Annotated in this window: 47 protein-coding genes and 1 tRNA gene (1 of these 48 running past the window's edge); 30 read left to right on the top strand and 18 right to left on the bottom strand. The window is 40.7% G+C overall.

Annotated elements, in window-relative coordinates:
- Positions 1-990, top strand: the 3' portion of a protein-coding gene (locus ACX0HA_RS13770; RefSeq protein WP_458845869.1) for an FMN-binding glutamate synthase family protein. 594 nt of this gene lie to the left of the window's left edge; only the last 990 of its 1,584 coding nucleotides appear in the window; the start codon falls outside the window, past its left edge; it ends in the stop codon at positions 988-990.
- A gap of 54 nt (positions 991-1,044) precedes the next feature.
- Here ACX0HA_RS13770 and ACX0HA_RS13765 read toward each other — a convergent pair whose 3' ends face one another.
- The 9 genes from ACX0HA_RS13765 to pdxA all read right to left on the bottom strand — a co-directional run bounded on the left by ACX0HA_RS13765 (position 1,045) and on the right by pdxA (position 7,729).
- Positions 1,045-1,437, bottom strand: coding sequence for a hypothetical protein (locus ACX0HA_RS13765; RefSeq protein ID WP_458845868.1), 393 nt, complete (start codon positions 1,435-1,437; stop codon positions 1,045-1,047).
- A gap of 108 nt (positions 1,438-1,545) precedes the next feature.
- On the bottom strand, positions 1,546-1,935 hold the full coding sequence (locus tag ACX0HA_RS13760; protein WP_458845867.1) for a hypothetical protein: 390 nt from the start codon (positions 1,933-1,935) through the stop codon (positions 1,546-1,548).
- Positions 1,936-2,093: 158 nt separating this feature from the next.
- The gene (locus tag ACX0HA_RS13755) at positions 2,094-2,558 is read right to left on the bottom strand and encodes a hypothetical protein (RefSeq protein WP_458845866.1); all 465 of its coding nucleotides are present in this window, start codon (positions 2,556-2,558) and stop codon (positions 2,094-2,096) included.
- A gap of 115 nt (positions 2,559-2,673) precedes the next feature.
- The gene (gene accC, locus ACX0HA_RS13750) at positions 2,674-4,020 is read right to left on the bottom strand and encodes an acetyl-CoA carboxylase biotin carboxylase subunit (protein ID WP_458845865.1); all 1,347 of its coding nucleotides are present in this window, start codon (positions 4,018-4,020) and stop codon (positions 2,674-2,676) included.
- 92 nt (positions 4,021-4,112) lie between these two features.
- Positions 4,113-4,601 (bottom strand): acetyl-CoA carboxylase biotin carboxyl carrier protein, encoded by a 489-nt coding sequence (gene accB / locus ACX0HA_RS13745; RefSeq protein WP_458845864.1) that lies wholly within the window; start codon positions 4,599-4,601, stop codon positions 4,113-4,115.
- A gap of 35 nt (positions 4,602-4,636) precedes the next feature.
- Entirely contained in the window at positions 4,637-5,635 is a 999-nt protein-coding gene (locus ACX0HA_RS13740; protein WP_458845863.1) for a beta-ketoacyl-ACP synthase III, read from the bottom strand.
- Positions 5,636-5,798: 163 nt separating this feature from the next.
- A complete protein-coding gene (rpmF, locus tag ACX0HA_RS13735; protein ID WP_026993360.1) occupies positions 5,799-5,993 on the bottom strand; it encodes a 50S ribosomal protein L32 in 195 nt (64 codons plus the stop codon).
- A 9-nt stretch (positions 5,994-6,002) separates the two neighbouring features.
- Positions 6,003-6,545, bottom strand: coding sequence for a YceD family protein (locus ACX0HA_RS13730; protein WP_458845862.1), 543 nt, complete (start codon positions 6,543-6,545; stop codon positions 6,003-6,005).
- A 134-nt stretch (positions 6,546-6,679) separates the two neighbouring features.
- Positions 6,680-7,729 carry a 4-hydroxythreonine-4-phosphate dehydrogenase PdxA gene (pdxA, locus tag ACX0HA_RS13725; protein WP_458845861.1) on the bottom strand — a complete coding sequence of 350 codons (1,050 nt, stop codon included), beginning with the start codon at positions 7,727-7,729 and terminating at the stop codon, positions 6,680-6,682.
- A gap of 51 nt (positions 7,730-7,780) precedes the next feature.
- Here pdxA and ACX0HA_RS13720 point away from each other — a divergent pair, with 51 nt between their 5' ends.
- The 4 genes from ACX0HA_RS13720 (at position 7,781) to miaE (ending at position 11,239) form a co-directional block, all read left to right on the top strand.
- Positions 7,781-8,371, top strand: a complete 591-nt coding sequence (locus ACX0HA_RS13720) for a riboflavin synthase (protein WP_458845860.1) — start codon at positions 7,781-7,783, stop codon at positions 8,369-8,371.
- A 109-nt stretch (positions 8,372-8,480) separates the two neighbouring features.
- Positions 8,481-9,743, top strand: a complete 1,263-nt coding sequence (locus tag ACX0HA_RS13715; protein WP_458845859.1) for a putative DNA modification/repair radical SAM protein — start codon at positions 8,481-8,483, stop codon at positions 9,741-9,743.
- Between the two features lie 51 nt (positions 9,744-9,794).
- Positions 9,795-10,562 (top strand): TIGR03915 family putative DNA repair protein, encoded by a 768-nt coding sequence (locus ACX0HA_RS13710; protein WP_458845858.1) that lies wholly within the window; start codon positions 9,795-9,797, stop codon positions 10,560-10,562.
- Between the two features lie 95 nt (positions 10,563-10,657).
- Positions 10,658-11,239 carry a tRNA isopentenyl-2-thiomethyl-A-37 hydroxylase MiaE gene (miaE, locus tag ACX0HA_RS13705; RefSeq protein ID WP_458845857.1) on the top strand — a complete coding sequence of 194 codons (582 nt, stop codon included), beginning with the start codon at positions 10,658-10,660 and terminating at the stop codon, positions 11,237-11,239.
- Between the two features lie 132 nt (positions 11,240-11,371).
- Here miaE and ACX0HA_RS13700 read toward each other — a convergent pair whose 3' ends face one another.
- A complete protein-coding gene (locus tag ACX0HA_RS13700) occupies positions 11,372-13,840 on the bottom strand; it encodes an AsmA family protein (RefSeq protein WP_458845856.1) in 2,469 nt (822 codons plus the stop codon).
- Between the two features lie 347 nt (positions 13,841-14,187).
- Between ACX0HA_RS13700 and ACX0HA_RS13695 the strand changes: the two genes are divergently transcribed.
- The 4 genes from ACX0HA_RS13695 (at position 14,188) to ACX0HA_RS13680 (ending at position 23,811) form a co-directional block, all read left to right on the top strand.
- Positions 14,188-19,071 (top strand): PKD domain-containing protein, encoded by a 4,884-nt coding sequence (locus ACX0HA_RS13695; protein WP_458845855.1) that lies wholly within the window; start codon positions 14,188-14,190, stop codon positions 19,069-19,071.
- 541 nt (positions 19,072-19,612) lie between these two features.
- Positions 19,613-20,167: a 2'-5' RNA ligase family protein gene (locus tag ACX0HA_RS13690; protein ID WP_458845854.1), complete on the top strand. Its 555-nt coding sequence runs from the start codon at positions 19,613-19,615 to the stop codon at positions 20,165-20,167.
- Between the two features lie 504 nt (positions 20,168-20,671).
- Positions 20,672-21,283, top strand: coding sequence for a 2'-5' RNA ligase family protein (locus ACX0HA_RS13685; RefSeq protein WP_458845853.1), 612 nt, complete (start codon positions 20,672-20,674; stop codon positions 21,281-21,283).
- Positions 21,284-21,393: 110 nt separating this feature from the next.
- Positions 21,394-23,811 (top strand): S8 family serine peptidase, encoded by a 2,418-nt coding sequence (locus ACX0HA_RS13680; RefSeq protein WP_458845852.1) that lies wholly within the window; start codon positions 21,394-21,396, stop codon positions 23,809-23,811.
- On the opposite strand, the gene ACX0HA_RS13675 is transcribed toward ACX0HA_RS13680, so the two are convergent.
- Complete coding sequence (locus ACX0HA_RS13675; RefSeq protein WP_458845851.1) at positions 23,808-24,836, bottom strand: AAA family ATPase; 1,029 nt, start codon at positions 24,834-24,836, stop codon at positions 23,808-23,810. The two genes, ACX0HA_RS13680 and ACX0HA_RS13675, sit on opposite strands and share 4 nt — an antisense overlap.
- 348 nt (positions 24,837-25,184) lie before the next feature.
- Between ACX0HA_RS13675 and ACX0HA_RS13670 the strand changes: the two genes are divergently transcribed.
- From ACX0HA_RS13670 to ACX0HA_RS13660, 3 genes are all read left to right on the top strand, one after another.
- Positions 25,185-26,351 (top strand): MFS transporter, encoded by a 1,167-nt coding sequence (locus tag ACX0HA_RS13670; protein ID WP_458845850.1) that lies wholly within the window; start codon positions 25,185-25,187, stop codon positions 26,349-26,351.
- Positions 26,352-26,713: 362 nt separating this feature from the next.
- A complete protein-coding gene (locus ACX0HA_RS13665) occupies positions 26,714-29,125 on the top strand; it encodes a PAS domain-containing sensor histidine kinase (protein WP_458845849.1) in 2,412 nt (803 codons plus the stop codon).
- Between the two features lie 69 nt (positions 29,126-29,194).
- Positions 29,195-29,770 (top strand): hypothetical protein, encoded by a 576-nt coding sequence (locus ACX0HA_RS13660; RefSeq protein ID WP_458845848.1) that lies wholly within the window; start codon positions 29,195-29,197, stop codon positions 29,768-29,770.
- A gap of 72 nt (positions 29,771-29,842) precedes the next feature.
- Here the strand turns inward: ACX0HA_RS13660 and ACX0HA_RS13655 are convergent, their stop codons facing one another.
- From ACX0HA_RS13655 to ACX0HA_RS13645, 3 genes are all read right to left on the bottom strand, one after another.
- Positions 29,843-30,748: an EamA family transporter gene (locus tag ACX0HA_RS13655; RefSeq protein ID WP_458845847.1), complete on the bottom strand. Its 906-nt coding sequence runs from the start codon at positions 30,746-30,748 to the stop codon at positions 29,843-29,845.
- 254 nt (positions 30,749-31,002) lie between these two features.
- Positions 31,003-31,521: a GNAT family N-acetyltransferase gene (locus tag ACX0HA_RS13650; RefSeq protein ID WP_458845846.1), complete on the bottom strand. Its 519-nt coding sequence runs from the start codon at positions 31,519-31,521 to the stop codon at positions 31,003-31,005.
- Between the two features lie 83 nt (positions 31,522-31,604).
- Positions 31,605-31,799 carry a cold-shock protein gene (locus ACX0HA_RS13645; RefSeq protein ID WP_458845845.1) on the bottom strand — a complete coding sequence of 65 codons (195 nt, stop codon included), beginning with the start codon at positions 31,797-31,799 and terminating at the stop codon, positions 31,605-31,607.
- Between the two features lie 392 nt (positions 31,800-32,191).
- On the opposite strand from ACX0HA_RS13645, the gene ACX0HA_RS13640 reads away from it, so the two are divergent.
- Positions 32,192-32,770, top strand: coding sequence for a hypothetical protein (locus tag ACX0HA_RS13640; RefSeq protein WP_458845844.1), 579 nt, complete (start codon positions 32,192-32,194; stop codon positions 32,768-32,770).
- A gap of 90 nt (positions 32,771-32,860) precedes the next feature.
- On the top strand, positions 32,861-34,777 hold the full coding sequence (locus ACX0HA_RS13635; protein WP_458845843.1) for an SHOCT domain-containing protein: 1,917 nt from the start codon (positions 32,861-32,863) through the stop codon (positions 34,775-34,777).
- A 160-nt stretch (positions 34,778-34,937) separates the two neighbouring features.
- Here the strand turns inward: ACX0HA_RS13635 and ACX0HA_RS13630 are convergent.
- Together ACX0HA_RS13630 and mce are read right to left on the bottom strand one after the other, a co-directional pair.
- Positions 34,938-35,011: transfer RNA gene (locus ACX0HA_RS13630), tRNA-Ile, on the bottom strand.
- Positions 35,012-35,129: 118 nt separating this feature from the next.
- Positions 35,130-35,531 (bottom strand): methylmalonyl-CoA epimerase, encoded by a 402-nt coding sequence (gene mce / locus ACX0HA_RS13625; RefSeq protein WP_458845842.1) that lies wholly within the window; start codon positions 35,529-35,531, stop codon positions 35,130-35,132.
- Between the two features lie 116 nt (positions 35,532-35,647).
- On the opposite strand from mce, the gene rbfA reads away from it, so the two are divergent.
- From rbfA to ACX0HA_RS13580, 9 genes are all read left to right on the top strand, one after another.
- Positions 35,648-36,040: a 30S ribosome-binding factor RbfA gene (gene rbfA / locus ACX0HA_RS13620; protein WP_458845841.1), complete on the top strand. Its 393-nt coding sequence runs from the start codon at positions 35,648-35,650 to the stop codon at positions 36,038-36,040.
- Between the two features lie 18 nt (positions 36,041-36,058).
- Positions 36,059-37,261: an ABC transporter permease gene (locus ACX0HA_RS13615; RefSeq protein WP_458845840.1), complete on the top strand. Its 1,203-nt coding sequence runs from the start codon at positions 36,059-36,061 to the stop codon at positions 37,259-37,261.
- 104 nt (positions 37,262-37,365) lie between these two features.
- Positions 37,366-38,790, top strand: a complete 1,425-nt coding sequence (locus ACX0HA_RS13610) for an MATE family efflux transporter (protein WP_458845839.1) — start codon at positions 37,366-37,368, stop codon at positions 38,788-38,790.
- Positions 38,791-38,929: 139 nt separating this feature from the next.
- A complete protein-coding gene (locus ACX0HA_RS13605; RefSeq protein ID WP_458845838.1) occupies positions 38,930-39,787 on the top strand; it encodes a TraB/GumN family protein in 858 nt (285 codons plus the stop codon).
- A 102-nt stretch (positions 39,788-39,889) separates the two neighbouring features.
- Complete coding sequence (locus ACX0HA_RS13600; RefSeq protein ID WP_458845899.1) at positions 39,890-40,321, top strand: RNA polymerase sigma factor; 432 nt, start codon at positions 39,890-39,892, stop codon at positions 40,319-40,321.
- The gene (locus ACX0HA_RS13595) at positions 40,311-40,925 is read left to right on the top strand and encodes a hypothetical protein (RefSeq protein ID WP_458845837.1); all 615 of its coding nucleotides are present in this window, start codon (positions 40,311-40,313) and stop codon (positions 40,923-40,925) included. Before ACX0HA_RS13600 ends, ACX0HA_RS13595 begins: the two co-directional genes overlap by 11 nt.
- Positions 40,926-40,985: 60 nt before the next feature.
- Positions 40,986-42,599 carry a tetratricopeptide repeat protein gene (locus ACX0HA_RS13590; protein ID WP_458845836.1) on the top strand — a complete coding sequence of 538 codons (1,614 nt, stop codon included), beginning with the start codon at positions 40,986-40,988 and terminating at the stop codon, positions 42,597-42,599.
- Between the two features lie 191 nt (positions 42,600-42,790).
- Positions 42,791-45,160: a T9SS type A sorting domain-containing protein gene (locus ACX0HA_RS13585; RefSeq protein ID WP_458845835.1), complete on the top strand. Its 2,370-nt coding sequence runs from the start codon at positions 42,791-42,793 to the stop codon at positions 45,158-45,160.
- Positions 45,161-45,460: 300 nt separating this feature from the next.
- A complete protein-coding gene (locus tag ACX0HA_RS13580; RefSeq protein WP_458845834.1) occupies positions 45,461-47,581 on the top strand; it encodes a T9SS type A sorting domain-containing protein in 2,121 nt (706 codons plus the stop codon).
- 104 nt (positions 47,582-47,685) lie between these two features.
- On the opposite strand, the gene ACX0HA_RS13575 is transcribed toward ACX0HA_RS13580, so the two are convergent.
- Positions 47,686-48,081 carry a hypothetical protein gene (locus ACX0HA_RS13575; protein WP_458845833.1) on the bottom strand — a complete coding sequence of 132 codons (396 nt, stop codon included), beginning with the start codon at positions 48,079-48,081 and terminating at the stop codon, positions 47,686-47,688.
- A gap of 127 nt (positions 48,082-48,208) precedes the next feature.
- Positions 48,209-49,201: a tRNA dihydrouridine synthase DusB gene (dusB, locus tag ACX0HA_RS13570; protein WP_458845898.1), complete on the bottom strand. Its 993-nt coding sequence runs from the start codon at positions 49,199-49,201 to the stop codon at positions 48,209-48,211.
- Positions 49,202-50,253: 1,052 nt separating this feature from the next.
- Here dusB and lepA point away from each other — a divergent pair.
- From lepA to ACX0HA_RS13535, 7 genes are all read left to right on the top strand, one after another.
- Positions 50,254-52,050, top strand: a complete 1,797-nt coding sequence (gene lepA, locus ACX0HA_RS13565; protein WP_458845832.1) for a translation elongation factor 4 — start codon at positions 50,254-50,256, stop codon at positions 52,048-52,050.
- A gap of 82 nt (positions 52,051-52,132) precedes the next feature.
- The gene (locus ACX0HA_RS13560) at positions 52,133-53,227 is read left to right on the top strand and encodes an AAA family ATPase (RefSeq protein WP_458845831.1); all 1,095 of its coding nucleotides are present in this window, start codon (positions 52,133-52,135) and stop codon (positions 53,225-53,227) included.
- The gene (locus tag ACX0HA_RS13555) at positions 53,224-53,910 is read left to right on the top strand and encodes a DUF4276 family protein (protein ID WP_458845830.1); all 687 of its coding nucleotides are present in this window, start codon (positions 53,224-53,226) and stop codon (positions 53,908-53,910) included. The genes ACX0HA_RS13560 and ACX0HA_RS13555 overlap by 4 nt, the downstream gene beginning before the upstream one ends.
- Positions 53,911-54,203: 293 nt before the next feature.
- Complete coding sequence (locus ACX0HA_RS13550) at positions 54,204-54,620, top strand: response regulator (RefSeq protein WP_458845829.1); 417 nt, start codon at positions 54,204-54,206, stop codon at positions 54,618-54,620.
- 118 nt (positions 54,621-54,738) lie between these two features.
- Positions 54,739-55,161 carry a response regulator gene (locus tag ACX0HA_RS13545; RefSeq protein ID WP_458845828.1) on the top strand — a complete coding sequence of 141 codons (423 nt, stop codon included), beginning with the start codon at positions 54,739-54,741 and terminating at the stop codon, positions 55,159-55,161.
- A gap of 181 nt (positions 55,162-55,342) precedes the next feature.
- Entirely contained in the window at positions 55,343-56,407 is a 1,065-nt protein-coding gene (gene thiL, locus ACX0HA_RS13540; RefSeq protein ID WP_458845897.1) for a thiamine-phosphate kinase, read from the top strand.
- Positions 56,408-56,763: 356 nt separating this feature from the next.
- A complete protein-coding gene (locus ACX0HA_RS13535; protein ID WP_458845827.1) occupies positions 56,764-57,351 on the top strand; it encodes a hypothetical protein in 588 nt (195 codons plus the stop codon).
- The last annotated feature ends 320 nt before the right edge of the window (positions 57,352-57,671 follow it).

Genomic DNA, 57,671 nt, shown 5'->3' with positions numbered 1-57,671 from the left:
GGAGGTGACATCGTATGGAACATAGGCACAGGATATTTTAGCTGCCGCGATAGCGAAGGCAATTTCTCGTATGACGAATATGCTAAACGTGCCGTTCTGGATAAAGTAAAAATGATCGAGATAAAATTCTCTCAGGGAGCTAAACCCGGACACGGAGGCATCCTGCCGAAAGAAAAGGTAACCGATGAGATTGCCGCGATACGTATTGTGAGTAAAGGTCATGATATTGTTTCCCCGGCCTACCACTCGGCGTTTACAACCCCGCTGGAACTGATGGATTTCATAAAAATATTGCGTAAAGGATCCGGAGGCAAGCCTGTGGGGATGAAGATATGCATAGGAAACAAATCAGAGTTCCTGTCAATCTGTAAAGCCATGGTAGAAACCCAAACCTATCTGGATTTTATAACCGTAGATGGTGCCGAAGGTGGCACAGGTGCAGCTCCACAGGAATATTCAGATCACGTGGGAATGCCGCTTCGCGATGCCCTGGCCTTTGTACACGACTCACTGGTGGGCTTTGGCATACGAAAACAAATGAAGATCATCTGTAGTGGAAAGATTGTTACCGGCTTTGATATTATAAAGACACTTGCCACCGGCGCCGACCTATGCAACTCGGCACGTGGAATGATGTTCGCCCTGGGATGCATACAAGCCCTTGAGTGCCACAAAAACACCTGCCCTACAGGAGTAGCCACTCAAGACCCAAAACTCGTTAAGGGGCTCGTCCCTGAAGAAAAAAGCGTACGGGTATTCCGTTTCCAGCAGGAGACCGTAAAAAGCGCGATGGAACTCATGGCTTCGGCGGGATTAAAACACCCCGACCAGGTAGACCGCAGCGTTGTCAGCATGAGGGTAGATCGTACTAAGATCGAAACTTTTATGGAAACCTATCCTGAACTTGAAGAAGGCTCACTGCTTAACGAAGAAACAGTTCCTAAAAAACTATTATACTTTTGGAAAAAGGCTTCAGCAGAAAAATTCTAAAAAAAGCTCCCGCAATGTATTGACGGGAGCTTTTTATTTATGTTTAGCAGGCGATTATATTCTTTCGCTGACTAAAGCAACAAACTCTTCGGCAGCTACCTTATTATCTTTAGCAACCTCAATTTTTGTCCTGCTGCCATCATTCATGTATAAGATAATAAAAAACTTTCTGTCTATTAGAATAAGGGACAGGATGCAAAAACAAACCGAAAGTATTGCAGCCCCTGACAAAAACCAGTCATTAGTAGTACTGGTAACATATATATCCAAAAAAAATATAAAAAAAGCCACAGCCCAAAGTACTGCTTTCAGGCTGATACGGGATTCAAACCCCAGCCTCTCGACTTCTTCAAAATTAACATGTGTGATTTCTTTTGAAATCTCAGGATGCAGTGTAGCCTTAAATTCTTTGGCTCTGCCTTTATGCGGTAATGATAACGTTTCCATAGCAATATGTTGGTCGTGGTCCAAATAGAACAGTCATCAACAAAAAAACCCTAAGCGGTTTTAGGGTTTTTTATTATAAAAAACTCCCGCCAGGCGGGAGTCAATGTATTAAATACTTGCAGCTTCTTTCAGCTTCTTTATATTATCAGCCCTTACAGCTGCATATTTTTTATATTGGGTTGCAGTCAGTACCGATTTAAGCTTTCCGTCTCTTTCTTCATTAAGAGCCTGCATCTTTTTTGCTTTTGCAATATCTGTATCACCTGAGGCTTTGCAATCCTTAACTTTTTTCAGGTAAGCTTTGTTAAGATCAACCACCTGTGTGTACTGGTTATCGTTAAGTGTTAATTGCGTCTTCATTTGAGCCGCCGATGTTTTAGCGCCTTCAGCAATCATATCTTTTTCTTTTTCCTGAGCTACAACAGTAGTACTCAAAGCAAGCAAAAGGGCAGCTGCACCAAAAATCATTTTTGCAGCCGAAGTAATTTTTTTGATCATTCTGTTTATTTTATGGTTAATGCATCAGGCCGGAGAGCCTGCCTTAGCTACAAATATAACAGAAAAGAATTCATGTAACATATAAAAAGCCCCGGTAACGAGGCTTTTATATGTTAGTTGTTTTGAAACTGACTATCTAAGAACAGTCTATACAACTATTATTGCTTGTCCGTACTCTTAATCTGAGTTTCAGCCTTAGTATTACCCTGCTGCAAATTAGCATCAGTAGCCTTTGCCCCAGCCTTATTACCTCCAAATCGCTGCATCATAGCTTTCTTTTTTTCTTCTTTTTTAGCCAGATATAGTTTGTACTGATCTTCGGTAAGAATCTTTTTTAGATTGGCTTCCCTTTCTTCATTCAGAGATTTTACAGTTTGCGCAACCTGCTTTCTATCGGTACTGCTTTTTCTGGCTTCATCCCTTTTACTTTCAAAGTTCTTATTAACATCCAACACCTTTGTGTATTGGGCATCGGTAAGCGAAAGTTCAGTTTTCATACCATCAGTCATTTTTTGAGCACCATTAGCCGCGCGGTCTTGTGCCGATGCATTCATGGTAAATGCAAGTACCAAAGCAACTACGCTAACCATAGCTTTCGCTGCCGAAATAAGTGTCTTAAACATAATTATAGTTTTTATAGTTTTTATAGTTTTTATAGCCATGACAAGTTCTGTGCCATTTTTTTTCAGGCACTAATATAAATAAAAAAGCCTCACTTTTCAGCGAGGCTTAGTTTTATTAAGCAGGATCTTTCATTTTAAAAGATTCCATGAATTTTGTAGTATAGTTACCCGCTACATAATCCGGCTCATCCATCAATTGCCTGTGGAAAGGAATTGTTGTTTTGATACCTTCAATAACAAACTCATCAAGTGCACGCTTCATTTTATTGATAGCTTCTTCCCTTGTCTGGGCAGTAGTAATCAATTTAGCGATCATTGAATCGTAGTTTGGCGGAATAGTGTAACCTGAGTATACATGAGTATCAAGTCTTACACCGTGGCCACCCGGCATGTGCAGGGTAGTGATCTTGCCCGGAGACGGACGGAAATCATTATACGGGTCTTCGGCATTGATACGACACTCGATAGAGTGTAGTTGCGGAAGGTAGTTTTTACCTGAAATAGGCACACCTGCGGCAACAAGTATCTGCTCACGAATAAGGTCATAATCAATTACCTGCTCGGTAATTGGGTGCTCTACCTGTATACGCGTATTCATTTCCATGAAATAGAAATTCCTGTGTTTATCTACAAGGAATTCAACTGTACCGGCACCTTCGTATTTAATATACTCAGCAGCCTTAACAGCAGCGTCACCCATTTTAGTACGAAGTTCATCTGTCATAAATGGCGACGGAGTTTCTTCAGTAAGCTTCTGGTGACGTCTTTGTACAGAACAATCCCTTTCAGAAAGGTGACATGCTTTACCAAAAGAATCACCTACCACCTGAATTTCGATGTGGCGCGGCTCTTCGATAAGTTTTTCCATGTACATACCGTCGTTACCAAAAGAGGCCGCAGCTTCCTGCTTAGCGCTCTCCCATGCTTTCAACAGCTCGTCTTGTTTCCATACAGCCCTCATACCTTTACCACCACCACCGGCAGTAGCTTTAAGCATTACAGGGTAGCCAAATTCTTTGGCAAGTTTTTCAGCATGCTCATACGAGTCAAGAAGACCGTCAGAACCCGGTACACATGGTACACCTGCTTCTTTCATGGTAGCTTTAGCCGTAGCTTTGTCTCCCATCTTGTCAATCATATCCGGAGAAGCACCAATAAATTTGATACCGTGCTCACCGCATATTTTAGAAAACTTAGCGTTTTCAGACAAGAACCCGTAACCCGGGTGAATAGCGTCTGCATTGGTAATCTCTGCAGCAGCTATAATATTAGAAATCTTAAGATAAGAAAGGTTGCTTGGCGGCGGGCCTATACAAACAGCCTCATCGGCAAATTTTACGTGAAGGCTTTCCGCATCAGCAGTTGAGTAAACCGCAACGGTTTTGATACCCATCTCCCTGCAGGTTCTTATTACACGAAGTGCAATCTCTCCCCTGTTTGCAATTAATATTTTTTTGAACATCGTCTTTGTATTTTAAATTTTGAATTGTAAATTTTAATTATTTAAACACCTTCTTATTCAGTCCGGTGTTTAAAACTTAATATTTAAAATTATTAAGACGGGTCAACTAAGAATAATGGCTGATCAAACTCTACCGGAGAAGCATCATCAACTAAAACCTTAACGATTTTACCAGATATTTCAGATTCGATCTCGTTGAATAATTTCATTGCCTCGATAACACAAACAACATCACCTTTAGAAATTGTGCTTCCTACCTCAACAAACACCGGTTTGTCAGGAGAAGGTTTTCTGTAAAGTGTACCAATAATAGGTGACTTGATAGTAATGTATTTTGAATTCTCATCTGCAGCAGGAGCAACAGCGGCAGGAGCCTGAGGTGCAGCTGGAGCAGCGGCAGGAGCAATAGATTGCTGCATTGGCTGAGCCATTGGCATGTGCTGAACGTAAGTTGTAGTTTCAGCAGCACCTGCTTCAGTTGTTTTTATGGTGATCTTAATATCATCCATCTCCAACTTTACTTCTGTAGCACCAGATTTCGCCACAAACTTGATTAGGTTTTGAATCTCTCTAATATCCATAATTTCCGTTTTTGTATAGTGTATAGTTTGTTTGTTTATTTTTTGTCATAAGCCCACTTAAGATAAATGGAACCCCATGTAAATCCTCCGCCAAAAGAAGCAAAGATAAGATTATCTCCCTTTTTAAAAAGATGTTCGAAGTCATTTAACAGCAAAGGCAGTGTAGCCGACGTTGTATTGCCGTATTTTTCTATGTTCACAAGTACTTTAGACTCATCAAGATCCATTCTTGACGCTGTTGCATCAATAATTCTCCTGTTTGCCTGGTGCGATATAAGCCAGTTAACATCGTCATGACCAAGACCGTTTCTCTGCATGATCTTTTCGCTAACGTCAGCCATATTAGAAACAGCATATTTAAATACCGTTTTACCATCCTGGTGTACAAAATGCTGTCCATTATCAATAGTTTCATGAGATGCGGGCAGTAAAGAACCTCCTGCTTCAATTTTAAGGAATTCGCGGCCAATGCCATCGCTCCTTAAAAGTTCGTCCTGAAGCCCAAGACCCTCATCATTAGGCTCAAACAATGCAGCACCTGCGCCATCACCAAAGATGATGCACGTAGCCCTGTCAGTATAATCTATAATTGAAGACATTTTATCTGCACCTATAACCAAGATTTTTTTGTATCGTCCTGATTCTATATAGGCTGCAGCGGTACTCATACCGTATAGAAAACTGGAGCATGCTGCCTGAAGATCATAGGCAAAAGCATTTACTGCCCCAATTTGTGTTGCAACATAAACAGCTGTTGCGGCCACCGGCAAATCCGGTGTTGTAGTTGCTAAAAGCACCATGTCAATCTCTGCAGGATTGACCCCTGATTTTTTTATCAGGTCCAGGGATGCTTGTATAGCTAAAAAGGATGTCCCTTTATCTTTATCTTTAAGAATGCGCCTTTCTTTAATGCCGGTACGGGAAGTAATCCACTCATCGTTAGTATCTACCATTGTTTCTAAAACCTTGTTAGATAACACGAAATCCGGAACATATCCCCCTACTGCTGTAATGGCGGCTGTTATTTTACTCATAGGATAAATATTTCAATCTCAGGTTGAGGAATTTGAAAAAGCGGTGGAAATTACAAAATAAAATGCAATAGATTTGTAATCAGCCTCCTTTAAATTAAAAAAATCGGCATGTAATAAAAAAACTCTCACGGCGTGAGAGTTTTACCCTATTTTTTTACTGCAATTAAGCTACAGCTTCTGCTTTGTCTATTACAACCTGGCCTCTGTAGTACATTTTACCTTCATGCCAGTAAGCTCTGTGGTACAAATGTGCTTCTCCTGTTACAGGACATGTAGCGATTTGAGGAACAGATGCTTTATAATGTGTTCTTCTCTTGTCTCTTCTGGTTTTCGAGGTCTTTCTTTTAGGATGTGCCATTTTACTATATTATTTATCCGTTAATAGTTTTTTTAATTCGTCCCATCGGGGATCTGTATCTTCTTTTGTTTCTTCTTTCTTTGCTTCCTCTTTCGGGGAAAGCTCGTTCAGTTTGTCTAATATATCGGCGGCGACGGTACCGTCCTTAACTCCCGGATGTATTCGCTTTGAAGGAACCGACAGTACGATCATCTCATAAATGTATTGTGCTACATCTACCTGATATTCTCCATGCGGCAGGACAAGTATCTCATCGTGATCGTCGTTATACTCATCTCCAAACTTCACCAAAAGGTTCAATTTGCCTTTTACCGGCAAGTCAAAATCCTCATTAGTGATATCACAAGGCACGTTTACCGTCCCTTTATGCTTAAAGCCAAGCTCCAGCATCATGATCTTTTTCTCCAAAACTAAGTCTACTTTGATATTGACGTCGTTATATTCATCAAAACCAAAGTCATCAAAGAACTTTTTATTTATCTCAAACTCGAACTGGTGCTTTCCTTGTTTCAATCCCACAAACGGAATCAAAAATTCTTTATTCACTTTCATTCCAGTCGGTTTTTTTATTTGTTAAACGCAATATTCACGGCTTTAAACACCGCAACTCATTCGTTACAACAGTTTTGAGCGTGCAAAGATATAAAATTATCGCAATTCCAAAACTGTTATCAACATTTTTTTGTTTACAACTGCTTTTCCTTGATTTTCAGAGGGTTTTTTGTCAATTCGGCATATTGCTCTCTCGAATGATATATATCGAGTGCCATATACAGTGCTTCTTTAAACGAATTGAAATCGGCCAGCCCTTTGCCCGCTATGTCATAAGCCGTTCCGTGATCAGGTGATGTCCTTATCGCTTCAAGACCTGCCGTATAGTTTACGCCGCCGCCAAAAGCAAGCGTTTTAAAAGGTATAAGCCCCTGGTCATGATAGGCTGCTATAACAGCATCATATTTTTCATATTGGCCACTGCCAAAAAAGCTGTCTGCAGAGTAAGGCCCAAAAACAAGCACGCCTTCTTCAAACAGTTTCTTTAATGCAGGCTTTACAACCTCATCATCTTCTTTACCAATCACACCGTTATCACCACTGTGCGGATTAACACCCAGTACAGCAATTTTTGGCTTAGTAATGCCAAAATCCTTTTTAAGGGAAGTGTTTACCGTAATCAGTTTTTTACGGATAAGCGCTTCGGTAAGGTGTGCCGAAACTTCGTTTACCGGAATATGGTCGGTAAGCAAACCTACACGCAGGTTATCCTGAACCATAAGCATCAGTGCATCGCCTTCCAGCTCTTTATCAAGATAGTCAGTATGTCCCGGGAATTTAAAGTCTTCCGACTGTATATTGTATTTATTGATAGGTGCCGTTACCAGCACGTCTATTTTTTTTGCTTTAAGTGCGGCAACAGCCTCGGTAAACGACTTGATGGCATACTGACCGATTGTTTCATCATTCTTGCCAAACTCGATGTTTACGCTTTCCTTCCAGATGTTAAGCACATTTATCTTGCCTATCACCATCTGGTCCAGGCTGTCTATACCATGAAGGTTGCAGGTAAGCTCAAAGTTTTTTTTGATAAAAGATAATACTTTCACATTACCAAAAATAACCGGCGTACAAAACTCCAGCATACGGTTATCTTCAAAGGTTTTCAGGATTACCTCCGACCCAACGCCGTTAAGGTCGCCTATTGATATACCTACGATCACATTTTCTGCCTTTTTTGTCATGATGGTGTTTTGTTGTACTTTTGAGGCTACAAATTTAGTAAAATAAACAGCATGTTTACAGGAATTATTGAAACACAGGGAACGATAAAAGAAATAGCAAAAGACAACGATAATATTCACATCAGCATAACATCAGGTATTACGCACGAACTGAAGATAGACCAGAGCGTGAGCCATGATGGTGTATGCCTTACCGTAGTAGCCATAAACAACGATACCTATACCGTTACTGCCATAAAAGAAACCCTTGAAAAGACCAATCTTAAAGACTGGGCTGTGGGAGGTATCGTAAACCTGGAGCGCGCCATGAAACTTGGCGACAGGCTTGACGGACACATCGTTCAGGGTCATGTAGACCAGACAGGCGTTTGCAAATCAGTAGAAAACGCCAACGGAAGCTGGTACTTTACTTTTGCCTATGATAAAGCAGCGAACAACATCACTATAGAAAAAGGATCGATCACTGTAAACGGCGTAAGCCTGACCGTAGTAAACTCCAAAGAGAATGAGTTTAGCGTAGCGATCATCCCTTATACTTATGAGCATACTAATTTTAACGCCATCAAACCGGGTACTGTAATAAATCTCGAGTTTGATGTGGTAGGCAAGTATGTCGCCAGGCTGCACGCTTTAAGAAACTAATACAGAGCCCCACTGAAAAGCGGGGCTTTTTTTACCCTCACAACTTTAACAATTGTTCAGTTTTGGGCGGAATGGTTATTGCGTATTTTTGTAGAAACACTCCCCCATTATGTACGACAGGATAAGAGAAAAGCTCAACATACTTGCTGATGCCGCTAAATATGACGTTTCCTGTTCTTCGAGCGGAGGCAACCGAAAGAATGACAACAAAGGCATTGGCGACAGTAGCAGTAGCGGCATTTGCCATACCTATACCGAAGATGGCCGCTGTGTATCGCTGTTAAAAATACTACTGACCAACCACTGCATTTATGATTGTGCTTTTTGCGTATCGCGCAAAAGCAACGATGTTAAACGCGCCGCCTTTACCGTTGATGAAGTCGTAGAGCTCACCATGAGCTTTTACCGACGCAATTATATCGAAGGATTATTCCTTAGTTCGGGTATTTTCAAGAATGCCGACTTTACCATGGAACGCCTGGTGCGCATTGTAAAAAAGCTGCGCCTTGAAGAACGCTTTAACGGATACATTCATCTTAAGACCATTCCCGGAGCAAGTCCTGAACTACTCACCGAAGCCGGCCTCTATGCCGACCGTATGAGCATAAACCTTGAAATGCCTACCGAAGCAGGATTGAAACTCCTGGCTCCCGATAAATCGCACGAAGATGTCAAAAAACCATTGGGCTTTATAAAAGACACCATCACCCAGTTTAAAGATGAAAAACAGACGGGACTCATCAAGAGTGTTCCCAAGTTTGTACCTGCAGGCCAAAGCACACAAATGGTTATTGGCGCTACACCTGAGAGTGACATGGAAATCATGTACAGTGCCGATGAATATTATAAGAACTTTTCACTTAAAAGAGTGTACTATTCAGGCTACATTCCTATAAGTTATGATGAGCGTATGCCGGTGATAGGCAGCCAGCCACCGCTACTTCGCGAAAACCGACTTTATCAAACCGACTGGCTGATGCGTTTTTATGGCTTCAATGTAAAAGAGCTGCTCAACAGCAAGAATCCGCATCTGGATACCGATATTGACCCGAAATTAAGCTGGGCACTTCGTAACCTTGACCAATTCCCCATAGACATTAACACCGCAGATTACAGGATGATACTGCGTGTTCCGGGTATAGGCGTGCAATCGGCTAATAAAATAGTTCAGGCACGCAAATTTGGAAAACTGCGGAGCGACCAGTTACAGAAGATCGGTATTGCCTACAACAGGGCGAAGCATTTCATCCGTTGTGCCGACAGTCCTATCCTGCTTAACGAACCCGACGCACCTCATCTTAAGAATATCATTCTTGGAGATACCAACAGTAAATATTTAAAGGTCGCGCAAAACCAGTTGAGCCTATTTTAAAGGCCTCACCCCAGCCCTCTCCAAAGGAGAGGGAGTATATTCACGTAAACTATGACAACCTACACCTTCGATGGCTCTTTAGAGGGGCTTCTCACCGCGATTTTCGAGTTTTACGACCGGAAAGAAAAAGCCGTTCAGTTGGTATGGGATAAATATTACCAGCCCTCAATGCTGGATGAAGCCCTGGAAATAGTTAATGATGAAGCCAAAGCCAAACGTGTCTGGGACGGATTGAAGAAAAAACTTAGCTCCGAATGGCGCATCCGTTTTTACAAAGCTTATCTTTCAGAAGATCAGCAGACGTTTCAGGACCTGTTCGATTTTGCCCGATATATTTTCGACAATCCGGCAGGTGCCGAGGCTAATTTTGGCAATCCACATATAATGGCGATTTCTAAGATGGACAAAAAAGTGAACCGCGAAAAGCACCGCATGAAAGCATTTATCCGCTTCCAGCAGACGGCAGACGGCATTTACTACTGCCCTGTAGAACCCGACTTTAATGTGCTACCGCTGATAGCATCTTTCTTTAAGAACCGTTATGCCGACCAGCAATGGATAATCTATGATATAAAACGCAAGTATGGACTCTTTTATGACCTGAATACCGTTCAGGAGATAACCTATGAGTTCGTATCTGAGATAGATACCAAAAAAATTACCCTGCCCACCGAACTTGTGGATAGTAAAGAAGAACTGGCTTCCATTTTATGGAAAGACTATTTTCATAGCACTAATATCCCTGCCCGCAAGAACATGAAACTGCATATTCAGCATGTACCGAAGAGGTATTGGAAGTACCTGAATGAGAAGAGTTGATTTTTCGATTAGCGGATTTTTCGATTTTTCGAACAATCCAATAATCTAATAATCGAACAATCTAATTCGCTATTTTTGCCCCATAATATAATCGTATGCTTGGACTTAAACTCTTAACCGATCCCCGCTGGGCAAATATCGCCGAATCTAATCTGGAAGAAATCCTTACAGACCATGCCTGGTGTGAGCAGAAGGCAGCAGCCAATGCACTCTACCTCATCACTAACAATCCGGAACATCTGGACCTGGTACAAACACTGGCCGAGATCGCAATGGAAGAAATGGACCATTTTAAGCAGGTAACCGACATCATAAAGGAGCGCGGCTATACACTGGGGAGAGAAAAGAGAGACAACTATGTAAACGAGCTATCAAAATTCATCAGGAAAAACGCCAGCCGCAACACCTCCTTTATTGACCGCCTTTTATTTGCCGCCATAATAGAAGCAAGAAGCTGCGAACGTTTCAGGGTGTTGTCACAAAATATTGAAGACAAGGAACTGGCAAAATTCTACTATGACCTGATGGTTTCTGAAGCTACACACTATACTACCTTTCTGGGCTTTGCCCGAAAATACACTGAGGATGTTGATGTAGATAAACGCTGGGCAGAGTGGCTTGAATATGAAGGACAGATCATCCAGAGCTATGGAAAATCAGAAACGATACACGGATAAACACAATTATCCGTCATGAATGTCATTCTGAACGAAATGCAATGGAGTGAAGAATCTCAAATATTTTCAAAGAGATTTTTCCTTCGTCAGAAACTTAACGTAGTGGTTTGGCGAAGCCAATGACAGAAAATACTATTTATCCTTTTTGCCGCCAAGCTTAATTCCGACTTTACCGTCTTTATCGTCTTCGGCAGTAAGGTGCACTACAATACCGCGGTTGCGGCGTTCGGCAAGTTCTTTTTTATCGGTAATATCTTTGTCTTTTTCAGGATTGCGCAGCGGCACATCGATATAGAGTTCTGTTCCTTTGCCAAAAGAATACACGCCCTGTACATCCATATTAAGTACACTCGAATTGATCTGCATCGGGTGAATGGTTATCTTCTCTCCAGCCACGTCAAAGTTACCGTTCAGGTTATCGAAGGCAATGTTATTCATATCCCTGAACGGAAAGGCGAACTTACCTACTTTGCGAACCGGATCGAAATTGAGCAGTTTACCCTTTTTCAGCCCAAAAGAAACATTACCATACATCGATTTTGGCATCAGGGCACCGGAATTGCTCACATTACCCGAAATATTCGCATTACATGAAAACTGACCTTTCAGATGTTCCGCCTTTAACGTCTCCATTCCAAAATTATTGAAGGCGTGAAAAAATTTACGAACATCTACATTATTCACCTTCGCCTGAAGCTTGTAGTCATTGTACCTGCCTTTTTGCGTCATGCTACCGTTCATGTGTAAGGTGCCGCCCGCATGCTTTAGCCCGGTATCTTTAAGCAGCATCCCTGAATCGGTCAGGAAAACATTGGCCTTTACATTGGTTGCCAAAAACTTTTTGTAATACAGCTTATCAACATTAAGGTGGATATCCACATTCGTTTTTTCGAAAAACTCATTCATTTCTTTGGTGTAGTTGCCCTTTTTGCTTTTGCGGATGGCCGCTTTCGCCTTGCCCCTGCTGCCTAAGAAATACATGAATTCACCCACATTAAGATTAGGGCTGTTTACATTCCAGTGGAGCACTATTTTCTGCGGATCGGTATAATACAAGTTCATGAAGTTTTTGATATGACCGTTCATATTGATGACGCTCTTACCGGTTTTCAGCGAGATGGTACTTATGGTAAGGTCGTCGCTGGTAAAGTCAAGCAGCACCGACACATCATGAAAGTCCATTTTGCGCGGCACATAAGTAACATCGGCATTTTTCACATTGACCTTTCCTTTAATATAAGGACGGGTAATCATGAAATTCACAATATCGGCCTTGAAATCGAGGTTAACATCTGCCGTACCCGATGCAAAGGCCAGCAGGTCGTCGTCGATTACATTCCTGAGCTGGGGCATCTCAAAGCTTGACGAAAAATCACCAACTGCAATAGGCTTTTCGAGGTTGAGTATAAAGGTCTTTTTCATATTCACCGGAAGGCCTGCGTAGGTTCCCGTAAAATTATATAGCTTGATGGCAGAGTTGGCATCATTAAGTCCTTTGCCTTTAACATGATGGTTGGTAAACACACCGGTAAAATTGCACTTGCTCACAATGCCACCGGGTGTGCGGAGCACATTATCCCTTATCTCGGCCTTTACATATATCGACGGATCGCCTTCGGCATTAAAATCGCCGATAAGGTCGCACCTCACGTCAATCTCCTTATCCAGGTTAAACATATCCAGCTTACTCGAAATATTGGGCGAAAGCAAATGTGAGGCATGGCTCCACAGTATGCTTTTGTTAGTAATATTAAAAGTAAAGTCGGCTGTCTTCCCGCCTACCCTTATTTTGGCACCGATAACAAAATCATCGCCGCCAATGGCCAGCGTATTGGGCTGCGCAACAATAAAGCCTTCACCCTCATCATAGGAAAGATCAAACTTTCCTACCAGGGTTTTCTCCTTTATAAAGCTCCCGTGAACAGTATTGAAAGCCATGCTGTGGGCAAGTGCATCAAGGTCAACCACTGCTTCCCAGCCTGACAGCGTATAATCGATATCGCCATCGAGCTCGTTAACGGTGAACTTATACTTCTTACCATTCTTAACATCTTCGATTCCGAGTGTTACATTTTCGAGCAGTATGTTGCGCAGTTCGGGAAAACTGCCGGCATCATCATCTTCTTCTGTTTCCTTATATTTCTTCTTTTTGAAAATGGCACTGTTACTATAACCCGATGCATCGGTAAACATGTCTATGGCTGCATCGCGAATGTTCATTTTTCTGATATCGATCGCCCCTCTCAATAAGCTCGTAACATTTACAGCCACATCAAGCTCTCCGGCTTTCAGGAAGGTTCTTTTATGCTTTTCGTACAGGCTGTCGCGCAGCACCACATTTTCAAGCCTCAGCGACACGTTAGGAAAACCTTGCAGAAAGGTAGGATCCATCGACTCGACCGTTAGCGAACCCGAAATCCCACCATTGAGTTCGGTAAGTAGTTTCGCCTGCAACTCTTCCTTATTGGAATTGATATACCATGCCAGTCCTACGTAGGAAATAACAACCAAAATAACCATTCCTAAAATGATACGGAAAAGGATGCGAAACCATCGCGGAAAATGAAATTTGCTAAAAAAACGGCGTAACGGATTATCCATATCAGAATTTATTTACCTTTTTTAGTCAATATCTAACCATATTTAAATTTAGCACATCTATTTTAGATAATCTACTAAAATTCAGACAATTGTTAATAATGAAATTTTAACTACACTAAACACTCATTTTTAAAGGATTTAATATAAAAATAGTTAAAATATAATTACAATGTTTTATTTATAACATTTTTAACCTTTAATGTTAACTTTTAAAATCCTCAATGATAGTGGGCAAAGCTCTGTTATAATTTTTTACGGTTTTCCTCATTAGCATTTCTTTAACAATTGTCACACAGTTGTTTACCTAGTTTTAACAATGTTTAACAATTTCATAAAACCAACTATCTATGAAAGATTACCTTACTCGAAAAAGGATACGGCAATTGCCGCTCCTTACCTGCCTTTTATGGCTCTTGTTTTCAGTGAGCCTTAATGCCCAAAACATTTCACTTACCTGGGATAACGAATCCGGTTGCCAGGTTTACAAACCCGATGACCGGAAAGGCTTTCAGGAAGACATCGGGCAGAGCCAATGCGTCCGTGTCTGTGAGAACAGCACAGCTACGTATACGCTGACCGGTTCGAACAGCTCATGGCCCGCGTCATGGTCGGTTACCGGCGGCGCGATACAAGTCTCTAACAACACCTCCTGTACCGTTATCTGGGGCAGTTCCGGCGGGGGAGCCGTGACAGTAAACGTGACAACGCCTAACGGCATTAAAACCAGAGAAATCTGCATTGAGATCATCGATGGGCCTTATTCTCAGTTCACAGTATTTCCTGCTGATGAGGGTGAAAAAGATTTCTACGCCTGTCTGGAAGAAGAGATTTTTTTCACTAACCTTTCTAATGATGGAGGGGGCTCAGAAATAGTTTCCTATTATTGGGATTTTGGGGATGGAACCTATTCATCTGCATTCGAGCCTTCACATGTGTACCATCAGGACGGCGATTTTAAAGTTACGCTTACAATTACCAATGCGTGTAACTGTACAGCGTCCATTACTAAATACATGCATATTAAGGATGTAAAAGCATTCGAGATAAGCTGTAATTCGGTTGTATGCGAAAACGGGTCAGACACTTATAGCATTCCCAAAGAAGTTGCAGAGAAGTGTGGCGATTTTCCGTGGAAAGTATTTGGAGGAACAATAATCAGCCCTACTCCTTACGGACCGTCTATAGACGTAGTTTGGGATGATGTAGATGCAAGCGGCTTTGGCTATGTTACATTTGATGCCACTGCATGTGGCTTTCCATGTGCTTCGGTAACCATAAAAGTACCAGTGGTATTAAACGAAGGCACAATAACAGGCGATGCCATAACATGCGCCTATACCCAGTACAGGTATAAACTGCCGCAATGGCCAACCACCGATTTTGTATGGTCCATAGATGCCAACGGAACAGGTGCCTATGTAATGAACACCGATCAGCGTAATGAAGTGATAGTAACAACGGGAAGTGCAGGAGATATTATATTGAAATGCACGTATACTAACACTATGCTGGGCTGCGGCGGATCTGCCGAATATGCAATTCATGTCAGGGATATGGGAGTAATAAGCGGTCCTAAGGCAATATGCCAGAACAGCAGCAACTCTTACACCCTTAACAACGGCTATACGGGAACATGGACGCTAAAACGTCCTAACAACACCACCGTTAACGGAACCGGCAACATCTTTACCCATACTTTTACCATGGTGGGTAAATATACACTTACAGTTACAGGAAGCGATTTTTGTGAACCGCATGAGCCATTTATCATCAGGGTTGACAAAATTCCCACTCAACCAAATGTGAACGACATCATTGGGCCTAACAAAATATGCGTTTCTACTCCGGTAGAATACAGCATGGTTAATACCGAACCGGGCACCGTTCTTGTATGGGCTGTAACCAATGGTACTTTCAGCGGTTCTAATTACGGCACCGAAGTGACAATAACATTCAATCCGGGCTTCAGTTCTTATCAGGTATCTGTATGGAGAGAGAATGCTTCCGATCCGCATTGTCCTTCGAATAAGACTATCAAAACGGTAGTACCTCATCAGGTAACCCCGTTGACCATAACAGGCGGACAGGTATCGAATATCTGTCCAAGCTCAGCAACAGGACCTTATAGCGCCAGTTATTTAGAAGGAGAGTCCTATGAATGGTCTATCAGCCCTGCGAGCTCAGGAAGTGTGGTGTCAGGCCAAAACAGCCCATCTGCCAGTGTACAGTGGAACAACAATCCTTCAGCGGGCACATTTATCAAGCTAAGGGTAAGAAAGTGTAATGTGTACTACGACACCAGCATTGCTGTAAATTTTGTTACGCTGCCTGCACTTACGATCAATGCTCCGGCAAGCGTTTGTGCCAATAGCCCTGTACAGCCTACGGTAAGCGGTACGCCGGGACTTACATCAGGAACAGTAACTCTGAATTATGGCGATGGTTCTCCAACAGTGAGTTTCCCTCACAACGGTGTTCCTTTGCCTCATAATTATCCATTACAATCGGCTAACACGTCATTTACCATAACAGCCACTGTTACCGGTGTAAACGGATGCTCAAACCCAATTGTAGTTACCAGGAACATTACTGTAATGCCTACACCTGTAGCATTCATATCGCCTGATCCTGACAGGATATTCTGTAATACGGTAACTCCGTTTACACTTACAGCGACAGTAAACTATGGTGCTTTTGGCACAACCAGCTTCCAATGGTATAGAAATGGAAGCCTGCTGCCGGGACAAACAGGCGTTAGCTATAACGTTACCACATTTGGATTGTATACCGTATATGTAGCGAACAGCAATGGCTGCGGCGCTTTTGCAAACAGCGTTAACGTTTTGAACAGCTGTACCCCATGTACAATATCGCCACCACCTTCGATTGCTGTAAATGCTGCACAAACCAGCTGTACGCTTGTGGCAGCCACTGCAAGTGCAAGTCCTGCACCACTATCAACCTCGTGGTCTGTGGGCACTGAAGGAACAATCCTTAGTTCTACCAACACAACGGCGAGCATCAATTATCAGACAGCAGGTGAGCACACCGTAATTTATTATGCGACTTACAATGCAGTAGGTGGCGGTACCTGTACCATCCCAACCTACAAGACTGTTATCATACCTTTTATAGCAGACATCCGATACCAGATAACATGTAGCGCAACACCGGGAATGTATGATGTTACCCTGTATGACCAGTCACAGTATTATCCTCCGACACCGGCTACCGGAAAAACATTCTACATCGACGGATCGCCATACGTAGTATCTGCCGGAACAACCCAGTTTACAGCAACCATTTCGGGCGGTAACCATACGTTTGGCATAAAACTGACGAGAGCCGGATATCAGGATTGTACCGATTTTGAAACTAAGAGCCTGCCAATTATTGCCCCGGTTGTAATTTCGGGTCCATCATCGGCATGCAGCAATTCCGGAATTAATTTCTCAACGAACATAGCTTCGGTACCGGGAGTAACTTATTTATGGAATTTTGGCGATGGTACATTCAGTACGCTGCCTACTCCTACCAAAGTATATGGTGCTGCCGGCAGTTATCCGGTAACGGTAACGGTATCGATAACAGGCATCTGTAGCCTGACAGGCAATTATAATGTTACCGTGAACCCTAACGGACTGAACGGAACGTTGTCTTCTGACTCTCCGAATTGCGAGGGCAGCCCGATAACCATTACGTTTAATAATACAGGAACACCGGTTTCTTTATACACATGGATGAGAGACAATGTACAGGTGGGAACATCTACAACGCCTACCTTCCTGGCTCCTGACTCGGGTGCTTACTGGGTATCGATAACAAACACCAACGGCTGTATTAAAAACCTTGATACGACCAATGCTGCCTATATCATGTCGCCAGACCCTATAATCACAGGACCGGACTCGGTTTGTTATGGCTCGCCATTCCAGCTGTCAGGTTATGCCGGAGGTGCAGGGCTTGAGTACAGATGGCTGCGCAACGGATCGCCTATTACAGCCTGGAGCACATCGCCGGCACTTAACTATACTTCTTACATCACTAGCCCGGCTACCGCTAACTTTACTGTTGAAGTAAGGATAACTGACGGAACCGGCGGATACTGTGTGGGCTCAGCAACGCATGCTGTTACTACCTATGCCACGCCAACAGGCCTTTCGGCTTACTGGAGCGTAACGAGCTGTAATCCATACAAAGTTCAGCTTAATGGTGTAATGAGTGGCCCGGGTACATTTAACTGGAGCAACGGTATGAGCGGACAAAGCGTGGAAGTGACCGAAGGTGGTCCTTACCTGCTGACATTCACCAATCCGGGAGGCTGCGAACAAACCTACCAGTTTGACGTACCGAAAGACCCTGAAGTGTACTTATGGATATTCCCTACAGGTTGTTATGAATTCTGTAGTGAGAAAAAAGAAAACGAGCCTTTTGAAATTCTTGGCCCTGCACCGGGTGCGGTATTCGCAGGATGGGAATGGATCAAAGATTTAAGTACTGACATTTCAGGAAGCGGTTCGGTTCCTAACTATACAGTATACCAATCGGGCCAGTACCAGATGATGCTGGATAACGGATACTGCAAGAAAACAACCGATATCATGGATGTTACCATGAACCACTGTAAGTGCGGGGTGAAATTCGACGTGAAATCTATAAAACCTCAGTACGAGAAGTTCTGCTTCTATGTGCTGGAAATATACATAGACAACCCTTACGGAACACCTATCCTTGTTAACCTTAATGCCAGCCCTGCGGGATCAGGCACATTCCAGCCGGGAGCAATTGTGGTTCCGCCGGGAGGTGGAGGTTACACTGTACAGTTCATACCAAATTCTTTCATGGGAGGATCGCTTGAAATAACGCTTTCTGCCGTAAATGAAAAAGGAGACCTGTGCAAAACGACGCAGAAATATGATTTCCCTCGATGCAGGGATATGAAATCGCGTAGCGGTGACGAGGATAGCATCATGGGCAAAAACAGCCTGACGGTATCGCCTAACCCTACCAATGGCGCAACAGGACTTAACTATACTTTTGCTACACAAAATGCACAGGTAAGAGTTATAGAGATCTACAGTCTGTGGGGTGTACTTCTTGAGAAACACACTCCTGAAGCCCAATCCGGCGTATGGAAGGTTAACATGGACCGTTATGCCGCAGGACAATATATTGTTGTAATGAGGGAAGACGGAATACTGTTAGACCAAAAAGCGATTATTTTAGAATAACCAATTGAATATAAATGCAGAAAGGAGGCTTTAGGGCCTCCTTTTTTATATGAAAAATGCGGCCGAAGCCGCATTTTATAAAGTAATAAAAACATAAACTACTAAATTTTGCCTATCACTTTTTATTTTCAAGCGTTATTGTATCATCTAAAAATCCTTAAACAATAGCCTGTTTAAGGGATTTCATTTTTTACATTCTTAAAGAATCGAGGCAAAAATACATTATTTACCAATGCCTTTAATTCAAAAAAGAAGAAAAATTCTACATTGTTAAAAATGTAACAATTTTAATTAAGCCTTTACATATTTTACTACCCCTCTAAGTCGGTAGAGTAAGCCAATATATAATAAATATTAACACAAAAACACTCGTTATAAAAAAAATATTGCATCCATTTAAGAAACTAACTTTTATAAAAATCACGATTTTGTTAAATTTCTGTTTTACCACTATTCATAGGCTTTTCGAGATTAAACATTACCCTAATCTTTATGATAAGATAACAACGTAAGGCTTATATTTGTGTAAACACACATGCAAATGCCCGAACAGAACTTATATTTCATAGCACTTATACCGCATGATACCGTTTCCGGAGAGGTAACCGGATTCAAAAATGATCTTGCGGCCAACTTCAGCAGCAGCCGTGCCCTCCGCACTATGCCGCACATAACGCTCAAAGCACCCTTTAAGCTCGCAGCCCGTGAGCATAACACTTTACTGAACTGGTTTAACGGCATCCGCACCATGGCCGAAGCCTTTACTGTAGAGCTGGAAGATTTCGGGAGCTTTCCCAATAAAGACAATCCCGTTATTTATGTGAAACCGGTCATGACGCCTGCTTTGGAACGCCTGCAAAAGTCGATAATCACAGCCTTTGAGCACTCCTACCCTAACATCACGGTACCGTATACTGAGCGCACTTTCCACCCGCACATGACGATCGCCTTCCGTGACCTGTCTCCCGAGCAGTACGAACGCGCCATGGACGTATACCAGCACAAGAAATACAGCGCCACCTTTAGAGCCGATAAGTTCTTCCTGCTGCAGCACGACGACGAAAAGTGGAATGTGATCGCGGAGAGGAGTATTTAGTTGTTGGTTGCTTACTCATACACGTCTGTCATTCTGAGCGCAGTGCAACGGAGTCGAAGAATCTCTCCAATTCCAACAAATACTCTTGCTAAACTCAGCAACAGTGGTTTCCCCTCCTTCGGAGGGGTGCCCGTAGGGTGGGGTGGTTTACTTTACATACCAAACATTTTGTTGGTTTAACCACCCCGGCTTTCAGCCACCCCTCCAAAGGAGGGGAATCTTACTCAGCCCGCTTACTCTGCCGACGTCCTGTCATTGCGAGGAGGAACGACGTAGCAATCTCTTCTAATTCCAATAGAGATCCTTCCTCTGTCAGGATGACAAATAACCCTCGTAACCGTCCTGTCATTTCGACCACAGCGAAGCGTAGTGGAGAAATCTCTTCTAATTCCACAATATACTCTTGACTAATCCGGCAACAGTGGCAACTTTAAACCTTAAACTTTAAACTACAAGCCACGGACTTCCAACAAATTCTCTATTTTTGCATCACAACAATAAAACATGGCCAAAAAGAACAACGCGCAATTAACCCTTTTCAATGAGAATGTGTACGAGTACTTCGTGCTGCTCTCTCCCGACGAAGCCATTAAGGAGGCGGTAGACGGGCTAAAGGAACAATTGCACGCCCTTATAGGCCTGGAAGATTATAACCGCAAGAGCATTGCGCATGTGTCTTTATTTAAGACCAAAGCCACTGCCGACACCCAGGTACTCAAACTTGTAAAAAAAGCCGCTGCGGCACAGCAGCCTTTTACCATAAAGCTTGACGGCCACGAAGTGCTGAAACACGGTGGTGTTTCGCGTACGCTGTGCCTGAAGATAGAAGACCCCGAGCCGATAAACAGCCTTATGGCACTGCTTGACCCAAAACCCGTGGCAAAGCGCAGCTACCGCCAAACGAGTATACTGGACAAGACACCACGTGCCAAAAAGGTGATACACCCACACGTTACCATTGCGCGCAGTATTGCCACGGCCGACTTTGACCGCCTGGAAGACCTGACGCCTTTTGACTATACTGCTGAATGGCTGTGCGACCGCATTACCATTTTACGTCGCCTGGACGGAAGTACCGGAATCTTTAGCCCGGTAAAGGAAGTGAAGTTGGGGTAGTTTATCTTTGAAATATTGCCTTACAAAAAATGAGTTAATTTTTCTTTGGATTACAGTTTTAACTTACTACTTTAGAGTAAGTTAAAAGCATCCAATTAATTCATACTACTATGGCAAACAAACCACATTTAAAATTAAATATTCAACGACAAGCTGATGTACCAAGTCCGTTACACTTTAATTATGGATTTGGCGCTGAAGAAGCTCCTGATCCTAATATTGTAGCACAGTCACTCCGTCAACAGGCAAGGGCTATACGCCAACAGATTGTTGCTTTTTCACAAGCTTCACAACGGAGGGTACAAGAAAGAAATCTTGAAGTTCCCGCTCATATAATAAATGTAAGGATTGAATTTCATGGACAATTTAATATTACAAAATATTTTGAACCATGGTATAACGATTTTGGTTTATTAGCTGTAAACTATAGTAAATTTAACACAGAAGTGCTTTTTTCAGTTCGCAATAATGAGGACTTTAATAACTTCATGGAAAGCCTAAATAATTTTATTCTCCGTGAACTTGAAGATGATCAAAACGCATGGTATGATGGAAAAATAAAATATATTAAAAATTTCTCTCTCCTTACAACCGAAGATATACTAAACATAGAGGAGTCACAAAATATTTTAATATTTGAACTTTTAGAATTCCCACTACCCGAACAGGCTCATGAAATAATTCAAGAGAGCTTATATCAGTATCTGCTCGAAAATGGGTTACCCTACAATTATTCTGAAGAAACAAATACAATAGAAGTTCAAAGAGCAACGCTTGATCAGTGTAGAGAAATCGTTCGCAATTTTGATATTATTAGTTGTGTAGTATCATCTTTGGCTACTGTCATACGCCCTAACAGACTGAACCAGCCGGAAAGAGATTATGGCTTTGAAGTCGCTCAACCTGGAGAAAATTTACCAATTATAGGAATTCTAGATACTGGTGTAAGTAACGCTACTCCATTAAGACCCATACTTATTAATGATAATACTTTTACTATTACAGGAACAAATCCTTTAGAAGATGATACAAACCATGGTACAGGCGTGGCCGCATTGGCCGCACTAGGAAAGAGAGCATATAGACGTAATTACAGAGGTACAATTGAACCTGATGCCCGAATATTGTCTATGAAAATACTTGATAGTAACTCTGGCAGTATTTCTCAGGATAATGTATTAGAATTATTAGAGCGTGCAGTAAACGAACGGGGAGTAAAAATATTTGTACTAACAATCTGCTTTAACGTAAACAAAAAAGAGAATGAGGACTTCTCCTCCTATGCATATAAACTTGATCTTTTTGCTCATCAAAATGATTGTTTAATATTTATTTGCACGTCAAATAATAATGATGCTCAAGATAATAATGACGACTACAATCTTGATTACTTCGCCGACTCAGCAGTAAATTTGAGTACACCAGCAGAAAGCATGAACAATATGACTGTTGGTGCTTCTGCTGATTGTTTGAAGCAAGGACTATTCAGAGGAATTTCTCCACAAAAGGAATTTCCAACTCTATATTCTAGAAAAGGGCATATTAATCTTTCTGCATTCAACCGCAAAAAGAATAGTCTTTATTTTAAGCCTGATATTTTAGAATGTGGAGGCGATTACGAAATAGAATTTGGTGCAATCTCAGTAGGAATCAATGCTACAATGGATGTTTTATCAGCTGATCCTACGGAAAGTTTTTATCAGCAAATAGGAACAAGTTTTTCTGCTCCATTGGCTTCAAATATTGCCGCTCAGATTGCAAGTCTTTATCCAACGCTTCAGTCACAATCCATGAAAGCACTTATTGTAAATAGTGCTTCCTTAGCAAATATAAAATTCCCAGATCCACACCATACTATAATTAATAGAATTGCAGGTTATGGAATTGCTGACCTCGAACCTAGTATTGTGTCAAATGATGATAGTATCACAATAATCTTAGAAGACAGCATAAGACCTGAAGAGTTCAAAGCATATCCAATACACTTCCCGCGATATCTTTTCGAAGAGGCACACGGACGTCAAAGGGGACTGGTTACTATTACAGCAACTCTTTGCTTTAGTTTCAAACCAGTGCTAAATAACCAGTTAGCCTACAATCCGGTTCATATGGCTTTCAGTTTCTTTAAAAATCACGAAGCCGCAGAGATTCTAGATGTAAATAGAAATACAGACTCAAAACTTAAGAGCACTCTGAGTTGGTCACAAAATGGGCGAAATAGAGCCAATCCGATTCCTTATTCTAATACTCAGAAAATTGAGTTTCCTGTCAACCTTAACCAACTAGTTGGAGAAGAAGGCACTTTCAAATTAGCTTTGAATTGTAGAATTTGCCCACAGTTGTTGGAATCAGTACGTAGAAATTATGAGCATGAACATAATTTTTCTATTGCCATAACAATTAAAAACAATATCCCTGGAGAACAATTTAGTGGACGTCTTTATGACGAAATTGTTGCTATCAATAGTTTAGAAAATATACTTAATGCAAATGCCCAGGATGAAGCCTTAGCTGATATTGATATTTAAACTATATTTAAAGCCACTTTCTCTTGTTCTATTAGATCTTCCCAAATAGAAGTTGATATGGTTGGAGAAAGTTCTTTAATTGTTATATCTTGACTAAAAATGCTTCTTTTAATAGCGGCAACAAGCGTTTTTTGGATACTATAATAAGAAAGTCCTACAGCGTTTTTCATTATCTTTTTTGCAACTGTATGTTTATCAAATTTAAAAGGACCATTTTTAAGAGTTATACCAATTAAATCTGAAATCTGCCCATATTGCGGTAACTCTAATTGAAGACTCATATCAAAACGACGTAAAAGAGCAGAATCAATCATATCCTTTTGATTAGTAGCTGCTATAACTATACTGCTTTGAGGCAAATAATCAAATAGTTGTAGTATTGTGTTTACCACTCTCTTCATTTCACCATGATCCTGATTATAATCTCTTACTTTTCCTAATGAATCAAATTCATCAATAAAAATGATACAATCCTCAGTCGAGGCTTTCCTAAATATTTTTGCAAGGTTTTTACTTGTTTCACCTAATTTAGAAGAAACTATTGCACCAAGATTGACAACTATCATCATTTTATCCAATTCTCCAGCAATGACATATGATGCTAAAGTTTTTCCACAACCTGAGGGTCCATGGAGAAGTATTTTATTAGACACAGGAAGTTCGTAACGTTTTAATGTTTCGTACGCCAAATGTTCCTTAATAAAAAAGTCAAGCTCCTCACGAACTTTCTTATCACACACCAAGTTATCAAAAGAATAATCACTAGTCAATTTCTCGAGGATAAGCTCTCTCATCTCATCTTCGTTGAATCTCTGAAAAGACCCATCTGATTCAACTTTTCTTAACGATGATGGTCTTTGCTGTGCAAATGATTCTTTTATTATTGATTGTAATTGCAAAGCAAAATTAATTTTCTTTCCTTTTTTTGAGAATTCAATTAGTTCGTTTACAGCAAGGAGCAATTTCTCCTGATCATTTTCAAGACCAAATTTTGCTATATCTTTTATGTAATCAAATTGACTCATTGTAGGAAAAAAATTATTTTGGCAAATATAAACATAAAGATAACGATTCTTCAGCACGAATTATTGCAATTATCTACTTTTCGATTATTCGCAAATAAATAAGATAAAACACACATTTAGAAGACTTTATTACAAAATAGAACAGTTATATCATAGCTAAATAATAGAATTTGTAAAATTACGAAAACATTTGGCAAGGCTACTGAAATGATTTCTCCGTAAAATATCGAGAGTCTTTCTTTAATCTTAAAATCATCCTCTCCCAACTTATCAACAATAACCTTTTCGTAATACAATTCTAACTGTAATTTTTGTTATTACACTAAAAAGATATAGTACCTTTGCAGCATGAAACTAAGTCTGCTACCGCTCGCTCTGGGCGGCCTTACCATAGGCATCACAGAGTTCGTCATGATGGGCCTCCTGCCCGATATCGCACACGACCTTAACATCAGCATACCACAGGCGGGCCACCTTATCTCGTCGTACGCAATGGGTGTGGTCATTGGCGCACCGCTGCTGGTTATTGCCGGGCGCAACTTCCCTCCTAAAAAGATGCTGCTGGCTATGGCGATCATGCTAACGCTATTCAACGCACTGTCTATCATAGCACCGGGTTACAACCTGCTGTTTGCCTCACGTTTCCTTTCGGGGCTGCCTCATGGTGCCTTCTTTGGGGTGGGTGCCGTTGTTGCCAGCCGCCTCGCCGATAAAGGCAAGGAAGCCCGTGCCATCGCCATCATGTTCTCAGGGCTTACCATCGCTAACGTGGTGGGTGTTCCGCTGGGAACGTACATTGGCCATAACTACAGTTGGCGTTATACCTTTGCCATTGTTGCCGTTATAGGCCTCATAACCGTTATTACCCTGCTGCTCTGGATGCCCAACCTCGAATCGAAGAAGGATGAGAGCATTAAGACCCAGTTGCAATTCTTTACCAAAGTCGATGCCTGGCTTATCATATTCATAGTCGCTATTGGCACGGGCGGGCTGTTCTGCTGGATCAGCTATATTGCCCCGCTGCTTACGGAAGTTTCAGGCTTCTCGGCCGAGAATGTGCCGTACATCCTTATCCTCGCCGGACTCGGGATGGTAGTGGGTAACTTCATCGGGGGCCGCCTAGCCGACCGTTTCTCACCTGCCACAACCGTATTTTCGGTACTGCTTATCATGGCCACCAACCTGCTGACCGTATACCTGTTCTCTGACAACCAGGTCGTTTCGCTGATACTGGTATTCCTTACCGGAAGCCTGTCGTTTGCCGTGGTCGCTCCGGTTCAGATGCTGATGATACAGGCAGCGCAGGGCTCGGAAATGATCGCTTCGGCATCGCTACAGGCCAGCTTTAACATCGGGAATGCACTTGGGGCTTTCCTCGGAGGGCTGCCGTTGGTAATGGGTTACAGCTATGCTTCGCCAAATTTGGTCGGAGTTGCTATGGCACTGACGGGTTCGGTTACTGCTTTGGTTCTAATCACCCGAAACATAAAATTGGCACAACTCAAAACCGCATAAAAAAAATCTTTAATTTTTGAATATCGAAATGACCCCGGACGAAAATTTCAGGGGTTATTTTTTTTGTCTTTCTCATTCGATTTCGGACATTCGAAATTTGACTTTCGTTTGAAAAACCAAAAGTGCAATATCATTTTTTAGTTTATTGTTTTTCAATATATTAGCCATAGCTAATTTTACGCACGATTTTGACGTTTTTGGCGTTTTTGATATACCAAAAGTGCAATATTACCGATTGCGAAATCCTTATGATATTTTGCATTATTTGTTATGATATAAGACATTTCGTCAATATTTAACAACTGAAAGGGCTACCTTAGCGGTTGCACCCACTTAATCGTTGAAGAATTCTTACTATATATATGGACACCGGCAAGGAAATGAATTTCACCACATCACTCCAACTCACAAAACGCTTGCAGGAAGCGGTACGCAGTTATGTGTCAGAAGGAGGCCCTAAAGTCATCCTTTCCGACTATAGCTTTTCGCAGCCTGAAACCAATGATAATCAAGTTACTACACTTGCCAAATCAGCAAATAGCCTCATCGAAAGCGCTTCAAAAACGATAGCCTTATTCGATGACGGCAATACTGAACAAGCGCTTCAACAGCTTGAAATACTGGATCTTAAGGCTGACAATTACCTGTTACAGTTTGAGCTTTCGGCACTAAAATCAGATGATAAAACTGTAGCCCAAAGTTCCTATTTCAGCCACCGCGACCTGACCCGAGGTGTAGAGGAAATCAATGCTAAATTCACTGAAAATAAGGAAGATATAAACGCTGTAGAAAAAACGCTGCACTCTTTCTTTAAGCAGGCGCCGGTGGGAATCTGCATACTCAAAGGCCCTGATTTTGTAGTAGAATTTGCCAATCCGTTGTACCTCGAACTGGTAGATAAGACCAGGGAAGAATTCGTTAACAAACCGCTGTTCGACATACTCCCGGAGCTTAAGGATCAGCCTATTGAGGGCATAATGAAAAATGCTTATGCCACCGGAGAACCTTATATTGGCGAGGAACTTGGCATCTATCTTATCCGTAATGGCGTTAAAGACCCCTGCTATTTTACCTTTATATACCAGCCTCTTTTTGACGATACCGGCAGGGTAAACGGCGTTGTCATAGTGACTTCCGAAGTGACGGCAACTGTGAATCAAAAAGCAGCCCTTGATGCTAAAAAGAAGGAATTCAGCAACATAGTGATGCGTTCGCCCATCGCAATGACCATTCTGAAAGGCAAAGATTTTATCATCGATATTGCTAATGAAGTGATGCTGAAAGACCTGTGGCGCATGAACTATAATGAAGTCGTAGGCCGCAGTATACTTGAGGTTTTCCCTGAATTGCATGAACAGGGCTATCCCGAGTTACTGCAAAAAGTAATGGACAGCGGGATTCCACACCGGGCTTCAGAATCACCTGCATACGTAGATTCACATGATGGCCGAAAAATGTATTACCTTGATTATGAGTATGCACCCCTGTATGAAGGCGATGGCAGCATCAACGGCATTATGTGTACCGTAAATGATGTCACCCCCCGCGTGAAGGCCCGTGAAATCGAGAATGCGGCGCATAAAAGGTATGCCCACCTCATCCAGACGCTGCCTGTAGCAATGTACACTATTGATGCTAACGGCTATATCGACCTATACAACCATGCCGCGGAGGTGCTATGGGGACGCAAACCCGAACCCGGTATTGACCGTTGGTGCGGATCGTTTAAGCTTGCTGCCCTGGATGGCACACCCATTACGCATGATAGCTGCCCTATGGCCAGAGCATTCAAGGAGGGACGCACTATAGAAGAAGAAATATATATGTACCGTACAAATGGCGAGCGACGCCATGTTATTGTACATCCACAACCGCTTTATGACGATAAAGGCAATATCATTGGCGCGACCAAAGTTATAATCGACATCACCGATCGTAAAGAGGCTGATGAAGCCCTTCGCAAAAGTGAAGAGAAATTCAGGCTGCTTTCGGCATCACTGGAATCACTTGTAGCAGAGCGAACTAACGAACTTAAGATTGCCAACAAGGAACTTCAAAGCACCAATAAAGAGCTGTCTTCTTTTGCTTATATATCGAGCCATGATCTTCAGGAACCGTTACGAAAGATTCATACTTTTGGGAGCATCATTATGGCCAATGATTTCGAAAACCTCTCAGAATCAGGCAAACGCAATTTCACGCGGATGCAAATCGCCGCCGGAAGGATGACTAAGCTCATTCAGGATCTCCTCACCTATTCCCGCTCTAATGCTGCCGAAAAAACCTTTGAGCAAGTCGACCTCAACACTTTGTTAAGGGAAGTCGCTTCTGATTTCGCCGACTCAATTAATGATAAGAATGGGGTGATTTCTATTGGTCCCATGCCTACAATCACAGCAATACCTTTTCAGATACGCCAGTTATTCAACAACCTGATGTCTAACGCACTGAAGTTTTCCCGCGAAGGGGTTGCGCCTGAAATCACCGTACTATCAGAAAGAGTGCCAGGAAGCAGCATTGATAATCCTAATGCAAATAGCGAAAAAGACTACCTGCATGTATGGGTAACCGACAATGGCATTGGCTTTAGTCCGCAATATGCAACACGCATATTTGAGGTGTTCCAAAGGCTGCACGGCAAAGGAGAATATGAAGGCACGGGCATTGGGCTGGCCATCTGCATGAAAATCGCCGAAAACCACAAAGCGATAATGAATGCATCTTCGCAACCCGGCGAAGGGGCTATATTCAATATTTATTTCCCAATAAATTAATTCATTCAGTGCGTTTTGCAGTTGCCTCATATCTATTATATTTGTTGCAATTAAAACCATCTGACACAAATGAAACTTAAACAACTAATTGCACTATTGCTGCTTACTGTAACTGCAGCATCGGCTCAGACTATTGACGTTAATACTACTGACCCTCAGACGGGCACCAGGCTTATACTTACCAAAAACCACAAGGGAAGTAAAATTGAGGTAGACGACACAGTAGCAAAAACAGGGTTAGTATTCTTTTCTGCAGGCTATCAGAGTAATGCTGCAAAAGGCAAAACTGTCGAAACCTATTTTATCGATCTTGACATGTACCACAATGACAATAAGCTGGGTTGTGTAAGACAATCTGACAATAATGTTTTACTGACTCTTGAAGACGGTACCGAAATTCAATGTTTTCAGATATCGGAAACGGATTGCAGCCATGAAGCTTATAAAGCATCTTTTGCGCTAACCTCTAAAAAAGGCACATTTGAAGACATGGAAAAGAACTTCAAAAAATTGCAGACCGTAGCCATCGCTAAAATAGTGGTTACCACTACGGAAGGCGCCTTGGTTTACAAGATCAAACATAAAGATTACGTAAAAGCGCACTTTGCACTTGTAGCTAAAACGCTTAACAGCTCGGTAAAATAATTAAAAAAGGCTTTTTGGAACAGTTCAAAAAGCCTTTTTTGTTTTACTTATAATATTGGTATTACTGGATAGTTATTCTTTAAAAGTTGTTCTCAGTTCCTTGAGATTTATTATGATAACCGATAGTATAATAACAACAATACCAATCCACTGCACTGTTACAACCTTTTCGTTAAGCAGAAAAAAAGCCATCCCTACAGACACAGGTATTTCAATTGAAATAATAATAGATCCCAACCCCATACCGGTTTTAGGCATCCCTTCATTAAAGAATAATGGAGGAAGGATTGTGCCAAAAATTGCCACCAGCAAGCCCCACTTATAGAATATTGATATATGATATTCTGCAGGCATGTTAAAATAGCCTACAGCCAGAACAGCGATATTGGCTCCCAAAAGAATCCAGAAGCTTTTTCTTTGCGGATGCATAGTGCGTGCTACCCTGTTAGAAACAAGGAGCATTATAGTATACATAAGAGCGGCCAGCAAGCCCCAAAATAAACCTGTACCATTTAAGCCATCCAGATTGCTAATCGCGTTAGTAGCCAGCAGCGTACCAAACAAAACCATAATAACGGCTATGCATTTATATACATCCGGAAATTTACGTGTAAGCAATGCCTCTGCAACAATACCCATCCAGATTGCCTGCATAAGCAGCACAACAGCTATTGAAACCGGTATATATTTTACTGACATGTAGTAGAAGAAACCCGTAAGTCCGAAAGAGGTTCCCCCTGCCATAAGTTTTGCAACGGTGTACTTATCCGATGTGTCTTTTACCGGTTGCTTTACCTTTTTATTAAAAAGAGCCAACAAACCAATTGTAAATAAGCCTATTAAATATTGAGAGGTAACGACTTCGGTAGTGCTGTAGCCATCTTTATAGGCTAATCCGACGAGTGTTGCCAAAATTCCATAACTGGCAGCACCAATACTTACCAGCACCACACCTCTTGTAAGGGAAGAATTATTCATAAAACATTTATTAATCGTGCAAAAATAGAACGAATAATTACCAGCGATTTTTTTTTATATATAAATAACATATAGCTGTATAGACATACTCTATACTTGCTATTAATTCAAAAAAAGTCTTTCCCGAACCTTTTACTACCACCTGATTATCAATGCCAGTTCATCGGCCTTTGCAACTGCAAAAATTTCAGCAGCCAGTTCTGGATGGCCAGCATCAGCACTTTATTAATGTGTTAAAGTAATGAAAACCGGACTCAGACGGTACGTTTCAATAAAATATCGCGTTGCCTGTCACTGCCCAGCATAAAATCGTGGGTACCAAAGGGAGTAAAACCATTTTTAGCATAGAATTGTTGGGCATTGGTATTCTTATCCCAAACGCCAAGCCATAAATAATCGAGATCATTTTCAACAGCAATAACAAGAGCAGCATCCAGCAGGAACTGCCCTATCTTTTTGCCCTGATGTTCCTTCAACACATAAATACGTTCCAGTTCGAGGCTTTTAGAGTCATTTAGGTCGGTTTGGGAAGGCGCGTAATTGATTTTTATGTACCCGACAGGCACATTTGCCTCCATTGCAAAATAAAACCCAACAGAAGTTTTATTTAGAGCCCTCAATAGCATTTCATCTGAAAATTCAGTAGCTATATACTCACGCATATCCTTGTCGGTATTGAATTGGGCATACGTGTCGGTAAATGTCTGCGCACTAAGTTGCTGAAGCATTGCGAGATGTTCGGGAGTAATCTTTAGGAGTGTGAGATTTTGCATAGTACAAAAATAAAAAAGTCCCCGCAATGCGGGGACTCTGTGCTGGTAAGTTATAGGTAATCCGAAGATATCTCTTCTGGTGATTAGTCTATTACTTTAACGTTTACAGCCGTTGGGCCTTTTCTGCCGTCTTCTACTTCGTATTCAACAGCATCTTTTTCGCTGATTTGGCCTACTACACCAGAGATGTGAACAAACACATCAGCTGATCCGTCTTCCGGTACAATAAATCCAAATCCTTTTTCTTCGTTGAAGAATTTTACAACTCCTGATTTCATAAAAATAAATTAAGGCGCAAAAGTGTAATAATTAAATGATTAAACCGAATTTTTTTTGATTTTATTTTCTAAAATATGTGAAAAACGTTCACTTTTAAGCATTTGTAATAATTTTATGTAGGATTTTTATTTCAAAAAATAAATAAAGCTACTATAGAATTGTTACATCTAGAAAAATTCTGCATCAAAAAACATTCGAAAACGTCATTTTCAACCCTTAACATCACAAAATCACTTTACATGATAAATCTATAGAGAAAAAGACACCTCTTACTTAAACAATTATATTTAAACAAGTTATAATCCAATTTAAAACAAATCATGAAAAAATTATATATTTGGAAAATATTAAGTTGTCCAATAGTGTTAGGACAGGAAGAATTCAAGAATAAATGAAAAAAGCAATTCTATTATTTTTTGTAATATTTTGTGTAAACACGATGATTTCACAAACCCTAATTTCAGGGAATTATTCTTCTTCTGATTTGGGATATACTTACACTGTGATTTTAAAACATGAAGGTAATATTATTACTTTGACTGAGCCCAATAAAGTAAATCAGTATAAAAGTACAGGAGGAAACAGCTATTATCATACCGAAACTAAATATTCGCATTATTATATCAGAATAGCTGGAAATGACAGATATTACGTCGGTAAACAAGGCGGTCCTGAACAACTTTTTACTCTTTCTGGAAGCAATACAGTTGAATCAGAAGAGCTATCAACAGGGATTGACAATTGTCCTTTATATGATAAATATCTGGAGTTAACTTCAGGCGATGATGATGAAGTGCAAGCCTGGGCTTTTTGTGCCGCAGCGGCTCTAGCAAAATGTACATATACTGATATTGAAGATTATTTAAAGCCAATAATTAAAGGACTGAAATCTATTATAGTAGATACTTCAAAATGCCCATGCACAGACGTAATAAGCCAAAGTGAATGGAACGCAGTAGGAATTGATTAACAGGAAACTTTGGTACAATTAAAATTACTTCACCTTTCAGTCTTATTTATAGAATCTACGTTTAATTTTATCATTATTTAAAATAAATATATGCGTTTACATATTATTTTAATATTACTTCTCAATACATTCATTGCGACAAGCCAGAGCAATTCAAAATCTAACGATAAACTGATAGAGGAACTGGCTACCATGGTTCAACAGGATCCGGACAACCCGTTAAAAATTGACAGTGAGTCTCTTAAAAAAATTGCTGGCGGTTTGCCGGAAGGGACACTTAAACAAAAGTTACTGACCTACAGCCAAAATATGAGTATGGATAACGATTTAAGTATGAGGCAGGTTTATTGGGATTTAGGTGTAGCTTTCAATACGGGTAACCTAACTTCACAACAGGCTGAATATCAAAAAATGGGCACTAGTCTAAATTTATTATTGCAAAGTCCTGACAAGTTAGCTGAAAAACTAGGTATTATATCAAATCTTGGAAATGGAATGTTCCTTAATGACCCTGCCTATAGAGCAGCTCTATCTGAAGCTACAGGTATTCCAAACATGAATCAGGACACAGCTATGGGGGTAACATTGGCTGTGGTTGGTTTAGCAGCATTACAAGAAAGTCAGCAATTTAAAGAGGACTATAAAAAATATGCTAAAATGAGCTGGGCGATGGTATACTCTGAAAAGGATCATAATTTAAGTAAAAATTTGATAGATGCCGCTGTATTAAAATCTGCTTCTAATTTTATTACATCGTTGTATAGATATGATTTTGACAACGGCTCAACACTTTCCGTAGAGAATGGGATCTTAATTCTTAAAAATTCAAAATCAAACTTATCTAAAAAACTGACCAGTATACTATGGAAAAATGATGGTGAATCTGGATACTATGAACCACATATAGTCAGAGTTGACGTTTCAAATGATGAAAAATTTTTCACAATTACAACAGGAAAAAATCCTCATTCCGATTCCGGACTGAATAAAAAAGAGGCTTATATTATAAATTCTCTTACGGGAGAAGCAATAACGCATAAAGATTTGTATGACGTATTAATGGCATCTATTATGCACTGGACAGATTTCAATGATCAAAATATAAAATATTACAGACCATATTATAACAGTATATTTTATACTGATATGGATTTGAACAAAAAATATGATAAGAAAAGAGTTATGCTTCCTAATGAAGATAATTTCCTGATAAAAAATAAAAGACAATATAACGTATCAGAATATTTTCCTTACGCAATACAAACTGGCGATGGGCTATTATCATTGATATGGGGCTTTAGCCAGGACATTTCAGCTGATTTAACAATCTACTCCAGTTCCTTTTTATATGGGGACAAATTTGATAATAAAAAAGGTTTAAATATTGGTGTGACCAACAAACTTACTGGTATAGCTTCCACTAAAAATGGCGATCTTTTTTTTACCACAGCAAATGGTCAGATTGGAAAAATTTCCGGCCCGACATACAACTTTGAAAATGCCGAAACACTTTTAAAAACGGCTCAAACCTCCTCTTTTGCCAAGCCTTATGACTTCACTGTAAAAGAGAAATATTTATTTAATGGTAGTTATTTCGTAAAATCTCCACCCAAGTTGATTGCATCGGGCGACGATAAGTGGCTTGTTTATCTTGTTGATTATAAAATGTATTTGATTAGCGTATCAGACATTACCATTACGAAAGAATTTGACTTAACCGTAATTCCTTTCGACTCATTTTTTACAAAAGAAAATGGTGACTATGTTTTAAATTTGCTATCCCTTAACGAATTTAGAATTCCTATTATTAAGAAGTACTCTTTATCAGGACTGGCCAACTCAAAAAAATTAACAGTCCCGGCAAAAAAAGGCTCAGTTAGTACTGCCAAGGAACCAGCTACTTCTATAGCAGAAGAAATTAAAAGTTTGAAAGCCTTACGAGATGAAGGAACTATCACAGAAGAAGAATTTATCAAAGCAAAAAATAAATTACTTAACAGCAACTGATACAATGCATTGTTTTTGTGTTTCTTTCATAACCTCGGACAAAGAAATATAGATTAGAACTTACAAAACAAAGCGACCCTCCAACAGCGTTATGAGCTTCAAATGCTCCTCAAAAACAAAAAACCCTCCACATTTGCTGTGAAGGGTCTTGTAAAACCTGTGGTCCCACCTGGGCTCGAACCAGGGACCACCTGATTATGAGTCAGGTGCTCTAACCAGCTGAGCTATAGGACCGGTTTCGAGGCTGCAATATTACTACTATTTTTTATTCAATGCAAATAATTGCTAAGGATATTTTATACTTTTTTGCAAGATAATTTAATACCCATTGATTATTAAGTTTTTGCAATCACTAAAATATTTCCTGGCAAAGTTCAATAAGCACCCCATTTGTACCTTTTGGATGTAAAAAAGCCACCAGCTTATTGTCGGCTCCTTTCTTAGGGATTTCGTTAAGCACGGTAAAACCTTCCTCTTTCAGGCGGGCGATCTCAGCTACGATATCCTCAACATCAAAAGCGATATGATGAATACCTTCTCCTTTTTTCTCAAGGAATTTAGCAATCGGACTATCCGGTGTTGTGGCTTCAAGCAATTCGATCTTATTAGGCCCATTCATAAAGAATGAAGTTTTTACACCTTCACTGGCTACCTCTTCCATTTTGTAAGCCGGTGCGCCAAACAGTTTTTCAAAAAGCTGGTTAGAAACCTCAAGACTGTTTACGGCGATGCCTATATGTTCAATTTTTCTCATACTATTCATTTGTTATTTCCTCCGGCAAATATAAAACTTTGGATAATGATTCAAACTTTGCAACTCTGTATCTTTGAGACTCTGCAACTTCTAAGAAAATTGAGTACTTTTGCAAGATGGAAACAAACAGGCAAAAAAAGATAGGCGCCCTGCTGCAGAATGACCTTGTGGACATATTGCAGGGTGAGATACGTAAAAACGGCATCAGTAACCTTATCATCTCTATATCTAAAGTTAACGTTACTTCGGACCTTTCTATAGCAAAAGTACACCTTAGCGTATTCCCTTCTGACCGTGGAGCCGAAATACTTGCGGCTGTGCGCTCTAATGCACCGCTTATCAAGCATGACCTTTCACAACGCGTAAGGCTTCAGTTGCGTAAAGTGCCCAACCTGGTATTTTACATAGACGACTCATTAGATCAGATCGAGAAACTGGAACAGGAGCTTAAAGGAGAAAATAACCCTATAGCTAACCCTGAACTTTTAGACAGACGTAAAAAATCATAATTCCCCAGGAACCATAACTTGAGCTTTCCGTTTTACATAGCCCGGCGGTATACCATAAGCCGCAGCAAGAGCACTGCCATAAATATAATTACAGGCATTGCAGCAACGGGTATTGTAGTAAGCACAGCAGCTCTTTTTATAATCCTTTCGGTTTTTAGCGGGCTTAAGGACTTTAGCCTTTCGTTTACCAATACTACCGATCCCGACCTTAAGCTTACACCTGCAACCGGAAAGTCGTTTATGATATCACCTAAGCAGGAACAGGAACTCCATCAGCTAAAAAACATAGCCGTTTACAGCAAAATTGCCGAAGAACGTGTGCTTTTTTATTTTGACGAAAAAGAACAGGTCGCTTACATGAAAGGTGTTGACAGCCTTTTTACCGCGGTAAACCCCATAAAAAAAAGCACTTTGAGGGAATGGCTCAGGCCATATACCGGAGAAGCAGTAGTAGGTGCCGGAATCATGAGGAAATTCTCAATGGGGCTTGGTGAGTTCAACCGTGATTTTGAGGTATTTGTACCCAAAGCCGGAAAAGGAGCCATTCAGAATCCCGATGATGCGTTTGTTAAAACAAGGCTGATCCCTGTAGGCGTATATAGCATTAATGATGATCAGGACAATAAATATGTATATGTAGACATAGCCCTGGCTCAGGAACTCCTTCAGTTTAAGCGCAACCAGTACACTTCTGTCGAATTTAAGCTGACACCAGGAACGAATGAGGCAGACATGCGAAAAGACATTGAAAAAGTATTCAATAATAAGGTAGTTCTAAGAAACAGGGAACAACTTAACGACTCTCTGCACAAAATGCTGAATGCCGAAAACCTGGTCACCTACCTGTTTTGTTCCCTTGTAGTGGTACTCACGCTATTTTGTCTTGCAGGAGCACTTATTATGCTGATACTGGACAAAAAGGAAAATATAAAAACCCTGTACAGCCTTGGCGCAGAAATAAAGAACCTTCGCAAGATCTTTTTTTATCAGGGAATTTTTATTACCGCACTGGGAACCGTTTTTGGACTTGCATTAGGAACTGCAGTGGTACTTATCCAGAAATATTACAGCGTAGTCATGATCACCAACACCATGGCTTATCCGGTAAATTTCAGCGTTATGAATATCATAATCGTGTTGCTGACCATTTTCATCCTTGGAATTTTTGCTTCGAGGATAGCTGCTGCCCGCGTCAGCAAAAAGCTGCTTGAAGCTTTATAATTCTCAAATCACTCATTTTTAATAAGGTTAGCAAATTTTGTTAGCTTTGAATTCCGAAACCGCGAAAGTGGTTTCTATCATCAATCATATCAAACCCCAATCAAATGACTAAAGAAATTCAACAACCCAGCCCCTTCTCCCGTTTTTTAGATTTGCTGCGGCAATCGCTAAAAGGAGAAAACATAGACTTTACACAAGGCAGCATCCGCCGTGCGGTAGTTTTGCTTGCCATCCCGATGATGCTGGAAATGGCCATGGAATCGGTTTTCGCACTGGTAGACCTTTATTTTGTAGGCCATCTTGAAAACAGCAGCTTTGCAGTACAGACAGTAGGACTTACCGAGTCGGTATTATCAATAGTATATTCAATTGCCATAGGTATGAGTATGGCCGCTACTGCGGTAGTAGCACGACGCATAGGCGAAAAAGACCCCGAAGCAGCTTCGAGGGCGGGCATGCAGGCCATTATTATAGCCATAGCGGTAAATGTTGTTATCGCTATCCTTGGCTTGATCTATGCAACCGACATTTTAGTCCTTATGGGTTCATCGCGAGAATCTGCCGAATTTGGCACCCCTTTTATGCGCATCATGATGGGCGGAAGCTTTGTTATTATGCTGCTGTTCCTTTTCAACGGTATCTTTCGTGGGGCAGGCAATGCCGCCATTGCCATGCGAAGCCTTTGGATAGCCAACTTTTTCAACATTATCCTGTGTGCGGTATTAGTTCCCGGATGGGGGCCATTTCCTGCCATGGGGCTTACAGGCGCAGCCATTGCCACTACCGTGGGCAGAAGCGTGGGTGTACTTTACCAGCTATATAACCTGTTTAACGGTAAAGGCATCCTGAAGGTAGCCATCTCTTATTTTGCACCCGACTGGGAACAGATAAGAGCCTTGGTAAAAGTTGCCGCTCCCGGCATATTACAATTTGTAATCGCATCGTGCAGCTGGATATTCCTGGCAGAGCTTGTTGCCACAACGGGTGGCGATGAAGGCTCGGCGGGATATCAGAGCGCATTGCGCATCATGATGTTCTTTATGCTGCCGGCATGGGGACTGAGCGGTGCTGCCGCAACACTGGTAGGCCAGAACCTTGGCGCGAAACTGACGGACAGGGCAGAGCGTTCGGTATTTGTAACCGCAAAATTTAATGTTGCCTATATGGCCGTTATTATGGTAATATGCCTTCTAGCTGCCGACCCGATGATGTGGTTCTTTACCAATAATGCACAGGTGCATGACATCGCTGTAGAAGCCATACGCATTTTGAGTGTGGGCTACATATTTTACGGAATAGGTATGGTATTGCTAAATGCCTTTAACGGTGCAGGAGACACTAAAACACCTACATGGGTTAACTTTTTTGGCTTTTGGCTATTCCAGATACCTATGGCATGGCTTCTTGCAAAACATTTTAACCTGGGGCCTACAGGCGTATTCTGGGCCATTCCGGTTGCCGAAGCCAGCATGACAGTCGCCACCATTTTCCTTTTTAGAAAAGGACGATGGAAAAAAATAACCGTGTAATCACAAAAAATATTTACACCCTGAAGCCCTGCAATTGCAGGGCTTTTTTTGTTTATCGAAAAATTTTTCATCTTTTTTTGTAACGAATCAGGAAGTCGTTTACATACTTGTTATAAATCACAATCAAAAAACGAAAATCATGAAAAAAGCAATCTTTTTACTCGCAGCACTGGCAACAATAGTAACAGGCAATGCACAACAAGACAACAAAAACAACTCTATGCTTTGGAAAATAGAAGGCAACGGAATAGAAAAACCTTCGTACCTGTTTGGAACTATCCACATGCTTTGTGCATCTGATTTTGAAATTAAGGAAAAAGTAAGCAAGGCTTTCAACAGCACCTCTAACCTGGTTCTTGAAGTAAATACTACCGACCCAAATGAAATTCAGGCCATGCAAAAAATGATGAAGAGTGAAACCACTCTGTCCAGCCGACTTGATGATGCCGGAAAAAAAGAAGCCAATGACATCCTTACTTCGCAAATAGGCATTACACTTGATCAGGCGGAACATGTATCACCTTCGGGTTTGTTGAGCATAGCGATTGTTGGCGCAATGAAATGCCCTCCAACCGAGATGAAATTTTATGAAGGTGAATTTACTGCCATGGCACAGGAGCAGCATAAAACCATTGGCGGACTGGAAACGATAGACAGCCAGGCAGGTGTAATTGAAAAATCATACAGCCTTACCGAAATACTCAGCCAAATAAAAATGAAGTCTGAATATGGACAGGTATTAGCCGACATGGCCCGCTTTCATAAAGAAGAGAACCTTCCCGAGCTGTATAAAACATTAAAAGACAAACGTTTTATGGATGCTAATGCCGAAAACCTGATGCTGACCGAAAGAAATAAAGCCTGGGTTAAAAAAATACCTGCCATAGTAAAAAAGGAAAGTACTTTCTTTGCAGTAGGTGCCGGCCACCTGTACGGGAAAACAGGGCTAATAGAATTACTGAGACAACAGGGATATAAAGTTACACCCGTAAAATAAAAAGGCCACAACCAACCAAAACCACAGATCTTGAAAACCAACGAAAAGGAATTCTTAGCTGTTATTGAAAAGCACAAAGGACTGCTCCATAAGGTTTCCAGAATGTATATGGACGAGCCCGAAGACAGGGAAGACCTGTTTCAGGAGATCGTACTGCAGCTCTGGAAATCGTATGGCACCTTTAGGGGAGAGAGCCAGATCTCTACCTGGATGTACAGGGTAGCCGTAAACAGTGCGCTTACTTTTTTCAAAAAAGAGAAGAAAAAACCCGATAATATAAGAATGCATCCTGAAATGGATGTGAAAGACGATATTGATGAAATGCACCGCGAGACACAGCTGGACTATTTCTACAAAGCCGTGCAGCTGCTCAATCCGGTAGAGAAAGCATTGATATTTCTTTTTCTCGAAGGGCAATCGCATAAAGAGATAGGCCAAAACCTGGGTATTACCGAAGTGAATGCCCGCGTAAAACTAAACCGAACAAAAGATAAATTACAGGAAATAATAAAAAAGCAGGGTTATGAATTTTAACGAATTGCAACAACAATGGAACAACGAACCTACAGACAGGATCACTGTTCCCAACACTATAGACACACTAAAAGAGGCACAAACCCCTATTGACAAAGTGCGCAAAAAAATGAAAATGGATTTTTTCATGCAGGCTTTCATACTGGTACTAACGGGTTTCGCTCCGCTTATTTTTGATTTTTCAGATAAGCTTACAGCCTTATTTGTTCCTTTCTATGCTATCACGATAGGCTTTATGGCCTATTATTTTTATAAGTTCTTTGTATTTTATAAAAAGTCGTATGACATGACGTTTGACAGCCGCAAGAATCTACTTTGGTTTTTCTACGAGCTGAAACTTAACATAGAACTTTATAAAGCACTAACCTATATTATGTTCTTTTTGGGATTCTCTTTTGGTGTACTGGCAGGGACAGTAACAAAAAATGAAAATGCAATTTCCAATTTTCTGGATAAAAAAGAAACAGGCCTTGCAATCGCGATTGGACTGATAGCTGTACTAATCATCTTTTCTCTATTTATGGCAGAGTTTATACCACGATGGTATTACGGCAAGCACCTTAAACAGGTAAAAACCGTTTTAGACCAGCTTGATGAAGAATAGGTAATATTAGGAAAAATTCTATCTTTAAAAAGTGTAATTTAGTAGCTCAATTCGCACTCCATGAAAAAAATCGCATTCCTGCTGCTTATCCTGTCGCAATTTGCTATCGCTCAGGGCAATGTCAATACCCTTATTGACAGCCTTTCGGTTATACAAAATAACGAAGGCAAGGCAAAGATGGCATTGCGCATTTCTAAAGCGTTGCAGAACAGCGACTGGAAACGGACACTTCACTATATAAACTATGCCGAAGAACAGGCTAAAGCTGCCAATTCGGAAGAATTTACAGCTTATGTAAACACAGAAATAGCAGGTATTTATAATGACAAGGATGCCTTTGATGTTTCTCTCTCCTATTTCCTTAAGGCCTATGAATATTATCATTCTAAAGATGACAGTACTGAAAAATACACCCTTGAGAACTCACTGGCAATTATTTATGCCCGTCTAAATAATAAAGAAAGGGCATTGCATTATTTTAATGCCCTTTTAAAACATTATACCGCAACAAAACAATCGCTTAATGTTGCAAAAGCATACAACAACATTGGGAAACTTTATTCCAGCGACCATAAACAGGATAGTGCCCTTGTATTTTTCAACAAGTCGCTAAAACTTTCAAAGCAGCTAAAAGACAGGGAGCTTGAAACCATGCTTTACAATAATTTTGGGCTTACCTATGTCGAATTGAATAAGTTTGACCTGGCAGCCGGCTATTTTGCAAAAGCAAAAAAGTTAGCCGAAGCAAATAATGACCAAAGAATGAGGGCATGGATTTACAATTCCCTTTCAAAATTGTATCTCTCAAAAAAGGAATCTGATTCGGCTTTGGTATATTCCCAAAAGGCAGCTTCATTGCTTACAGATCATCAGTATACTTTTGAAAATCTATCGGCACTCGAAAACCTTTACAAATCCTACAACCTTAAGCAGGATTATAAAAATGCGACAAAATATTTCGAGGAATTCAACACATTGCGTGACAGCCTGGGGATTGAAATGAAGGCTATGGCTGTTGAAAAACTAAAGCTGGAACAGCAGCATAAAGAGAATGAAGAGTTAAGGGATTTACGCGAGAGCAAGACTCAGTTTAAATATCTTTTTATGGGTTTTGGGCTTATCATACTGTTGCTTTTATGCCTTATACTATTAAACCGTTATAGGAACAAACTCACCAAAGCACAGCTTGAAAAAGAGCTCGTGGAAGCAAAACAAAAAGAACTCGATGCCAACCTTGAACTCAAAAACAAGGAACTGGTAACCAAAGCCATGATAGAAATACAAAGGGCTGAAATTATTGAGCACGTCTCTGATGAGCTTAAGGACCTACGCCTGAAATCGCCTAAAAGAGAAATTCAGCTGGCTATCGATACCATAATCAAGCAATTGGGTAAAGACACAGCCGAAGATGATGTCTGGAAAGAGTTTGAGCTGCATTATGGGCAGGTATATGAAACCTTTTATAAAATTCTTGACGAAAAGCACCCTGAACTTACCTATAGAGATAAAAGGCTTTGCGCCCTGCTTAAATTAAATTTAAGCACTAAAGAGATTGCCAGGATCACAGGACAATCTGTTAAGTCGCTTGAAAATGCCAGGACCAGGCTGCGAAAAAAGCTAAACCTCACCAATACAGCCGAAAACCTGACCGACTACCTGACAGGACTTGAATAAAATATTTTTTATTCAAAAATTTGAATTTCAAATACTTAAAATAAAAAGAGTAGTAAAAGCAGGGTATAAATTTTACCCGTGAGTGTTTTATGGATACTTACAAATAATCACGACTTTAACAGCTTTCATAATTTTATAACAACTATTCAGGCAGTTAACCCTGCCAAAAGACTAACTATTTTTATAAAATTATGAAGAAAATTACATTCATGCTGCTTTTCGCAGTGTTGTGCATTTTTAATGCAAATGCACAATGGCAATCTGACACTGCCATAAACCTAAAAGTATCCAACAGCCTTAGCTCTGATTCACAATCGATAGCGACTCCCTCAGGAGGAACTTACATAGTATATTATAAATCAGTACCTGCTCCCGTAAACTTTGAGATATGGGTACAGTACCTGGACCCGACGGGAACAAAATTGTTTGGCGATGACGGCATGCTGCTTACCAATACGTTACCAATGAGCACTTACACGACAATGTGGAAACTGAGTGTAGATGGCAAAGGAAACTTATATGTAGGCGCAACCGGCACAGGTGCAGGTACGCCAGCATACGTTTATAAAGTTATGCCTACGGGAGAATTGCCATGGGGCGCATCCGGACTAAACGTAGGATCGGGTTACCTGCCAACAATACATCCGTTATCAAATTTTGAGGTATTGATAAGCTGGATGCCGGCAGCGGGGGGGAAAGCTAAAATACAGCACTATACTGAGATGGGTGTGGCAATCTGGCTCAACCCTATTGAAGTTATGCCCAGCACTGCATATTCTAACAGCGGTACTGTGGTAGCAGATATGTTTGAACAAAGTAATGGTTATTTTACAGCCGTTTTTCACACAAGGACATCAGCAGGAATAAACTCGTTCCTGTTTGCACAAAGGTACGATTCAACCGGTGTTGCACAGTGGACACAGCCTACACAGCTGGCAGATAAAGGTTCGACTTACAACAACCTGACCTATGGCGGCACACAGGATGGCGATGTGATTTATTACGGATACTCATTAGCAACAGGACTACGATATGATGCCTTTGCACAACGACTTAATACAGATGGGACTACACCATGGGGTATAAACGGGATAGACTTTGACACTAACCTCACCTATTATGAAATGAATGCAAAAATAGCTTACAGCACGGGTTCGCAATATGTATGGATGATCAGTTCATATACTCCTTCTTCTCAGTCTACATACGGAGAATATGTACAGAAGTTTGACAAAGTTACAGGAGCAAGACAATTTACAGATAATGCACACCAGGTGTACCCTGTAGATGCTGCCTCAAGAATGCATGTTGGCAATTTATACCTGGCAAACAGCCTGCCTGTATTTGCCCTTAAATCAGGCTCTGACAATGGAGTCTCTGCTACTACCCTAAGCGCACAGTTCTTGGATGTAAACGGAAACTTTTTCCCCGCCACTTATGTTAAGCCATTGGCAACTTTTGCAGCAAACAAAGGAAGGATTGTATTAAACAAACCTGCATATAACCAGGGTGTAATAACGTTTGTGGAAGCAAAAACAACTAATGAGTCTAAAATATATGCACAGAACTTCTCTCTTACAATTGATCCATGCACCATTAATGCTAATGCTATTCCTGACTTTTCAAAAGCATGCAGCGTAAACTTTGAAGACCTTACAATTCCGACAGGAACTGATATTTGCGCGGGTACAGTTACAGCTACCATAGATGATCAAAGTATTTTCCCAATCACTGCAAACACTACCATACAGTGGACGTTTACATCAACATCAGGAGGTACAGCTACCAAGACACAGAACATCATTATAACTAATACAATAACTTCTGCAGCACTTGAAGATGTGACTTCACAATGCTCAGTTCTACTTACAGACCTTACTGTACCTGTAGCAACCGACAGCTGTGGCAATACAATTACCGCAACGACAAATGCGGCATTCCCACTAACGCAGGGCACTACTGCAATTACCTGGACATTTACCGGTCCAACAGGTACTATAGCAACACAAACACAAAATGTTATTGTAAATGACACTACAGCGCCTACACTTGCGGTTCAGAATATTTTGGCAACGGTAGCGGAAGACGGCACAGTGAATATTACAGCAGCACAATTTGACAATGGAAGTACTGATTCTTGCGGAAATGACACTGCTACATGGACATGGTCGATTTCTCCTGCAAGTTTTACCTGTACAGATCTGGGTGAGCAAACAGTTATAATTACTGCAACAGACACAATTGGAAATATTGCTACAACCACAGCAACAGTGAGCATAACAGACCCTAATGGTTATTGTACAACATCCGGCATAGGCGAGTTCTACAAAAAAGCTATTAGCATATACCCTAACCCTGCTCAGCAATTCTTTACTATAGAAAGTGCAGAAGCGATCAAATCGGTAGTGGTTTATGACATGCTGGGCAAAACCGTTTTTAGAGGAGCAATGTCAGCTGCCACAGCTACCGTTGATTCAGGAATGTGGTCGGCAGGCGTATATAACGTTACTGTTGAAAATGCAGCCGGAGATCAACAGCGATTAAAACTCGTTAAAAATTAATTCTCAGAACAATTGATAAATAGTAGTTTAAGGGAGCCCGCGGTTGCGGGCTTTTTTTTATTTTATATGGAAAACAGATCCTCTTTTAGTAGTGTCAGGCTCAACTTTAACAGTTATCAGCCTGACACTTAAAACAACTGACTATCAAAACGTAACAACTAAAAGAGTGGTAAAGATTCTGTTAAAATATAGCGATGAGTGTTTAAACAATATGGCTAAATTATATTGGCTGAGAGCCTACATATAATTTTGGCTCCCGCTAATGACGTAGAGACATCTACACAAACTATTATGAATACAATGAAAAAATTTACTTTTTTACTACTAATGACAGTAATGGGCATATTGAATGCCAATGCTCAGTGGACAGACCAAAAGGACGTAAACACTTTAGCAGACAACTCTCTCACAAATGACACCAGGGCTATAGCCACCGGTAACGGAGGAACCTATATTGCCTATTACAAAAAACTTTTGTCCTTTCCCAACTATGAATTAAGGGTACAATACTTAAATGCAGCCGGTGAAAAACAATTTGGCCCAGAAGGGATACTGGTAAACAATACCATCCCTATGAGCACCTACACTTTTAAATGGAAAGTTTCCATTGATAAGGCTGACAATCTTTATATCGCTGTTACAAGCACAGGTGCAGGAAACAACGGATATGTTTTTAAGATAAATACATTTGGAGAATCGCTTTGGGCCGGAGGCCTTAACTTAGGCACAGGGGTTTTACCTACAGTTCTGCCTTTAAGCAATGGCGAAGTGATCATAAGCTGGTCACCCGGTGCAGGAAAAGGAAAGCTACAGCGTTTTGACTCCGAAGGAATACCTGTATGGGCAAACCCGGTAGACATATCTCCTTCGGCTGACTATGCTAACAAAACAACTGTAACAGATAATATGTTTGAAATGGCTAACGGTGATGTTACCGTGGCTTTTCACACAAGACTTTCGAATGGTACGGGTGCACTTTTATATGCTCAGCGTTATAACAGTACCGGAACACCACAGTGGGCTGTACCCGCACAATTGAGTGAAAAGCAAACCTCTTACAACAACCCATACAGTTCAACACGCGATGGCGATGTAATTTACTATGGTTATACCCTTATAACGGGAACACGTTTTGACTCATTCGCCCAAAGGCTAAACCCTGACGGAACTACGCCATGGGGACTTAATGGTATCGATTTCGACACTAATGCCACCCTTTTTGAAATGTATACCGAAATCGCTTTTGATCATAGTTCGCAATACATCTGGACAACCGCTACCTATACCGGATCGGCACAAGGTAATGCAGGACAGTACATCCAGAAGTTTGACAAAGTTACCGGAGCAAGGCAGTTTACCGACCATGGAAAAGAAGTGTTCGCTATCGATAATAACCACCTGGTTAATACAGGCAATCTTTATCTGCTGAATGACCAGCCTATGTTCTTAATGGAAGCAGGAAACACCCTTAACGCTGTATTTTTAGATAACAACGGGAACTTCCTGTTGCCAAATCATTATTTCAGTGTTGCAACTTTTAACGATACGAAATTGAATATAATTCTGCATAAACCTTATGACAACCATGCGGTAGTAACCTTTACGGAACAAAAAACTATTGATGAAGACAGGATCTATGCGCAGCGATTCTCTACGGTATTAGATATTCCATGTACAATTGCTCCTGCCTCTCTTGCAGATATAACATCAGAGTGTGCCCTATATGAAAACGACCTTACAGCTCCTGTTGCTACAGACAGCTGCGGAAATACAGTAACACCTGTAACAGATGCCGTTTTCCCTATAACTCAGGGTACAACAACCATTACATGGACATACACGACAACTACAGGAGCAACAGCTACCCAGACACAAACCATTATTGTAAACGACACAACAGCTCCAACACTTGTACTGCAAAATAGCACTGTTGCAGTGGATGAAAATGCCACAGTAGTTCTTACAGCGTCTCAATTTGACAACGGAAGTACAGACGCTTGCGCAAACGGTACTGGTTCATGGACATGGTCAGTTACTCCGGCAACTTTTACATGTGCCGACTTAGGTGAGCAAACTGTTACAATAACAGCTACAGATGTGAATGGCAACATTGCTACATCTACTGCTACTGTGACTATAACCGACCCAAATAATTACTGTACTACTGCAGGAGTGGGAGAGTTTGCACAGAATAAAACAGTATTGTATCCAAACCCAACTCAGAATATTTTTAACATAAGTAGTTCTGAAACGATCAGATTTATAGTAGTTTATGATTTGTTAGGCAAAGTGTTGTTCAGGACACCGGTTTCTGCTGAAAATGCAGCTATAGATGCTACAACCTGGTCTTCGGGTGTATATAATGTAACTATTGAAGACGCAAATGGTGGGCAGCAGAAACTAAAGCTTATTAAAAATTAGTTCCACTGAAGGTATTGATGTTTTTTAGTTGACATCATAGGTAGGATGCCGAAAGGCCCCGCAATTGCGAGGCCTTTCATTTTTTATATAATGATATTCTTTTACTATTTAGACGCCGCTACCAGTTGCTCCCTTAATTTCTTACCTGTTTCAACCGCAGCTTTACTATCACATGTTTCAGAAACCTTTACAGATTTAGTTGTATTGGCAACTTCAGCATTTTCAACCTTTACTGTAGCCTGCATCGTAATTTTTAATTTTCCAGTCTCCCCAGCATACGATGCCAAAACTTCATCCATTGTCTTGAAAAATTCGGCTTCACTGCCGGTATTCATTTTATATTCTGCCTTTTCACCGTTTTTTTCAACCGTAAAGCTGATAGAAGTTAACGTATTTTCGTCCGAAGTAAAGCTTTCTACAGCAGCAGTCTGTCTAACTAACGTGGCACTCATCGCAGACAGCGACAAAGCCAATGCGGCACATATAAATATCTTTTTCATAATAATTGATTTAGTTGATTAACTCAAATATATGAATAAAACTAACAACTGTCTTTTTATTACGACGATATAAAAATCAAAGGCCCCGCAATTGCGGGGCCTTTGATTTTTATATAGCTACCGGACTTTATACCGGCCTGTAATCGGCAAATTTCTCCAATACGTCATCAAGTACTGCATAGACATCTACAGCATGGTCATGAGTAACCATTTTTTGTCGGTATTCCTTAAAGTTAGGAATCCCTTTAAAATAATTGGTATAATGGCGTCGGGTTTCAAACACTCCTACCCTTTCACCTTTCCATTCAATAGCCCACATTAAGTGGTTGCGGGCAGCCTCTACGCGATCTTCAAGTGTTGGTGCAGGCAAATGCTCGCCGGTTTCAAAGAAATGCTTGATCTCATTAAATATCCATGGGTAACCAATAGCCGCACGGCCTATCATGATACCGTCTATACCATATTCATTCTTATATTTTAAGGCCTTTTCAGGACTGTCGATATCGCCGTTCCCAAAAATAGGAATGTTGATGCGCTGGTTATTTTTCACACGTGCAATATGCGACCAGTCGGCTTCACCTTTATACATCTGGGCACGGGTACGACCATGAATGGTAAGCGCTTTTATTCCCACATCCTGAAGCCTTTCGGCAACTTCACTAATATTAATAGAATCATCATCCCAGCCTAAACGGGTTTTTACCGTAACCGGAAGATGTGTACTGTTAACCACCGCTTTGGTAAGGCGCACCATAAGGTCAATATCTTTCAACACCCCTGCGCCTGCGCCTTTGCACACTACCTTTTTTACCGGGCAGCCAAAGTTAATATCTACCAGGTCAGGATTAACAGCCTCAACGATCTTAGCCGAAAGGGCCATCGCTTCTTCATCTCCGCCAAATATTTGTATGCCCACAGGGCGTTCGTAGTCAAAAATATCCAGCTTCATGCGGCTTTTCATCGCATCGCGAATCAATCCTTCAGAGGAAATGAACTCACTGTACATTAAATCGGCACCATGTGTTTTGCAAAGCCTGCGGAAAGGAGGATCACTCACATCTTCCATAGGGGCCAGCAATAGCGGGAATTCGGGCAGTTCTATATTGCCAATCTTTACCATCTTCTTCATTTTTGGCAAAATTACAATATTTTAACGACATCTGCCGAAACCAAGCCTATCGAAGCTGCGTATATATAACCTTAGAAATAAGGTTCTTATAAAAGATAGTATGAAAAAGAAAAAGTGAAGCAGTATTTTCTAAAAGCCTTTAATTATTTTTAAGACGAAGCGCCATACCATGCCCCCGAATGAATGGCAATACTATTAGACCACGCTTACTGCTTATTCCCGGCGCATGTTCCCCAAAGCATGCGCTTTTTTGTATTAATAACAAGACACTATAAGATATTTATATGCATGCATAGAAAAATTAAATCGTAAATTCTCATTTTCAAGTGATTAGCGCCGTATATTTGTAACAGTTAAGAGATTCATTATATCATTTGCCTGTCAATATACAGGATGGGACTTAAATGATAATAATAATTTTTAGATTGGTTGATTGGTTATGATCAGTGCATGGATATTTCTCCATGCACTTTTCATTTTAAACCAATTCGTAACGTCAGATTTACATCCACAAAATTTAACCGAAATTTGACAGTGTTTTACGCTTCAACGGATAAATACGCTTTTTGTCGGATTAAATGTACTATTTTTCTGAAATGAATTTGATTTAAAACAGGCCATTAAAGACCACATTAGCAGTATTTTACTATAAAAATATTTCAACTATAACGATATAGTTTTGCGATTTGCATTAAATCCTGAAAAAAATAACCAACCATAGTTTTTGTATTGGTTTTTGTTGTTGTTTTGCCACGTAGTTTTTAAGGATTATTTAACAATCAGGTTTTGAACGCCCCCAATCAAATCCGAATGATTATAAATGCTTCTTCCAACAAAATTACCATTACTAAAAACATACAAACAGCATGCGGACGCCCCCAACCGAATGCTGTTTTTTTATTTGGCCCAGCCGCTTGCAACTCACTAAGTTTAAACTATATTTGCCGATTAAATTTGCTACCTTTACGTGTATTGCATACGTGGGAGAACAGAAGCTATATCTTTCAGGAGAAATAGCGCATAAAACATGATAACAGACGAAGATGAAGCATATTAGGAATTTTTGCATTATTGCCCACATTGACCACGGTAAAAGTACCCTGGCCGACCGACTGCTTGATGCTACCCAAACGGTAACCAAACGTGAACAACAGGCACAGTTGCTTGACAACATGGACCTGGAGCGTGAAAGAGGTATCACGATCAAGAGCCACGCCATACAAATGGAGTACACATATAAAGGTGAGGAATACATCCTGAACCTTATTGACACTCCCGGACACGTGGATTTCTCGTATGAGGTATCACGTTCTATCGCTGCCTGCGAAGGTGCGCTTCTTATTGTAGATGCGGCACAGAGCATTCAGGCGCAGACGATATCTAACCTTTACCTTGCCTTAGAAAATGACCTGGAAATTATTCCGGTACTAAATAAAATTGACCTTCCGAGTGCCAACCCTGAAGAAGTAAGCGATGATATCGTAGACCTTTTGGGCTGTAAGCTGGAAGACATCATCCCTGCTTCGGGTAAGACCGGGCTTGGGGTAGAAGAAATACTTGCTGCCATCATTGAGCGTATTCCCGCACCAAAAGGTGACCCGGATGAGCCTTTGCAGGCGCTTATATTTGACTCGGTATACAACCCGTTCCGTGGAATCGAGGTTATATTCAGGGTTAAGAACGGAACGATCACTAAGGGCCAGAAGATTAAATTCATGGCTACCGGCAACGAATATTATGCCGATGAGATCGGTACGCTAAAATTGAACCAGGTTCCTAAACAAATGGTAGGTACCGGCGATGTTGGTTACCTTATCTCAGGTATCAAAGAAGCAAAAGAAGTAAAAGTAGGTGATACACTTACCGATGCTAAAAACCCTACCCAAAACATGGTAAGTGGTTTCGAAGACGTAAAACCGATGGTATTTGCCGGTATCTATCCGGTAGACACTGAGGATTACGAAGAGCTTCGTAACTCTATGGAGAAACTTCAGCTGAATGATGCTTCACTGGTGTTTGCTCCTGAAAGCTCTGCAGCACTTGGTTTTGGTTTCCGATGCGGATTCCTTGGAATGCTTCACATGGAAATTATCCAGGAGCGTCTGGAGCGTGAGTTTGATATGACGGTGATCACTACGGTTCCCAACGTATCGTACCTTGCGTACACTAAGAAAGATCCGGAAAACCCTATTATCGTTAACAACCCAAGCGACCTTCCTGAGCCATCTAAACTGAGCCATGTAGAGGAGCCCTATATTAAAGCAACGATCATTACCAAATCTGACTTTGTTGGTAACGTAATGAGCCTTTGTATTGAAAAACGCGGATTGATAACGAACCAGACCTATTTGACTACTGAGCGTGTTGAGCTTAACTTCGACATGCCGCTTGCAGAGATCGTATTCGATTTCTACGACAGGCTTAAAACAGTATCTAAAGGTTACGCTTCGTTTGACTACTCGCCTATCGGGATGCGTACATCGAAACTTGTACGTCTTGACGTACTGTTAAACGCACAGCCGGTAGATGCACTGTCTGCCCTTATCCACGAAGACAATGCCTACAACATCGGTAAAAAGATGTGTGAGAAGCTAAAAGAACTTATCCCACGCCAGCAGTTCGATATTCCTATCCAGGCAGCTATCGGGGTAAAAGTAATTTCGCGTGAAACCGTTAAGGCACTACGTAAAGACGTTACCGCAAAATGTTATGGTGGTGATATCTCCCGTAAACGTAAGCTTCTTGAAAAACAGAAGAAAGGTAAAAAACGTATGCGTCAGGTAGGTAACGTAGAGATCCCGCAGGAAGCTTTCATGGCGGTATTGAAACTGAACGACTAGTTTAATTACGAATTATAAATTACGAATGACCCGGTACAGATGTGCCGGGTTTTTTTTGTAAGTTTGAATATTAAGAATCACTATGATCAACAAGATAAAAATAGAAGGTTATAAATCAATTAGGGAATTAGATTTAGAATTAAAACCAATAAATGTTTTTATTGGTTCAAATGGTGTTGGAAAATCCAATTTTATATCTTTTTTTAAACTCTTAAACATTATTTACGAGCAACGATTAGAAAATTATTCCCTGACCCAAGGAGTAGATAATCTTCTATACTTTGGGAGAAGAAATACTGATTTCATATATGCATATATAGAATTTAAAGAAACAAATGCATATAGTTTTCACTTACAACCAAGCAATGATAATAAACTTTTTATTTTAAACGAAAATACCTATTTCAATAAAAGTATGGGAGGCCAACCTGAGTTTTATGGATACGGCTGGAAATGGAATAAAATAAATGGAAACGCAAAAGAAAGTATTATAAAGGATAGCACACAAGGCATAGCTTCATGGGTGAATCTCTATCTAAAATCTTTCAAAATATATCATTTCCATGACACGAGTACAGATGCTCCATTAAGAAGTATGTGTCAAATAAATGATAACGTATATCTAAAAGAAAACGGAAGTAATCTTCCCGCTTTTTTATATTACTTACAACAAATAGAACCTAAGAGTTTTAAAAAAATTGAGAAACTTATAAATTCAATTGCTCCTTTTTTCGACAGATTTGATTTAAAGCCAGACAGATTAAACCCTTCAATGATAACATTGGAATGGATAGAGAAAAACCATCCCGACAATTATTTCAACGCAACACATTTCTCTGACGGAACAATACGCTTTATAGCATTAGCTACATTATTAATGCAACCAAACTTACCTAAGACAATAATTATCGACGAACCAGAATTAGGCTTACATCCATTCGCAATAAATAAATTAGCTGGTATTATCAAAAAAGCTTCTGCTTCTAGCCAAATCATATTATCAACTCAGTCAATAAATCTTGTAAACAATTTTGAATCTGATGACATAGTAACTGTTGACAGAAAAGATAATCAATCTGATTTTCGCCGTCTTGATCACACCCAATTAAATGATTGGATAAATGAATATAACATGGGTGATTTATGGGCTAAAAATGTAATTGGCGGAAGACCATGAGAGATTTGTATTTTATAGTTGAAGGCGAAACAGAACTTGAATTCGTGAACAAAATTTTAATTCCTTATTTTAATTCACAAGGAATTTTTTCTCACATCCAAGGTTTAGCAATTTCAATGAGTGGTGGAGGACACGGATTTAATAATATTCAACATTTCATAAACACTGTATATCCAGTAATGAGATACAATGGCGAACCAATTATTACTACTCTTATTGATTACTTTAGATTAAATAGTGAAACAAAAATACCCGGATATTTAGAATCTTTAGCCTTGGCTTTAACTGACGACAGGATATTTCTATTAGAACAAAAACTAAATGAATCAGTTCAAAACAAAATGAACTATCGCTTTTTTATCCCTTATATTCAAAAACACGAAATGGAAACTTTATTGTTTTCAAGCCCTGAAAATGGTTTTTATTTTGAAAGTGACAATATAAAAAATGCCATTTTAGAGATTTATAAAGATTACAACAATATCGAGGATATAAATGGATCTGAGCATGGTGCTCCATCAAAAAGGCTTGAAGCAATTTATAAAGCTGACGGAAAAAAATATGTAAAGGTTATTGATGGGATTGAAATAGCTGATAATACTGGTATTGATAAAATCCTTGAGAAATGTCCAAGATTTAAAAGCTGGATTGATAGTATACTTTTTGCGCTTAATAATTGGTAATTCTACAATAATCTCATCTACGAAGTGATCCAAGTCCTTCCGAAAATTCAAAGCATAACCGTCCTCCCTCCCCTCTCCTTTGGAAGTGGGGCCGGGGGTGAGGCCCAAGGAGTTCAGCCGTGTCTTTTTGGTCCTTATGTGACAAGACAAAAGGACAGAGATAAAATGGCTTAAGTAATCTAAGAACAGTTATTAAGATCAGTTTCTGTTAATTTTAACAACTTCTTACACCCCTAATAACAAATATTTAAGTTTTAACTTTTTATTTTTACCGTATTAAAATCTTGTAACATATGAAGAAAGACGGACAGATTATTATTATTGAAGATGACAGAGAAGATGGCGATATCCTGAAAGAAGTGATCGAGGATCTGGGATATGAGAATGAGGTAATAATCCTTCCGGACAGCACATTGGTAATGGAATTCTTAAGCAGACCGGACACTTCTCCGTTCCTTATCTTTTCGGATATTAACATGCCGAAGATGAGTGGCTATGAGTTACGCGACCTTGTGCTTGCCGACCCTAACCTGAGTGACAAGACTGTACCGTACATTTTTTTTAGTACGGCAAGCGATCCTGAAACGATCAAGACCGCTTACAAAAAAGCAGCTCAGGGTTTCTTTACCAAGATTAGCGATTATGACGAGTACAGGGACGTGATCAGAAAGATCATCGAATACTGGAAAGCAGCTAAAGTTCCCCAATAAGGAACTATAGTATTAACCTAAATCCCTCGCCGTGGCGGGGGATTTTTTGTTATAGAAAGCCTAATCTTCGTGCATCCCGCCTGTGCAGGCAATACCTTTGTACTATAAAATTGCTATAATGAAAAAAGACGGACCTATAATCATCATTGATGATGACGAAGATGACAGGCTAATATTTGAAGATATCCTTAGTAGCCTTAGCCTGCCCAACGAAATTATACTCTTAGGCGACAGTACTGAAGCCCTTAATTTCCTTAAAAAGGAAGACATAAAACCTTTTATGGTAATCTCCGACATCAACATGCCGCGAATGAACGGCTTTGAACTGCGCGACGAAATCCTGAAAGACCCTTACCTCACCGAAAAGACAGTACCTTTCATTTTCTTTACTACTGTAGGCAACGGCTATACGGTTGAAGAAGCCTTTAAGCGTTCCATACAGGGATATTTCCACAAAACAAGCAATATGGATCAGCTAAAAGAAACACTACAGGAAATTGTAGACTACTGGTGCGATGCCGTCGTCCCGGAAATAGATTAGATGTCAATCCGCTAAAAGGCCTGCAAGGTTTTTGAAACCTTGCAGGCCATCCCTTTTTATAAACTTAGAGGATTTCAAAAAAACTGCAGGTTGCGACTTTAGACTTTCTAACTTTATGACTATGTCGTACCTTTGCAGCCTAAGCAACTCAGGACCTAAGTCCCTCAGAACCTCAAAGAAAATGATCGAAGATAAAAACCAGCAGCGCACGAGCCTATCTGCGCTGGGCGAATTTGGCCTTATAGGGCACCTTACCCGAAATATAGAAACAACACAACCCTCTACCCTTAAAGGCATCGGAGATGATGGCGCTGTGCTTGATTTTAAAGATAAAAAAGTTGTTGTCTCTACCGACCTTTTGGTGGAAGGCGTACACTTTGACCTGGCGTATATGCCGCTAAAGCACCTTGGTTACAAAGCAGTCGTGGTAAATATCAGCGACATCTGCGCAATGAATGCCAATCCTACCCAGATCACAGTATCTATTGCAGTATCTAACCGTTTCCCGGTTGAGGCTCTCGATGAACTGTATGACGGTATGAAGCACGCTGCCAAGGTTTATGGTGTAGACATCATTGGTGGTGACACCACCTCTTCGCAAAAAGGGATGATACTGAGCATTACTGCCATTGGCGAAGCCGATGCCGAAGATATTACGTACCGCAACGGTGCTTCAAGTACCGACCTGTTGATCGTGACCGGAGATGTAGGTGCTGCTTATATGGGCCTTCAGGTATTGGAGCGCGAAAAGCAGGTGTTCCAGGTAAACCCGAACAATCAACCTGATTTAGACGCTTACAGCTACCTTATCGAGCGCCAACTAAAGCCGGAAGCCCGTAAAGACATTAAAGCCATCTTAAAAGCACTTGAAATACAACCCACGTCGATGATCGATGTTTCCGACGGATTATCATCTGAGATTATTCACCTGTGCAAGAACTCAAACCTTGGTGCAAGCCTGTATGAAGAAAAAATTCCGGTCGACCCACAGCTTATCAATGTATGCGAGGAATTCAACATCGACATTACTACCGTTGCCCTTAACGGCGGCGAAGACTACGAACTGCTGTTCACCATCAAGCAAGCTGATTACGACAAGATAAAAGGCAATCCTAACTTTACGGTTATCGGTCACATGACTGAAGAAAGCGCAGGCATCAATCTTGTGACCCGTGCCAATACCCAAATTGCACTTAAAGCAAGGGGATGGAACGCGCTTTCCGCTGATGAGGATTTAGAGCAATAGGCAGTGTTCCGTTTGCAGTCACAACACATCTGAATGAAGCTACGGCATTAAACTCTGTGGCGTAAAGAAAATTATGAATGAAGCGTGAAGAAGCATCCGCTGTTTGAGCGAAACGAGTTCGGATGGTTTAGCTGAATGAAATAATTTTTAGCCTAAGGAGTTCAGCCGTGCCTTTTTGGTCCTTTTGTGGCAAGACAAAAGGACAAAGACAAATTAATTCACAGGAAATAAATACATATGAAGGATGCTTAACCGCATCCTTTTCTTGTTTAATTACTTTATTCACACAATCTTAACATCATAGACTGCGTTATACCGAAGAATCATTTAGATTTGTAAGAAACCAAACCATTACTATGAAAAAAATCATTCTTCTTTTAACCCTTACTCTGGGTTACTGCAGCTATGCACAGCAGACAACAACCGTCACGACAACTACGACAACAAAAGTCGACACATCTCCTTCCATCATTGAAAAAAAGCACGAGGTAAAGCTCGGTGCAATTAAGCTGTTGGCAGGTGGTATTACGGAGGGCACGTATGAATACATCTTTTCTGAAGATTTCACTTTTGGAGCCTCTGTACTTTACAATTTTGACCACAAGAGCAATGACTATCCTGAAAAATTTTCTGTCACGCCATTTGCCCGTTTCTACTTTCAGGAGACAAAAGAATATGGAGCAAAAGGCTTTTTTGTGGAAGGCTTCGGGAAATACGTAAGCGGACAGGATATAATGGATTATTATGATGCAACAACTCCCGAAAGCGACGTTAGAAAAGACTTTAGCTGTGGAGCAGTCGGAATCTCTTTGGGATGGAAATGGATAAACCGAAGCGGCTTTGTTTTCGAGTTACTCGTGGGTGGCGCAAGAACACTTGGTGGCAACGACAGTACTCCGGATGCTATTTTTAGGGGTGACTTTAACTTAGGTTACAGATTCTAATTGACAACTCACAAAATACTAAAGGCTCCATTTGGAGCCTTTAGTATTTTATATCGTTACGTATAGAAAGGATTCGTGCCGTTTATACTTGATATGTTCATACAGTCGGGTTCTATAAGGTAGCACAAACATCTTTATTATTATTGCTGAATCGCAAACCTGAGGTTTTAGCCGAACAGGCGCAGCAAAGGCGACGAGACCCCGATAGCTATCGTGGCTCCATACATTGCAATACCATTTTACAAAAGGTTATACAACAAAAAACCCTTCATCGTTAGATGAAGGGTTTTCAAAAGAAAGGCGACGACCCGAGCCGTAAG

It is taken from the genome of Flavobacterium hauense (genome assembly GCF_054457175.1).
This window is presented reverse-complemented; position numbering and strand designations above follow the sequence as displayed.

Coding starts and splice junctions, on each gene's coding strand:
- ACX0HA_RS13765 (WP_458845868.1), bottom strand. CDS start 1,437: ATGGAAACGTTATCATTACCGCATAAAGGCAGAGCCAAAGAATTTAAG.
- ACX0HA_RS13760 (WP_458845867.1), bottom strand. CDS start 1,935: ATGATCAAAAAAATTACTTCGGCTGCAAAAATGATTTTTGGTGCAGCT.
- ACX0HA_RS13755 (WP_458845866.1), bottom strand. CDS start 2,558: ATGTTTAAGACACTTATTTCGGCAGCGAAAGCTATGGTTAGCGTAGTT.
- accC (WP_458845865.1), bottom strand. CDS start 4,020: ATGTTCAAAAAAATATTAATTGCAAACAGGGGAGAGATTGCACTTCGT.
- accB (WP_458845864.1), bottom strand. CDS start 4,601: ATGGATATTAGAGAGATTCAAAACCTAATCAAGTTTGTGGCGAAATCT.
- ACX0HA_RS13740 (WP_458845863.1), bottom strand. CDS start 5,635: ATGAGTAAAATAACAGCCGCCATTACAGCAGTAGGGGGATATGTTCCG.
- rpmF (WP_026993360.1), bottom strand. CDS start 5,993: ATGGCACATCCTAAAAGAAAGACCTCGAAAACCAGAAGAGACAAGAGA.
- ACX0HA_RS13730 (WP_458845862.1), bottom strand. CDS start 6,545: ATGAAAGTGAATAAAGAATTTTTGATTCCGTTTGTGGGATTGAAACAA.
- pdxA (WP_458845861.1), bottom strand. CDS start 7,729: ATGACAAAAAAGGCAGAAAATGTGATCGTAGGTATATCAATAGGCGAC.
- ACX0HA_RS13720 (WP_458845860.1), top strand. CDS start 7,781: ATGTTTACAGGAATTATTGAAACACAGGGAACGATAAAAGAAATAGCA.
- ACX0HA_RS13715 (WP_458845859.1), top strand. CDS start 8,481: ATGTACGACAGGATAAGAGAAAAGCTCAACATACTTGCTGATGCCGCT.
- ACX0HA_RS13710 (WP_458845858.1), top strand. CDS start 9,795: ATGACAACCTACACCTTCGATGGCTCTTTAGAGGGGCTTCTCACCGCG.
- miaE (WP_458845857.1), top strand. CDS start 10,658: ATGCTTGGACTTAAACTCTTAACCGATCCCCGCTGGGCAAATATCGCC.
- ACX0HA_RS13700 (WP_458845856.1), bottom strand. CDS start 13,840: ATGGATAATCCGTTACGCCGTTTTTTTAGCAAATTTCATTTTCCGCGA.
- ACX0HA_RS13695 (WP_458845855.1), top strand. CDS start 14,188: ATGAAAGATTACCTTACTCGAAAAAGGATACGGCAATTGCCGCTCCTT.
- ACX0HA_RS13690 (WP_458845854.1), top strand. CDS start 19,613: ATGCCCGAACAGAACTTATATTTCATAGCACTTATACCGCATGATACC.
- ACX0HA_RS13685 (WP_458845853.1), top strand. CDS start 20,672: ATGGCCAAAAAGAACAACGCGCAATTAACCCTTTTCAATGAGAATGTG.
- ACX0HA_RS13680 (WP_458845852.1), top strand. CDS start 21,394: ATGGCAAACAAACCACATTTAAAATTAAATATTCAACGACAAGCTGAT.
- ACX0HA_RS13675 (WP_458845851.1), bottom strand. CDS start 24,836: ATGAGTCAATTTGATTACATAAAAGATATAGCAAAATTTGGTCTTGAA.
- ACX0HA_RS13670 (WP_458845850.1), top strand. CDS start 25,185: ATGAAACTAAGTCTGCTACCGCTCGCTCTGGGCGGCCTTACCATAGGC.
- ACX0HA_RS13665 (WP_458845849.1), top strand. CDS start 26,714: ATGGACACCGGCAAGGAAATGAATTTCACCACATCACTCCAACTCACA.
- ACX0HA_RS13660 (WP_458845848.1), top strand. CDS start 29,195: ATGAAACTTAAACAACTAATTGCACTATTGCTGCTTACTGTAACTGCA.
- ACX0HA_RS13655 (WP_458845847.1), bottom strand. CDS start 30,748: ATGAATAATTCTTCCCTTACAAGAGGTGTGGTGCTGGTAAGTATTGGT.
- ACX0HA_RS13650 (WP_458845846.1), bottom strand. CDS start 31,521: ATGCAAAATCTCACACTCCTAAAGATTACTCCCGAACATCTCGCAATG.
- ACX0HA_RS13645 (WP_458845845.1), bottom strand. CDS start 31,799: ATGAAATCAGGAGTTGTAAAATTCTTCAACGAAGAAAAAGGATTTGGA.
- ACX0HA_RS13640 (WP_458845844.1), top strand. CDS start 32,192: ATGAAAAAAGCAATTCTATTATTTTTTGTAATATTTTGTGTAAACACG.
- ACX0HA_RS13635 (WP_458845843.1), top strand. CDS start 32,861: ATGCGTTTACATATTATTTTAATATTACTTCTCAATACATTCATTGCG.
- mce (WP_458845842.1), bottom strand. CDS start 35,531: ATGAGAAAAATTGAACATATAGGCATCGCCGTAAACAGTCTTGAGGTT.
- rbfA (WP_458845841.1), top strand. CDS start 35,648: ATGGAAACAAACAGGCAAAAAAAGATAGGCGCCCTGCTGCAGAATGAC.
- ACX0HA_RS13610 (WP_458845839.1), top strand. CDS start 37,366: ATGACTAAAGAAATTCAACAACCCAGCCCCTTCTCCCGTTTTTTAGAT.
- ACX0HA_RS13605 (WP_458845838.1), top strand. CDS start 38,930: ATGAAAAAAGCAATCTTTTTACTCGCAGCACTGGCAACAATAGTAACA.
- ACX0HA_RS13600 (WP_458845899.1), top strand. CDS start 39,890: ATGTATATGGACGAGCCCGAAGACAGGGAAGACCTGTTTCAGGAGATC.
- ACX0HA_RS13595 (WP_458845837.1), top strand. CDS start 40,311: ATGAATTTTAACGAATTGCAACAACAATGGAACAACGAACCTACAGAC.
- ACX0HA_RS13590 (WP_458845836.1), top strand. CDS start 40,986: ATGAAAAAAATCGCATTCCTGCTGCTTATCCTGTCGCAATTTGCTATC.
- ACX0HA_RS13585 (WP_458845835.1), top strand. CDS start 42,791: ATGAAGAAAATTACATTCATGCTGCTTTTCGCAGTGTTGTGCATTTTT.
- ACX0HA_RS13580 (WP_458845834.1), top strand. CDS start 45,461: ATGAAAAAATTTACTTTTTTACTACTAATGACAGTAATGGGCATATTG.
- ACX0HA_RS13575 (WP_458845833.1), bottom strand. CDS start 48,081: ATGAAAAAGATATTTATATGTGCCGCATTGGCTTTGTCGCTGTCTGCG.
- dusB (WP_458845898.1), bottom strand. CDS start 49,201: ATGGTAAAGATTGGCAATATAGAACTGCCCGAATTCCCGCTATTGCTG.
- lepA (WP_458845832.1), top strand. CDS start 50,254: ATGAAGCATATTAGGAATTTTTGCATTATTGCCCACATTGACCACGGT.
- ACX0HA_RS13560 (WP_458845831.1), top strand. CDS start 52,133: ATGATCAACAAGATAAAAATAGAAGGTTATAAATCAATTAGGGAATTA.
- ACX0HA_RS13555 (WP_458845830.1), top strand. CDS start 53,224: ATGAGAGATTTGTATTTTATAGTTGAAGGCGAAACAGAACTTGAATTC.
- ACX0HA_RS13550 (WP_458845829.1), top strand. CDS start 54,204: ATGAAGAAAGACGGACAGATTATTATTATTGAAGATGACAGAGAAGAT.
- ACX0HA_RS13545 (WP_458845828.1), top strand. CDS start 54,739: ATGAAAAAAGACGGACCTATAATCATCATTGATGATGACGAAGATGAC.
- thiL (WP_458845897.1), top strand. CDS start 55,343: ATGATCGAAGATAAAAACCAGCAGCGCACGAGCCTATCTGCGCTGGGC.
- ACX0HA_RS13535 (WP_458845827.1), top strand. CDS start 56,764: ATGAAAAAAATCATTCTTCTTTTAACCCTTACTCTGGGTTACTGCAGC.